This window comes from Streptomyces rishiriensis (genome assembly GCF_003112535.1).
GTDB classification, from domain to species: Bacteria; Actinomycetota; Actinomycetes; order Streptomycetales; family Streptomycetaceae; genus Streptomyces; species Streptomyces rishiriensis.
Genome location: NZ_BEWA01000013.1, coordinates 56,454 through 114,124 on the forward strand (window position 1 = coordinate 56,454; position 57,671 = coordinate 114,124).

Consider the following 57,671-nt stretch of genomic DNA (forward strand, 5'->3'; position numbering starts at 1 on the left):
GCGGCGGGAGCGGAACGATTCTTCAGAAACCAGAGCAGATCCGCCTCATTGCGCAGGGCCTTGTTCCCGTGGAAGAGGTCTCCTGTGGTGGGGTCGATCGGCGCCTTGTAGTACGCCGACAGGCCCGCAGCGGCCGCGTAGGCCTCCGGGTGGTGCATCGCCAGCTTCAGCGCGCAGTACCCGCCCGTGGAGTCCCCGACGATGCCCCAGTTGCTCGCCTTCCTGCCCACCCTGTAGTGGGCCGCGACGGCGTCCCGCAGATCCTTGGCGAAGAACGACTCGGTCTGCGGACCGCCCGGGATGTCCACGCACTCCGTGTCCCTGGGCGGCGCCACCGTGGGACGCATCATCACCAGGATCATCGGCTGCATGCTCCCGTCCCTGGCCAGCTGCCGCGCGGTGCGCGGATAGTGCAGCTTGTCCACGAGCGCCTCTGCCGTGCCCGGGTACCCCGTGAGGACGACGGCCGCGGGGAAAGTCCGCGTGCGGTAGGCCGGCTCGAAGTACTCCGGCGGCAGATACACGTACGCGGGCGTGGTGATGTGCGTCGTAAGCCCGTTGATGGCGACCTTCTGGACCTGCCCGCCGGACTGCGGCCGCCCGCTGCTCCCCGCGTCCACCCGCCGCGTGTCGACGACCCTCAGCGGTCCGGCCGCGGCGCCGCCCGAGGAGTGGTCGACGACCACGCCCTGCTCCGTCTCCTGACCGAACAGGTCCGCCCAGCTGGCGTAGAAACCGAACGCCTGGTTGGCGGAGAGTCCTATGGACGCGAAGAGCGCCAATTGCGTGGCGAGCAACAGCCCGACCCGCCCGCCGACGGCCCGCCAGCTCGGCTTGGCCAGCCTCGGCCACAGCCAGACCGTGCCGACGAACAGCAGTAAGGCGAACAGCACTGACAGCAGCAGCACTTTGTTGCTCGTGAGTCCCATGCGGTGGTTTCCTGCCTGCTCTTCGTCCGGGACCGCACCCGCTCCCCCCGACTCCTTCGCGAGGGCTTGTCCCGGATTTTCCTTCGCCTTTTCGATGCCTTTGGCGAGATGAGTGAACCTCTCTGCCCAAGACACCGTCCTAGAGGGCGCAATGTCGCCGGATGCCCGAATCGGCACCGGGTCCAAGGTCTCTCGCGGAACTACGGGATGCGATGTCTGTCACGGAAGATGCGGAAATGTCGGGCGGGGTTCCGCGCCGAACAAGCCGAGTGCGGCGGATAGTGCGAGGTCCGCGCCCTGAGGCCGTTCCCGCCCTCGTCGCCAGGGCCTGTGCCCTCGTGGGCCTGCTGGACGTCGCCGGAGGCGTCTTCCCGCGGTTCCGGCACAGCCGTATGCACACCTTCGCCGAGGTGCTTCCTGGCTCCTTCGGGCCGTTCGCGGCGGCGCTGTCGCTCAGCGCCGGCGTCCTCCTGCTGCTCCTCGCCCACGGGCTCAAGCGCGGCAAGCGGCGCGCGTGGCGGGCCGCCGTGGTGCTGCTCCCGGCCGGCGCGGTCGCCCAGTTCGTGTACCGCCACTCGATCGTGGGCGCGCTCATCTCCGTGGCGCTCCTGGTGCCGTTGCTGCTGCACCGCGACCAGTTCGCGGCGCTGCCCGACCCGCGCAGCCGCTGGCGCGCGCTCGCGAACTTCGTCCTCATGGGCGCCGGTTCCCTCGGTCTGGGGCTGGTCATCGTCAGCGTCCACCCCAACCGCATGATCGGCGACCCGAGCCTGGCCGATCGCCTTGCGCACGTCCTGTACGGCCTCTTCGGCTTCGAGGGCCCGGTCGACTACCAGGGCAACACCTCCTGGACCGTCGGCGCCTCCCTGGGCGCCCTGGGCCTGCTCACGGCGGTCACCACGATCTACCTCGCCTTCCGCCCCGAGCACCCGGCCGCCCGCCTCACCGAGGAGGACGAGAGCCGTCTGCGCGCCCTGCTGGTCAAGCACGGCCGCCGCGACTCCCTCGGCCACTTCGCGCTGCGCCGCGACAAGGCCGTCGTCTTCTCCCCCAGCGGCAAGGCCGCCGTCACCTACCGCGTGGTCTCCGGCGTGATGCTCGCCAGCGGCGACCCGATCGGCGACGTGGAGGCCTGGCCGGGCGCCATCGAGCGCTTCATGGACGAGGCCAAGGCCCACTCCTGGACCCCGGCCGTCATGGGCTGCTCGGAGACCGGCGGCGAGGTCTGGACCCGGGAGACCGGCCTGGACGCCCTCGAACTGGGCGACGAGGCGGTGGTGGACGTGGCGGATTTCTCCCTCGCCGGCCGCGCGATGCGCAACGTGCGCCAAATGGTCAAGCGCATCGAACGCGCCGGTTACGAAACCCGGGTACGGCGCGTGGGTGACCTCGGCGAGGCCGAACTGGAGCGCGTCCGGCGCGCCGCCGAGGACTGGCGCGGCACCGACACCGAACGCGGCTTCTCCATGGCCCTGGGCCGCATCGGCGACGTCACCGACGCCGACTGCCTCATCGCCACCGCCCACAAGGCCGACGAGGTCCCCGGCGAGTACGGCGACCTGAAAGCGATCCTGCACTTCGTGCCCTGGGGCCCCGACGGCGCCTCGCTCGACCTGATGCGCCGCGACCGCTCCGCCGACCCCGGCATGAACGAACTCCTCATCGTCGCCGCCCTCCAGGCGGCGCCCAAGTTCGGCATCACGCGCGTGTCGCTGAACTTCGCCATGTTCCGCTCGGCCCTGGCCCGCGGCGAGAAGATCGGCGCCGGCCCCGTCCTGCGCGCCTGGCGCGGCCTGCTGGTCTTCCTCTCCCGCTGGTTCCAGATCGAGTCGCTGTACAAGTTCAACGCCAAGTTCCAGCCCCGCTGGGAACCCCGCTTCGTCGTCTACCGCGCCTCCGGCGACCTTCCCCGCATCGGCTTCGCCGCCATGCAGGCCGAAGGCTTCGTCAACCTCGCCCTCCCCCTCCCCCGCTTCCTGCGCCGGCGCTCCGCACCGGCACGCGCGTGTGCGCACGCGGTGGCGGACAGAGACGTACGGGCCGCGTAACCGCCGGAGCCGCAGAGCCGGGCCGGGCCGGGCCGGCGCAGTCCGGCCCGGGCCGCCGGGACCGGGCCGGGCGCAGGCCCCGCAGCCCGGCTCCACGGGTTCGGCCCGGGCCGCGCCATGGCACGGCTCCCTCCTGGGCCTACGCTGAACGCATGAGCAAGCAGAGCGGACGCGGGCGCGTCGTCGGGCTTCCCGAGTGGGACCGCTGCGCGGTCATGGGAGTCGTCAACGTGACCCCCGACTCCTTCTCCGACGGCGGCCGCTGGTTCGACACGACGGCCGCCGTCAAACACGGTCTGCAGCTCGTCGCCGAGGGTGCGGACCTGGTCGACGTCGGCGGCGAGTCCACCCGGCCGGGCGCCACCCGTGTCGACGAGGCCGAGGAGCTCCGCCGGGTCGTCCCCGTGGTCCGGGGTCTGGCCTCCGAAGGCGTCGTCGTCTCCGTCGACACCATGCGCGCCACCGTCGCCGCCCAGGCCCTCGCGGCCGGCGCCGCCCTCGTGAACGACGTCAGCGGCGGGCTGGCCGACCCGGCGATGATCCCGACCGTGGCGGACGCGGGCGCCCCCTTCGTCGTCATGCACTGGCGGGGCTTCCTCGAAGGAGGCAACGTCAAGGGCGTCTACGCCGACGTCGTCGCCGAAGTCGTGGACGAGCTCCACGCGCGCGTGGACGCCGTCCTGGCGGGCGGCGTCGCCCCCGACCGCATCGTCGTCGACCCGGGCCTCGGGTTCTCCAAGGAGGCCGACCACGACCTGATGCTCCTCGCCCACCTGGACCGGCTGCACGCCCTCGGGCACCCGCTGCTGGTCGCCGCCTCCCGCAAACGGTTCCTCGGCCGGGTCCTGGCCGGCCCGCAGGGCGCCCCACCGCCCGCGCGCGAGCGGGACGCCGCCACCGCGGCCGTCTCGGCCCTCGCGGCCCAGGCCGGCGCCTGGGCGGTCCGGGTGCACGAGGTCCGCGCGACGGCGGACGCGGTACGGGTCGCACGAGCCGTGGAGGGGGCGCGCGAGGAGCATGACGCACCGGGCGCAGGCGCACCCGGGCGGGCGCGGACGGCGGCGAACCCACCCGGCGCGGGAAGCACGGCCGAAGCGCGGACCCAGTCCGGCACGCCCCGAGCAGAGGGAGCCCGGTGAGCGCCCCCCATACCGACGTCGAGCAGGTCGAAGCCGCCAACGCGGCCTTCTACGAGGCGCTCGAACGAGGCGACTTCGAAGGCGTCTCCTCCCTCTGGCTCACCCCCGCCGACCTGGGCGTGGACGAGACGTACCACGACCCCGCGGACGTCGGCGTCGTCTCCTGTGTGCACCCCGGCTGGCCGGTGCTCACCGGCCGCGGCGAGGTCCTCAGGTCGTACGCGCTGATCATGGCGAACACCGACTACATCCAGTTCTTCCTCACCGACGTGCACGTCTCCGTCACCGGAGACACCGCCCTGGTGACCTGCACCGAGAACATCCTCAGCGGCGGCCCCGCCCCCGAGGACGGCGAGGAGCTCGGGCCGCTCGTCGGCCAACTGGTGGTCGCCACCAACGTGTTCCGCCGCACCTCCGACGGCTGGAAGCTGTGGTCGCACCACGCCTCTCCGGTTCTGACCGAGAGCGACGACGCCGAGGATTCCGAGATCCAGGAGATCCCGGAGGACCCCGGAAGCCCCGGGACCCCCGGAAGCGATGACGCCCCTTCCTGAGCGGATGGACGGGCCGCGACGGGGCAGCAGGCCCTCAGGCTGCTTCAGGTCGCCTCAGGCCGCTTAAGGCCGGCATGAAGCCGCTTGGGCCGCCTCATGTCGACCATAGGGACGAAGAAGTGGTTGGAATCACGAACCCACGGGTAGGGGCGGCTACCACCCCCTGAGCCGCCGGGTTCCCCAAGGGAAACGCCCGGTGAAATCCGCCGGCTCCGGTCCGGGCCACCGCGTCCGGAGCCCGGGACTGTCAGTGCTCGCAGGTAGATTCGTTCGAGGCCGGGCCGCCGCCCGCACCCGGTACGCACCGGCCCCAACCGACGATTGCAGGAGTGATTCGCGTGGATCGTGTCGCGCTGCGCGGCCTGAAGGCCCGCGGGTACCACGGCGTGTTCCCCAAGGAACGCGAGGAGGGCCAGACCTTCATCGTGGACCTCGTCCTGGGTCTGGACACCCGACCGGCCGCGGCCGACGACGACCTGGCGAAGACCGTGCACTACGGCATGGTGGCGGAGGAGGTCGTGGCCGTCGTCCAGGGCGACGCCGTCGACCTCATCGAGACGCTCGCCGAGCGCATCGCCCAAGCCTGTCTGAAGCACCAAGAGGTCCAGGAGGTCGAGGTCTGCGTCCACAAACCGGACGCGCCGATCACCGTCCCCTTCGACGACGTGACCGTCACCATCACCCGGAGCCGAGCATGACCGCGTTCTTCACCGAGGGCCAGAGCGACCCGACCGTACAGCCGGTACCCGCCTCCGTCGTCGAGAAGGTCGACGCCGCCGACACCACCCTGCACAACCCCAAACGCGCCGTGATCTCCCTCGGCTCCAACCTGGGCAACCGCCTGGAGACCCTCCAGGGGGCCATCGACGCCCTGGAGGACACCCCCGGGGTCCGCATCAAGGCCGTCTCCCCCGTGTACGAGACGGAGCCGTGGGGCGTCGAACCCGGCAGCCAGCCGTCGTACTTCAACGCGGTGGTCCTGCTCAAGACGACCCTCCCGCCGTCGTCCCTCCTGGAGCGCGCCCATGCGGTCGAGGAGGCCTTCCACCGCGTGCGGGACGAGCGCTGGGGCGCGCGCACACTGGACGTCGACATCGTCGCGTACGCCGACGTCGTCGACGACGACCCGCACCTCACCCTTCCGCACCCCCGTGCCCACCAGCGCGCCTTCGTGCTGGCCCCCTGGCACGACGTGGAGCCCGAGGCCCAGCTGCCCGGCCGCGGCGCCGTCGCCGATCTTCTCGGCGTCCTCCCCCGCGAGGGCGTCGAAGCCCGCAAGGACCTGGAACTCCACCTGCCCGTCTAGTCGTTAAGGTCAAGCAGAAAGGTCGACGAGACCACTGCCCGCGAGATCTTCCCGCCGCGGGCGCGGGGGAGCTGAAGGGACATCGTGAGAGAGCTGCGCATCAGGGTGCTGGCCGGCGTGTTCGTCGTGGCCGCGATCCTGTCCTGGGCGGGCGCGCGCCTGTGGAACTCGATCGGGACCCTTCCCAGCGTCCCGATCGCCGCCCCCATCGTCCTCGCCCTGATCGCCGTCGTGCTCACGGCCACGGCGCTCTCGCTGCGCGCCCGCCTCAAGGCCCAGCGCGAGCGCCGCCCCGAGGCCAAGGGCGTCGATCCCCTGATGGCGGCGCGCGCGGTGGTCTTCGGCCAGTCCAGCGCTCTGGTCGCCGCTCTCGTCTCCGGAATGTACGGAGGCACGGGCGTCTTCCTCCTGGAGTCCCTCGACATCCCCGCCCGCCGTGACCAGGCCATCTACGCCGGCTTCTCGGTCCTGGCCGGCATCGCGGTCATAGCGGCGGCGATCTTCCTGGAGCGCGTCTGCAGACTCCCGGAGGACGACGACCACGAGAACGGCTCGACCTCCACGGCCTGACGCCGCCCCGCCGTCACCGGCAGGCAAGCCAGCGCACGTCAGGGCACGTCAGGGCACGTCAGCGCGCCAGTATCAGGCTCATCGCCTCGGCGCGGGTCGTGGCGTCCCTGAGCTGACCCCGCACCGCGGACGTCGTGGTCTTGGCTCCGGGCTTACGGATCCCCCGCACCGACATGCACATGTGTTCGGCCTCGATGACGACGATGACGCCGCGTGCCTCCAGGATCCGCATGAGGGAGTCCGCCACCTGCGTGGTGAGACGTTCCTGCACCTGGAGACGGCGCGCGAACACCTCGACCAGCCGCGCCAGTTTGGACAGGCCCGTGATCTTGCCGGACTCCGCGGGGATGTAGCCCACATGCGCGACGCCGTGGAACGGCAGCATGTGATGCTCGCACAGGGAGACGATCTCGATGTCCTTGACCAGCACCATCTCGTCGTGGCCGAGATCGAACGTCGTCGTCAGGACTTCCTCGGGCGTCTGGGTGAGACCCGCCAGCAGCTCCCGGTAGGCCCGCGCCACCCGCGCGGGCGTCTCCCGCAGGCCCTCGCGCTCCGGGTCCTCGCCGACCGCGAGCAGCAGTTCGCGCACGGCGTTCTCGGCGCGCTTCTCGTCGAACTCGCCGATGGAACCGTCGCCGTCCAGCGTCACGGGGTCGGTCATGGGGGGCCTCGTTCCTGTGCGGGTCGCTCGGGTGGGTATGCACCTCATCTGCGAGCCTACGAAATCGGTCATACGGAAAATGCCGCGCCCCCCAGGCTAGGACCTGGGGGGCGCGGCATCCATTCCGGGCCCGGTGGGGCCTGCCGGAGCCGGGATCAGCTCTCGGGGCGGTCCTCCGGGCTGGGCTCGGCGACCGGGGCGGTCTCGACCGCGGTGGACTTCGCGGTGGAGATCGCCTGCGTCGCGCCGTTGGCGCCGTTCGTCAGTGCCAGCTCCCGGGGGGAGAGCACCGGCGGACGGGTGGACGGCGTACGCCGCGAGGAGCCGGTCCAGGCGGGCCGTGCCGGGCGCTTGACGATGGCGGAGAAGATCTCGGCGATCTCCTCCTTGTTCAGCGTCTCCTTCTCCAGCAGCCGGAGCACGAGGTTGTCGAGGACGTCGCGGTTCTCGACCAGGATCTCCCAGGCCTCGTTGTGCGCGTTCTCGATCAGCTTCTTGACTTCCTCGTCCACCAGAGCGGCGACCTCTTCCGAGTAGTCGCGCTGGTGAGCCATCTCACGGCCGAGGAAGGGCTCGGTGTTGTCGCCGCCGAACTTGATCGCACCCAGCCGCTCGGTCATGCCGTACTGGGTGACCATCGCCCGGGCAGTGGCCGTGGCCTTCTCGATGTCGTTCGCCGCGCCCGTGGTGGGGTCGTGGAAGACGAGCTCCTCCGCCGCGCGCCCGCCCAGCATGTAGGCCAGCTGGTCGAGCATCTCGTTGCGGGTGGTGGAGTACTTGTCCTCTTCGGGGAGGACCATCGTGTAGCCCAGGGCACGGCCTCGGGACAGGATCGTGATCTTGTGGACCGGGTCGGAGTTCGGTGAGGCCGCCGCGACCAGGGCGTGTCCGCCCTCGTGGTACGCGGTGATCTTCTTCTCCTTGTCCGACATGATCCGGGTCCGCTTCTGCGGGCCCGCGACCACGCGGTCGATCGCCTCGTCCAGCATGTGGTTGTCGATCAGCTTCATGTCCGAACGGGCCGTCAGCAGCGCGGCCTCGTTCAGCACGTTGGAGAGATCGGCACCCGTGAAGCCGGGGGTGCGGCGGGCGACTGCGGCCAGGTCGACGTCGGGCGCGACCGGCTTGCCCTTCTGGTGAACCTTGAGGATCTCCAGACGGCCCTGCATGTCCGGACGGTCGACCGCGATCTGGCGGTCGAAACGGCCGGGGCGCAGCAGCGCGGGGTCGAGGATGTCGGGCCGGTTCGTGGCGGCGATGAGGATCACGCCGCCCTTCACGTCGAAGCCGTCCATCTCGACGAGCAGCTGGTTCAGGGTCTGCTCACGCTCGTCGTGCCCACCGCCGAGGCCGGCGCCGCGGTGGCGGCCGACCGCGTCGATCTCGTCGACGAAGACGATCGCCGGGGCGTTCGCCTTGGCCTGCTCGAAGAGGTCACGCACCCGGGAGGCGCCGACGCCGACGAACATCTCGACGAAGTCGGAACCGGAGATCGAGTAGAAGGGAACGCCCGCCTCGCCGGCGACGGCGCGTGCGAGCAGGGTCTTGCCGGTGCCGGGCGGCCCGTACAGGAGCACACCCTTGGGGATCTTGGCGCCGACGGCCTGGAACTTCGCCGGTTCCTGCAGGAACTCCTTGATCTCGTGGAGTTCCTCGACGGCTTCGTCCGAACCGGCGACGTCGGCGAACGTCGTCTTCGGGGTGTCCTTCGTGATGAGCTTGGCCTTGGACTTCCCGAAGTTCATGACTCGGGAGCCGCCGCCCTGCATCTGGTTCATCAGGAACAGGAACACGACCACGATGAGGACGAAGGGGAGCAGGGACAGCAGGATCCCGACGAAAGCGTTCTGCTTCGTCGGCGAAACCGTGTAGCCGTCCGGAATCTGCTTGTCCTGGTATTTGGTCTGCAGCGTGTTGGCGATGGTCACGCCTTGGTCGCCGATGTAGCTCGCCTGGATCTTCGAGCTGTCCTTGACCTTCTCGCCGTCCTTGAGCGTGACCTTGATGGTCTGCTCGTCACCGGTGGTGAGCTTGGCCGACTCGACCTTGTTGTCGTTGATCGCTGCAATGACCTGGCCTGTGTCCACCGTCTTGTAGCCGCCGGACGAGCCGACGACCTGCATCAACACGACCACGGCAAGGACGGCCAGCACGATCCACATGACCGGCCCACGGAAGTATCGCTTCACGTCCATCCATACGGAGCGGTGTCGCCCCGTCCCTCCTGCCATAGTGAGTTTGATAAGACAGTTCTTCTGACGGTACCCCAGCTTCGTCACGCAAAGCCGCACGGAACGGCTGGCGCACCCGTCTGCATGCTCCAACGGCGCGAGGCCCGCCGGGGTTCCCGATCTTCCCGAGGGCTTGCGCCCTTCGGGTCTCAGCCGCCGTAGACGTGGGGCGCGAGCGTACCGACGAACGGGAGGTTGCGGTACTTCTCGGCGTAGTCCAGGCCGTAGCCGACGACGAACTCGTTGGGGATGTCGAACCCGACCCACTCGACGTCGATGGCGACCTTGGCCGCCTCGGGCTTGCGCAGCAGCGTGCACACCTTGAGGGAGGCGGGCTCGCGCGAGCCGAGGTTGGACAGCAGCCAGGACAGGGTCAGGCCGGAGTCGATGATGTCCTCGACGATCAGGACGTGCTTGCCCTTGATGTCGGTGTCGAGGTCCTTGAGGATCCGCACCACTCCGGAGGACTGGGTGCCCGCGCCGTAGGACGACACGGCCATCCAGTCCATGGTGACGGGGGTGGACAGGGCCCGGGCGAGGTCGGCCATGACCATCACAGCGCCCTTGAGGACCCCGACGATGAGCAGGTCCTTGCCCGCGTACTCCGCGTCGATCTTCGCGGCCAGACCAGCCAGCTTCGCGTCGATCTCTTCCTTGGTGATGAGCACCTCTTTGAGGTCGGTGCCCATGTCTTTCGCGTCCACCCGCATCACTTTCGGTTGTCCCACCGGCCGCCGGGACCGCCCACGACCACGTAAGCGGTCCTGCCGGAGGGCCCGGATTCAGCCTTGCCGAATCACCAGTCTGCCACCCTGGCGCTGAGCGACGACTTTGCCCGGGAGATTGATGACCCCCTGGCCGCGCCAGCCGGTGATCAGCCGGTCGACCTCTTCGATGTGCCGCGCGAAGAGCGAACCGGCGGGCGCGCCCGCCTCGATCGCGGCGCGGCGCAGGATCCGGCGGCGCACGGCGGGCGGCAGGGCGTAGAGCTTGGCGCACTCCAGGAGGCCGGCCGCGTCGCGTACGGAGGACTCGGCCTGGCCGGCCCAGGCGTCGAGGGCGTCGGCGTCGTCGCGGGAGAGCTGGGCCGTGCGGGCGAGGGCCTCGACGACGCCCTTGCCGAGGGCCTTCTCCAGGGCCGGCAGGCCCTCGTGGCGGAGCCGGGAGCGCGTGTAGGCCGGGTCTGCGTTGTGGGGGTCGTCCCAGACGGGCAGGGACTGGACCATGCAGGCCTTGCGGGCGGTCTGCCGGTCCAGGTGGAGGAACGGGCGGCGGTAGCGGCGGGCGGCGCCCGGCCGCCCGGAGACCGCGGCCATTCCGGACAGGGAGCGGATGCCGGAGCCGCGGGCGAGGCCGAGCAGGACGGTCTCGGCCTGGTCGTCGCGGGTGTGGCCGAGCAGGACGGCGGTGGCGCCGTGGGCTTCGGCGGCGGCGTCGAGGGCGGCGTAGCGCGCGTCGCGGGCGGCGGCTTCGGGGCCTCCCTCGCGGCCGACGGCGACGGCGGCGGAGTCCACGGGGTCGAGGCCGAGTTCGCGCAGTCGCAGGACGACTTCGGCGGCACGCACGTCGGAGCCGGGTTGCAGGCCGTGGTCGACGGTGACGCCGCCGGCGCGGACGCCGAGCCGGGGGGCCTCGAAGGCGAGGGCGGAGGCGAGCGCCATGGAGTCGGCGCCGCCGGAGCACGCCACGAGCACGAGCGGCGGGGCCGGGCGCTCGTGCGGGTTCGCTTCGGAGGCGGGATGGTCGTTGAGGATGTCGTGAAGTACGCGGCGGACCGCCAGGCGTATCGCCGCGACCGCAGGATGGGGACCCATTGTCCGGTTCCCTTCATGAAGTTTTCGGGGGTTAGCCCGAGGTTCGGTCACTCAGAGTGTGTAGATGGTGACAGAACCGGGCCGTTCCCTGAGCATTGCACGCCTACCCAGGGCCCACGGTCCCTCGGACGGGTGATTGCGGGGGCGTTCTCCTGCCGGCGGCCTGATTCGGTTCCCGCCCGTTCCGGCAGCTCACGACTCGGCCTTGCGATGCACTCGCGCGACCCACTCCGCCGGTTCGGCGATCTCGGCCTTGGTCGGAAGTGTGTTCGGAGAGGTCCACACGCGGTTGAAGCCGTCCATGCCGACCTCATCGACGACGGCCCTCACGAAGCGTTCGCCGTCCCGGTACTGCTTGAGCTTGGCGTCCAGGCCGAGCAGCCTGCGCAGGGCGATGTCGAGCCGGGAGGCGCCCTTGGCCCGGCGTTGCTGGAACTTCTCGCGGATCTCGGCGACGGTCGCCACCACTTCGGGGCCCACGCCGTCCATGACGAAGTCGGCGTGGCCCTCCAGGAGGGACATCACGGCGGTGAGGCGGGCGAGGATCTCGCGCTGGGCGGGCGTCTGCACGAGTTCGACCAGGGAGCGGCCGCCGTCGTCCTCCTCGCCCTCGGGGCGGCCGCCCGCGAGGGACTGGGCGGCTTCGCGGACGCGTTCCAGGAAGGTCATGGGGTCGACGTCCGTCTCGCCCAAGAACGACTGGATCTCGCCCTCCAGATGGTCGCGCAGCCAGGGGACCGCGGAGAACTGCGTGCGGTGCGTCTCCTCGTGGAGGCACACCCAGAGGCGGAAGTCGTGCGGATCCACGTCGAGTTCGCGTTCCACGTGGACGATGTTCGGCGCGACGAGCAGCAGGCGGCCGCCGCCGTTCGCACCGGCGGGGAGTTCGCGGGTGGCGGGGGCGAAGGTCTCGTACTGGCCGAGGACGCGGGACGACAGGAAGGACAGCAGCATGCCGAGTTCGACGCCGGTGACCTTGCCGCCGACCGCGCCGAGGACCGCGCCGCCCGGGGTGTTGCCCCGTCGTTCCTGCATCTTCTCCAGGAGGGGCTTGAGGATCTCCCGGAAGCCCGCGACGTTCGCCCGCACCCAGCCGGGGCGGTCGACGACCAGGATGGGCGTGTCGTGGATGACGTCGGTGCCCATACGAGTGAAGCCCCGGACGTGTTGCTCCGAGGCCTTGGCGTGTCGGCGCAGTTCCGCGACGACGGCACGCGCTTCGTCGCGGCTGACCTCCGGTCCCGGCCGTACGAGCCGGGTCGCGGTCGCCACCGCGAGATTCCAGTCGACCATCCCTGATGAGGCAGCGCCACCGATGCTCGTCATGCGTCAACCGTACGTGAGCGCCGCCCGGGAGGGCAGGCCGCGGGAGGCCGGTCAGGGAGATGTCAGGGTCGGGTCCGGGGGCGGCTCGGGGGCGGCGGGGCTCAGCGGCAGCCGCACCCGGCCAGCGCCGTCGCCGTCCTGTCCAGCGCCGCCTGGGCCGCCGCCGGGTCGCTCGTGCCGGCCGCCATGAGGGCGAAGGCGAGCAGCCGGCCGTCCTGGTCGACGACGGTGCCGGCGAGGGTGTTGACGCCGGTGAGGGTGCCGGTCTTGGCCCGGACGACGCCTGCCGCGCCGTCGGTGTAGCGGCTGGTGAGGGTGCCGGTGAAGCCTGCGACCGGAAGGCCGGTGAGGACGGGGCGCAGGTCGGGGCGGCGGGGGTCGCCGGCCTTGGCCAGCAGGGCCGTGAGCAGGTTCGCGGTGAGCCGGTCCTGGCGGTCGAGGCCGCTGCCGTCCTTGAAGCGGGCGCCGGCCACGGGCAGTCCGAGCTTCTTCAGCTGGGCCATGACCGCTTTGCCGGCGCCGGCGAAGTCGGCGCGGACGCCGGTGGCGACGGCGGTCTGGCGGGCGAGGGCCTCGGCGATGTCGTTGTCGCTGTTGGTGAGCATCCGCTCGACCAGGGTGGACAGCGGGGGCGAGGAGACCGTCGCGAGGCTCTGCGCGCGGGTGGTGGCCTTGGAGGGGCCGGGGGCCGTGGTCCTGACGCCGGCGGCCGTGAGGAACCGCGCGAAGGCGGCGGTCGCGTCGGACGCCGGGTCGCTCACGCGGGCAGTCGGGCCGCTGTCGGAGGCGTCGGTGCGGCCCTCGTCGGCGCTCAGGGCGGTGACGGGGGCGAGGTTGGGGTTGACCCCGATGGGGTGAAGCTGCGAACCGGCGTACAGGGTCGTGTCGTACGAGAGCGTCACCCGGGTGAGTCCGCGCTTCTTCAGGGCGGCGGCGGCGGAGGTGGCGAGGGTGCGCAGGCTGGCCCGGCCGCCGGCGTCCGCGCGGGCCGTGAGCGTGGGGTCGCCGCCTCCGACGAGGACGAGTTCCTTGGTGTCGGGTTCCAGCACGGCACGGGTGGTGAAGCGGTGCTCGCCGCCCATAGCGGAGAGCGCGGCGACCGCGGTGGCGATCTTCGTGGTGGAGGCCGGGGTGAGCGCCTGGCCGGCTCCGGCGCCGTAGAGGAGCTTGCCGGAGGCGACGTCGACGACCGCGGCGGTGTGCTGGGCGCCGAGGGCCGGATCGCCCAGGAGGGGGCCCAGGACGCCGGTGAGGCCGGTGCCGCTGGGAAGGACGTCCGGGGCGGACTTCACGGTGTTGCCGCCTCCTCCGCCGCCGAGGGCGGTGAGGACGGCGGCGGCGCTCGGCGCGGGCCGGGGCGCACCGGCCGCCGTGTCGGACGTACCGGACGAATCGTCCGGGCGGCCGTGATCTGTGCCACCCGTCCGCTCAAGGGCGGCGACCCGGTCCCGCTCGGCCGTACGCTGACCGCTGGAGTCCCAGGGCCCGGCGGCGGTCACCACGACGGCGGTCAGCGCCAGCCCGGCGGTCGCCGCACCCGCGGTGTACTGCCACGAGCGGGCGTTCGGACCGGCCTTCGTCATCCGCGCCAGCTGCGGTCGCGCCGCCTGCGCGAGTCGCGCGACCTGCGGCTTCGCGGTCGCCGCCAGGTGCGCGAGACGGGGCCGTACGATTCCTGCGGCCCGTGCCAGACGCGGTCGTACGGCGTCCGCGACCCGCACCACATGCGGTCTCGCGGTCCGCCAAGGCCTCAGCTCTGGCACGAACACCAGCCCCTTTCGCGATCACACACCTGCGTGAGGGACACTTAACCACCAGAACTATGTGTTGATCATGGAGGAGCCACCGGTGGAGTTCGACGTCACGATCGAGATTCCGAAGGGTTCGCGGAACAAGTACGAGGTGGACCACGAGACCGGTCGGATCCGCCTGGACCGTCGACTCTTCACCTCGACCGCCTACCCGACCGACTACGGCTTCGTCGAGAACACTCTCGGCGAGGACGGCGACCCGCTGGACGCGCTGGTCATCCTGGACGAGCCGACCTTCCCGGGCTGCCTCATCCGATGCCGTGCGATCGGCATGTTCCGGATGACCGACGAGGCCGGCGGCGACGACAAGCTGCTCTGCGTCCCGTCGACCGACCCGCGCGTGGAGCACCTGCGCGACATCCACCACGTGTCGGAGTTCGACCGCCTGGAGATCCAGCACTTCTTCGAGGTCTACAAGGACCTGGAGCCCGGCAAGTCCGTCGAGGGCGCCGACTGGGTCGGCCGCACCGACGCCGAGGCCGAGATCGAGCGGTCCTACAAGCGCTTCAAGGACCAGGGCGGCCACTGAGGATCCCGCGGTGTAAAACGCCTGCGCAGAGGTAGGTGAAGGGCTGCACGCATGCGCGTGCGGCCCTTTCGCGTGTCTGTGCGCATACTGAGGCCAACGGAAGGTGTCGTTCCAGGGAGCGTTGCTGAGTGTCGGAGGCGGAAGACCGCAAACCGCAGTCGGACGAGGCGAGGAGTGCCTTCGACCCCGAGATCACGTCCGAGTTCGCGATCCCGGCGGGCCTGGCCGTCGCCAGACCGGGGGACGAGCCGGAGACCACGTCGGAGTTCGCCGTCCCGGCGGGGCTGGACGTGGCCCAGCCGGCCGCCGGCGAGGGCGAGGGGTCGGCGTTCAGTCCGCCGAGCACGTACAGCGCCCGGCAGGCCCCGGTGGCCTTCACGCCGGCCGGCGGCGTCCCGGTGGTGAGCCTGATCAAGGACCTGCCCTGGCAGGACCGGATGCGCACCATGCTGCGGATGCCGGTGGCCGAACGGCCCGCGCCGGAGGCGAGGCCGAAGGCGGAGGAGGAGGGCCCGGCCGTCCCCAGGGTGCTCGACCTGACGCTGCGCATCGGCGAGTTGCTGCTGGCGGGCGGAGAGGGCGCCGAGGACGTGGAAGCGGCGATGTTCGCGGTGTGCCGCTCCTACGGACTCGACCGCTGCGAGCCGAACGTCACCTTCACCCTGCTGTCGATCTCGTACCAGCCGTCCCTGGTGGAGGACCCCGTGACGGCGTCGCGGACGGTGCGCCGCCGCGGCACGGACTACACGCGTCTGGCGGCCGTCTTCCGGCTCGTCGACGACCTGAGCGACCCGGAGAGCCATCTCTCGCTGGAGGAGGCCTACCGGCGGCTCGCGGAGATGCGCCGTAACCGGCACCCCTACCCGACCTGGGTGCTGACCTCGGCGAGCGGGCTGCTCGCGGGCGCGGCCTCGGTGCTGGTCGGCGGCGACCTGGTCGTGTTCGTGGCGGCCATGCTCGGCGCGATGTTCGGCGACCGGCTCGCGTGGCTGTGCGCGGGGCGCGGACTGCCGGAGTTCTACCAGTTCCTGGTGGCCGCGATGCCCCCGGCGGCGATCGGCATCGCGCTGACGCTGTCCCACGTCGACGTGAAGGCCTCCGCGGTCATCACGGGTGGTCTGTTCGCGCTGCTGCCCGGGCGGGCGCTCGTAGCGGGCGTCCAGGACGGTCTGACCGGCTTCTACATCACCGCGGCCGCGCGTCTGCTGGAGGTCATGTACTTCTTCGTGGGCATCGTGGCGGGGGTGCTGGTGATGCTCTACGTCGGGGTGCAGCTCGGCGCGCACCTCAATCCCGACGCGGCCCTGGGCGTCACGAAGCGGCCGCTGTGGCAGATCGGTGCGTCGATGCTGCTGTCCCTGACCTTCGCCGTGCTGTTGCAGCAGGAACGATCCACCGTGGTCGCGGTGACCCTCAACGGCGGTGTCGCCTGGTCGGTGTACGGCGCGATGCGCTACACCGGCGAGATCTCGCCCGTCGCGTCCACGGCGGTCGCGGCAGGGGTCGTCGGCCTGTTCGGGCAGTTGCTGGCGCGCTACCGGTTCGCCTCCGCGCTGCCGTACACGACGGCGGCGATCGGGCCCCTGCTGCCGGGTTCGGCGACCTACTTCGGGCTGCTGGCCATCGCGCAGAGCAAGGTGGACGCTGGGCTGGTGTCGATCACCAAGGCGGCGGCGCTGGCGATGGCCATCGCGATCGGGGTGAACCTGGGGTCCGAGGTGTCCCGGATGTTCCTGCGCATCGGCTCCCTGGAGAAGCGGCGGGCCGCCAAGCGGACGAGGGGTTTCTGAACCCCTCGTCCCTTCGCGCCGCTCCTAGTAGCCCTGGTCGCCGTAGGGGTGCTGGCCGTCGTGGCCGTTGTGCTGGGCCCCGTACGGCTGCTCCTGCTGCTGCGGCTGCGCCTGCTGCGGTCGTTGCTGCTGCTGCGGCCAGTCGTCCTGGGCGTGCCGCTGCCGCGGCCGCTGCGGGTACGGCTGCTGTTGCGGGTACTGCTGCTGTTGCTGCGGGTACTGCTGCGCGCCGTAGTGGTCGTCCTGCCGGCCTTGGTGACCGAACTCCTGGCCGTGGTTGTGGCCGGGGTTCTGGCCGTGGTTCTGGCCGTAGTTCTGTCCCTGGTTCTGCTGTCCCTGGTTGCCGTACGGGTACTGCTGGTCGTGCTGGTCGATCCGTCGGAGCTGGGTGGTCGCGTCGTCCATGACCGGGAACTGCTGCTGGCGCCGGTGCTGCTCGGGGGCCTGCGCCGGGGTCCGCGACGCGCTCTTGCCGGACTTGGAGCGGGCCCTCATGAACTCGATGACGATCGGGACCACGGAGAGCAGCACGATCAGGATGAGCATCAGTTCGATGTTCTTCTTGACGAAGGCGATGTTGCCCAGCCAGGAGCCGAGCAGGGTGACCCCCGCGCCCCACAGGACGCCTCCGATGACGTTGAAGGTCAGGAAGGAGCGGTAACGCATGCCGCTGACGCCGGCGATGATCGGCGTGAAGGTGCGCACGATGGGCACGAAGCGGGCCAGGATCAGGGACTTCGGGCCGTGCTTCTCGAAGAACTCGTGCGCCTTGGTGACGTTCTCCTGTTTGAAGAGCCGGGAGTCCGGCCGGTTGAAGAGCGACGGTCCGACCTTCTTGCCGAACATGTAACCCGCCTGGTCGCCCAGGACCGCGGCGGCGCAGATCAACGCGACCGCGCCCCACAGCGGGAAGTCCAGCTGGTTGGACGTGATCAGCAGACCGGCGGTGAACAGCAGGGAGTCACCGGGCAGGAAGAACCCGATCAGCAGGCCGGACTCCGCGAACACGATGAGCAGCAGACCCCAGATGCCGAAGGTGTTGAGCAGATGGTCGGGGTCCAGCCAGCTCGGTCCGAGGGCGATCGTCGTCACGCTTCCGGGCTCCTGACGGGTGGGGGAACGTACAGCGTCCATGGTGCAGCCGCACAAAGCTATCAACGCGATGCGCCGACCCCAGGTTCCACGGGGGTCTCCGGGATGCACTGTGCGCCCGCTGGGGCGAAGCTGTGGGCCATGGGTATCGATGATTACGGCGGCGGGCAGGGCCCCCAGTCGGACGTACTGGTCGTCACCACGAACGACGTGCCCGGGTTCCGGGTGCAGCAGGTCATCGGCGAGGTCTTCGGGCTGACGGTGCGCTCACGGCATCTGGGCAGTCAGATCGGCGCGGGCCTGAAGTCGATGATCGGCGGTGAGCTGAAGGGACTGACCAAGACCCTCGTGGAGACCCGCAACCAGGCGATGGAACGGCTGGTCGAGCAGGCACGCGCGCGCGGAGCGAACGGCGTGCTGATGTTCCGCTTCGACGTGACGGAGGCGGCCGACGTGGGCACCGAGGTGTGCGCCTACGGCACCGCCGTGGTCCTGGCCCGGGAGTAGCCCGGAGCCAAGGCCCGGCCCTTCCCGGACCAGGGCCCGGACCAGGGCCGTCGGGCCGTCGCTCACCCCGTGTGCCTGGCCGCGTTCGCCAGGATCGCCTCCCTGAGGTGTTCGGCGAGGCCCGGGTGCATGGCGTCGTAGAACGCCTTGAAGCGCTCGTCGGAGACGTACATCTCACCCAGGCAGCGGTGCATCTCGTGCGGGCAGTCGTAGTACCAGGTGCCGATGTGCCGGCGGTGCTCCTCGGCCAGGTCCATGGCCGCCTCGCCGGTCGCCGGCCCGCCGGCGGCCACCAGGGCGGAGTAGCGCTCGCTCCAGGCGTCGACCTCGGCCTGCAGGCGCTTCCAGTCGTCCTTGGTGTAGCGGGCGACGCGCCGCTGGGACTCGGCGTACGCCTCGGTTCCGCCCCAGCGCTGTTCGGCCTCCTCGGCGTACTGGTCGGGGTCCTTGTCGCCGAAGACCTCGAAACGTTCCTCGGGCGTGAGGTTGATGCCCATCTTGCGTGCCTCCATGGCGTGTTCCACGGCCGCGGCCATCTTCTGCAGCCTCTCGATCCGGGCGGTCAGCAGTTCGTGCTGACGGCGCAGGTGCGCGCGCGGGTCGGCCGCCGGATCGTCGAGCAGGGCCGCGACGTCCTCGAGCGGGAAGCCGAGCTCGCGGTAGAACAGGATCTGCTGCAGCCGGTCGAGGTCGGCCTCGTCGTAGCGCCGGTGACCCGCGTGGCTGCGCCCGCCGGGGACGAGCAGGCCGATGTCGTCGTAGTGGTGCAGCGTGCGCACCGTGACACCGGCGAATCCGGCGACCTGTCCTACGGAGTAGCTCACTTCCTCCGCTCCCTTCTCGGTACGCGCTCCACGGTGCGGCCTCACGCCGCGTGAGGTGCAAGCCGGTTTCCCCCGGGGATTCTCCGTCCGGATGTCATGTCCGTTTCGTCCGCTTATCGTGAGCCCGTGGCCCAGGACACCTCGCAGCGTGCGCCCGCCCCTCCGGCGACGCCGGCGCGCGCCCTGCTGCCGTCGATCCTGCCCGCCGTGCTGATCGGGATCCTCGCCAGCATGCTGCTCCTGCTGGTGGAGGGCGCGGCCGAGCGGCTCCAGCACGTGCTGTGGGCCACGCTGCCGGACGCGCTGGACGTGGGCCGCTACTCGGTGCTGTGGATGCTCGTCGTCCTCACCGGGACCGGGGTGGCGGTGGGGCTGGTGGTGTGGAAGGCGCCGGGGCACGCGGGCCCCGATCCGGCCACGATGGGGCTGGACGCGCGCGTGCTGGCCCCGGCGGTGCTTCCCGGGCTGCTGGCCGCGACGGCGCTGATGCTGGCGGGCGGCCCGAGCCTGGGCCCGGAGAACCCGATCATCGCCGTCAACGTGGGACTGGCCGTGTGGCTGGGCCGACGGGCGCTGCGGCGGGCGCCGGGCGCGCTGTGGGTGATGCTCGCGGAGGCGGCGACCATCGGCGCGCTGTTCGGCACGCCGGTGGCGGCGGCGCTGCTGATCTCCGAGGCGCTGGCCGGGCGGCAGAGCGAGGGGCCGCTGTGGGACAACGTGTTCCCGCCACTGGTCGCCGCGTCGGCCGGCTCGATGACGGCCACCCTGGTGGCCCATCCGACCTTCGACCTGGGCCTGCCCGGGCTCGACCGGCCCGGGTGGGGCGATCTGCTGGCGGCGCTCGTGATCGCCTCGGCGGGCGCGCTGCTGGCTCTGTGCGCCGTCCGGGCGTTCCCGTACGTCCACGGCGCGTTCGCGGGGCTGCGGCACCCGATGCTGATGCTGCCGCTCGGCGGTGTCGTCCTGGGCCTGCTGGGGGCCCTGGGCGGCCGTCTGACGCTCTTCAAGGGGCTGGACGAGGTCGGGGCGCTCGCGGCCGATCCCGATGGCTGGTCGGCCGGCCAGTTCGCCACGATGACGGTGGTGAAGCTGGCCGCGCTGCTCGTCGCCGCGTCCTGCGGTTTCCGCGGCGGCCGGATCTTCCCGGCCGTGTTCGTGGGCACCGCCTTCGGTCTGACCGCCCACGCGCTCGTGCCGGACGTCCATCCCTCGGTGGGCGTGGCGGCAGGGGTGCTGGGGGTTCTCCTGGCCATCACCCGGCAGGGCTGGGTGAGTCTCTTCGTCGCCGCCGTCCTGGTGGCGTCGGCGTCGATCATCGCCCTGCTCTGCATCGCCACGCTGCCCGCCTGGCTGCTGGTGACGGGGCGGCCGCAGATGCAGTTGCGCGCGGACGGAACTTCGGTCCGCTGACACCCGTTCGATCCTTCAGGAGGCATTCCATGCCGTTGCACAAGGGTCCTCAGAAGCCCGACGAGCGTCCACTGTCCGTCAATCCCTTCTACGGCGAGGCGGATCCGCTCGGCGGCATGCTCGAGGCGCCGCCCAAGCACCGCCTGCCGGACGGCCCGACGCCCCCGTCGGCGGCGTACCAGCTGGTGCGCGACGAACTCATGCTGGACGGCAACGCACGCCTGAACCTGGCCACGTTCGTGACCACGTGGATGGAGCCGCAGGCCGGCGTCCTGATGGCGGAGTGCCGGGACAAGAACATGATCGACAAGGACGAGTACCCGCGCACCGCCGAGCTGGAGCGGCGCTGTGTGGCGATGCTCGCCGACCTGTGGAACGCGCCCGACCCGTCGGTGGCCGTGGGCTGTTCGACGACCGGGTCGAGCGAGGCGTGCATGCTCGCCGGGATGGCGATGAAGCGGCGGTGGGCGCGGCGCAACGCCGACCGGTATCCGGGAGCGCGTCCGAACCTCGTGATGGGGATCAACGTCCAGGTCTGCTGGGAGAAGTTCTGCAACTTCTGGGAGGTGGAGGCCCGTCTCGTCCCCATGGAGGGTGAGCGCTTCCACCTCGACCCGCAGCTCGCGGCCGAGCTGTGCGACGAAAACACCATCGGGGTGGTCGGCATCCTCGGGTCCACCTTCGACGGGTCCTACGAGCCGATCGCCGAGCTGTGCGCGGCGCTGGACTCCCTCCAGGAGCGCACCGGTCTGGACGTCCCGGTGCACGTCGACGGCGCGTCCGGCGCGATGATCGCGCCTTTCCTCGACGAGGACCTGGTGTGGGACTTCCGTCTCCCGCGCGTGGCGTCCATCAACACCTCGGGGCACAAGTACGGGCTGGTGTACCCCGGGGTCGGCTGGGCGCTGTGGCGCGACAAGGAGGCCCTGCCGGAGGAGCTCGTGTTCCGCGTGAACTACCTGGGCGGCGACATGCCCACGTTCGCGCTCAACTTCTCCCGCCCGGGCGCCCAGGTCGTCGCGCAGTACTACACGCTGCTGCGGCTCGGCCGTGCGGGTTACCGGGCGGTGCAGCAGTCCACGCGGGACGTGGCCGGTCGGCTGGCCGGACAGGTGGAGGCCCTCGGCGACTTCCGGCTCCTCACCCGGGGCGACGAACTCCCGGTGTTCGCCTTCACCACGGCGGCGGGCGTGGAGGCGTACGACGTCTTCGACGTCTCCCGGCGGATGCGCGAGAGCGGCTGGCTGGTGCCCGCCTACACCTTCCCGGCGAACCGGGAGGACCTGTCCGTGCTGCGGGTCGTATGCAGAAACGGCTTCTCGGAGGACCTCGCCGAGATGTTCGTGGAGGACCTGACCCGACTGCTGCCGGAGCTGCGACGGCAGTCGGGGCCGGCGACCCGGGACAAGGGTGCGGCGACGAGTTTCCACCACTAGGAGGCCACTTGCCCCACTAGAGGCCACTCCCACCACTCGAAGGGCGCCGGGGCAGTCGGGGCCACCGGGGCAGTCGGGGCCACTGGGGCAGTCGGGGCCACCGGGGCCCCCGGGAGGCGACCGGGCCGGGGCCTTCGGAGCGTCAGCGGCTCAGGCGGGCGAACTTCCGCACCGCCAGCGGGAAGAACACCGCCAGCAGGGCCAGCGGCCAGCCGACCGCGGCCGACACGTGCCCGGGATCGGCGCCCGAACCGGCGAGCAGATCGCGTGCCGCCGTCGCCGTGCGGGACATGGGGTTCCACTCGACGGCCGCCCCCAGCCAGCCGGGCATGGCACCGGGGGCGGCCAGGGCGTTGATCAGCGGACGTCTCCTGGATGCCGCTCCCCCGTGGCGTACGGGTTATCCTCGCCCTCCCCCAGCACGCCGACGAACGGCTCGCCCTCCCCCGCGAAGGTGTACGCCCCACCGTCGATCCGCGCGATCAGGCCGCGGGTCCACTCGGCCTCGCCGTCGGCCGTGTGGATCCAGAGGTTCATGATCTCGCCGATGTGGCCCAACTGCTCGGGGCCCTCCTCGGGGACGTAGTGCGCCATGACGGCGGACCGCCACGCCTGGATGCCGCGGATGCGCTCCTCCAGCAGCGAGACGGCCTCCGCGCGCGGGAGGTCAAGCATGAACCCGATGGCCGCCGACTTCACGTCGGTCTTCTGGTCGTACGAGGTCAGCGCGTCACGCAGCAGCCGGAAGTACTCCTCGGCGCCGACCTCGGTGATCTCGTACTCGGTGCGCGGCGGACCGCCCGCGGTGGACGGGGCCGTCTCGTGCTCACGCAGCAGTCCCTGCTTGGCCATCTGCTTCAGGGCGTGGTAGATCGAGCCCGGCTTGGCGTTGGACCACTCGTGGGCGCCCCAGTACTCCAGGTCGCCGCGGACCTGGTAGCCATGGGCCCGCCCGTGCTGACGCACGGCCCCCAGGACGAGAAGACGGATCGCTGACATGCGCCCAGGTTAGGGCGTGACGGGCGGACGCCCGCGGGCCGCCCGCCACAGCCGCCACCCCGGGTCGGCGGCCTCCCGCCCGACCCGGCACGCGCTCGGAACGGGACGTCGCTCGGACGGGAACGCGCCCGGGCGGGAACGCGCCCGGGCGGGAACGCGCTCAGAACGGGAACGCGCTGCGCCCGTGCTGGACCGAGATCCACTTGGTGGTGGTGAAGGCCTCCAGCGTCGTCTCGCCGTTGAGGCGGCCGACGCCGGAGTTCTTCTCGCCGCCGAACGGCACGATCGGCTCGTCGTGCACGGTGGCGTCGTTGACGTGGAACATGCCGGTGACGATCTGCCGGGCGAAGGCCACACCACGCTCCACGTCGGCGGTGTGGACGGCGCCGCTGAGCCCGTACGGCGACTCGTTGACCAGCCGCACCGCCTCCTCCTCGCCGTCGAAGGTGTTCACGAACACGACGGGCCCGAAGACCTCCTGCTGGAGCAGCGCGGAGTCGGTGGGCAGGTCGGCCAGGACGGACGGCTCCACCAGGTTGCCGACCGTCGTACCGTGCACCAGCGCGTGCGCGCCCTCGCCGATCGCCTGCGCGACGACACCGGACAAGGCCTCCGCCTGCGAGGAGTTGATCACCGGGCCGATCGTGGTCTGCGGGTCGCGGGGGTCGCCGGCCTTGAGGGTGCGCACCTTGGCGACGAACTTCTCGGTGAACTCGTCGGCGATCGACCGGTCGACCAGGATGCGGTTGGCGGCCATGCAGACCTGGCCCTGGTGGACGAAGCGGCTGAACACGGCCGCGTCGACCGCGTAGTCGACGTCGGCGTCGTCCAGGACCACGAACGCGCTGTTGCCGCCGAGCTCGATGACGGTCCGCTTGAAGTGCGAGGCGGCGACCGTCGCGACATGGCGGCCGACCTTGTCGGAGCCGGTGAAGGAGATGACCCGCGGGATCGGGTGTTCCAGGAACGCGTCGCCGATCTCGGCGATGTCGGTCACGACGACGTTCAGCAGGCCCGGCGGCAGACCGGCGTCCTCGAAGAGCTTGGCGATCACGGTGCCGCCGGAGACCGGGGTGTTCTGGTGCGGCTTCAGCACCACGCCGTTGCCGAGGGCGAGCGCGGGGGCGACGGACTTCAGCGACAGCAGGAAGGGCACGTTGAAGGGGCTGATCACACCGACCACGCCGACCGGCTCGCGGTAGACGCGGTTCTCCTTGCCGTCGATCGGCGAGGGCAGGATGCGGCCCTCGGGGCGCAGCGACAGATGGATCGACTCGCGCAGGAACTCCTTGGCGAGGTGGAGTTCGAAGGCGGCCTTGCCGAAGGTGCCGCCGGCCTCGTCGACGAGCAGCGCGCTGATCTCCGCCTCGCGCTCCTCGACCAGACGCAGCACCTTCTCGAAGACCGCGCGGCGCGCGTAGGCGTTGGTCGCGGCCCACTGCTTCTGGGCACGGGCGGCGGCCCGGAACGCCTCGTCGACCTCCTCGACCGTGGCTATGGTGATCGAGGCCAGCTTCTCGCCGTCATAGGGATTGATGGTGATGATGTCCCACGACCCGGTGCCCGGACGCCATGTGCCGTCGATGTACTGCTGGGCCAGGTCGGTGAAGTAAGGCGACATGTGATCCCTCAATCCCCTGCTGCGATCGGCTGCGATCGATCGCCATCACGATCTGATCACACGTCATCGTACGGCTGATGAAGGAGAGTTGGCGGGGACTTCGGCCGCTCGCCGGCCCCCGCGGGGGAATCGCTACGACAGCTGGATCAGACCGCGCAGCAGGTCCCGGCTCGCGTCCGGTCCGGGGCTGTCCTGCTGGAGCTCTTCGAGGGCCTGCTCGTACTGGGCGACGTCCTCGCGTTTGTCCAGGTAGAGCGCGCTGGTGAGCTGTTCCAGATAGACGACGTCCTGCAGGTCGGACTCCGGGAAGCTCAGGATCGTGAACGCCCCCGACTCGCCGGAGTGCCCGCCGAGGCTGAACGGCATCACCTGCAGGCGCACGTTGGGGCGTTCGGAGATCTCGATCAGATGCTGGAGCTGTCCGCGCATCACCTCGCGGTCGCCGTACGGCCGGCGCAGGGCCGCCTCGTCCAGCACGATGTGGACGTCCGGGGCGTTCTCGGCGACGAGGTACTTCTGCCGCTCCAGCCGCAGCGCCACACGACGGTCGACGTCGGCCGCGGTCGCGCCCTTCATGCCGCGGCTGACTACCGCGTGGGCGTAGGCCTCGGTCTGCAGCAGCCCGTGCACGAACTGGACCTCGTACGCCCGGATCAGCGCGGCCGCGCCCTCCAGACCGACATAGGTGGGGAACCAGTTGGGCAGGACGTCCGAGTAACTGTGCCACCAGCCGGCCACGTTGGCCTCACGGGCGAGCCCGACGAGCGACTGGCGCTCCGCGTCGTCCGTGATGCCGTACAGCGTGAGCAGGTCCTCGACGTCCCGGGTCTTGAAGCTCACCCGGCCCAGTTCCATCCGGCTGATCTTCGACTCCGACGCCCTGATCGAGTATCCGGCCGCCTCGCGCGTGATGCCGCGCGTCTCACGCAGCCGCCGTAGTTGCGAGCCGAGCAGCATCCGCCGCACCACCGATCCGGGCTCTCCCGCGCTCACGTTCGCCAGCCTCCCCAACCGTCTTAGGGGCCGCAGTCTGCCACTAAAACACTTCGAGCAGTACTCGTCCGATTACAGAGATGGAAAGAAGCCAAAGGATACGCGCAGAGCGATGGGTGGGAAGAGTGAGGAGAAAGGAAGGGAAGTGCCCGTGATGAGCGAGAAGTTGGCGGAAAAAATGGCCAAGAAGCGGTACGGGCGGGTCCATTTCGGTCACGTGCACGTGCATCTGCCCTTGCATCCACAGTGCGCATCGGAAACCATGGTCTCGCGCCACCGCTGCATCGCAACGACCGCGAATCCCGGGAGTGCCTCGCATGGGGACGAATGGATCGACCATGCTCGAGCCGTTAAGGCAGGGCCTTCCGCCGCTTGATCCCGCGGCCGTGTCCAACGCCGCCTCCTGCGCTCTGCCGACGCGCTTCGAAGCGGTGCGCGAGGCACGGCAGTTCACCAAGAGGACCCTCGGCCAGTGGGACGTGGGCGACTGTCTCGACGACGTCTGCCTGGTCGTCTCGGAGCTGGTGACCAACGCGCTGAGACACGGGCTGGCCTCCGACGACGCCCCGCTCGTGCAGGATCACCGGCATCCGCCCGTGCGTCTGCATCTGATGCGGTGGACCGAACGGCTCGTCTGCGCGGTGCGCGACCCCAGCCCGGACAGCCCGCTGCCCCGGGAGGGCGAGGACTTCGCGGCCGAGTCGGGCCGCGGCCTCTTCCTCGTCGACTCCTTCGCCGAGAGCTGGGGCTGGCACCCGCTCTCCGGCAGTCTGGGCGGCAAGGTCGTCTGGGCGCTGTTCCGGCTGCGCACCGCCGCGGAATGACGAACCGCGGCGCGTTCCGACGCCGCGGTTCTACGCGCGTTGCACCGGAGCGGAGAAGTGGGGCCGCTACGGAGACCGCCGGCCGCCGCGGAGACCGCGGGGCGGGGCGGCCGACGACGTCGGGCGCCGTCAGCTCGCGATCAGATGGTCGAACTCGCCGTCCTTGATGCCCAGCAGCATCGCCTCGATCTCGGCGCGCGTGTAGACGAGCGCGGGACCGTCGGGAAAGCGCGAGTTGCGCACGGCCACGTCACCGCCCGGCAGCCGGGCGAACTCCACGCACGAACCCTGCGAGTTGCTGTGCCGGCTCTTCTGCCAGGCAACCCCGTACAGCTGTGTGGCCGTCATGCCGTTGTACACGTCGTGCCCCCCGTCAACGTGGTGGTCCACAGGTCGCTCCCTGGTGGTGCACTGGCTTGTGTGGCCATTGGTGCCGTTGTCAACTGTCCCGGATCATAGCTCTGTTCACATGCAGACGCATGAGCAGATGCACGTGCACGCGCGGTGCCTGAGTGGTTACAGCTTTGACGCCCGCTTTACCCGGCCCGTTCCCCTTCGCGGGCCTGTCATGGGCCTCCGCGGAAGTCGTCCGGATCGAACCATCCGTATATGGGGAACAGACGCTCAGCGCGCCCGTCCTGTTCCTTCGACGGGGAACGGATCGGCCGCGGGCGCACGACGAGCGTCGCCGGCCCCGGTCCGTAAGACGCCGTTCCGGCGGACTCCCGGCGTCCGCTCGGCACCCGGCGCGAGCCCCCGCGGACCGGAGCCGGCGTCGCCCGCGGGCCGGATTCGGCATCGGCCGCGGATCCCGAAAGCCCGCCGGCCCGGTACACCCCCATGCCCGTGGCATCCGCCGACGACGGCCACGCCCCCGCCCACGACGGGGGAATCGGGCTCGGGGGCGAGGCGGGAACGGCCGGGCGTACGAGCGACGACTCGGCCGGCCGTCGGTAGGGCGGTGGGCACACATAACCCGAACGAGTAGACGAACGGAGTGAATGTGCTCGTACCTACGAGGGAGACGGTCCATGGAGACGGCGGAGGTGGGTCTGCGCAGGACGGCGGCCTCCAGGCAGGGCGGGAGTGGACGGGGGGGCGTGTACCGGACACACCCTGGCGGAGGCAGGCCCGTTCCTCCCCGCACCCGGCCCGGAGGGTCGGACGGCCCGGGCCGGAAGGGGAGGAGGTCGGGGGTCGGCGCGGGCCGCAAGGGGAGGGGGTCGGAGGTCGGCGCGGGCCGCAAGGGGACGGGGGACGGGAGTCGGCGCGGGCCGGAAGGGGGCGGCCCGGGCTGTTCCGACTGGGTCGCGCGAACGGGCGCAGGCCGGGCGTCTGCGCGGGGCGGGGAAGTCGTCTCGGTAGGTCGCGAGGCCGCCCCCAGGGCTCTGCCAGGGCTTGCTGGTAGCTTGCTGCGGACCTTCGGACCTTCGGACTTTCGGACCTTCGGACTTTCGGACCTTCGGGCCCTCGTCCCTGCGGTCCTCGCGGCCGACGACCGGGCCGGCCGACTACAGCACAGCTTGGGAGCTAGCAGTGACTTCGGCGATCTTCTCGCGGGGTGCGTCCCGTCGGCCGGTGCGCGCGGCGGCCGCGGTCGCCGCGCTGGCGGGCGCGCTCGTGCTGACCGCGTGCAGCGACGGCGGCGGGTCCGACGGCTCCTCGGCCACGCCGTCCACGACGGCGAGCGCGGACGCCGGCGGCGCGAGCGGCACGGGCGGCGCGTCGGCGTCGGCGTCGACGTCCGTCTCCGCCTCCGGCGACCTGGAGGGGAGCTGGCTCGCCACGACGGACGGCAAGGCCGTCGCCCTGATCGTCACCGGGAAGCAGGCCGCCCTCTTCGTGACCGGCGGGGCCGTGTGCAGCGGCACGGCGGGCGAGGAGGCGGGCATGCGGATGATCCACCTCAAGTGCAGCACCGGCAAGGACGACCGGACGACCGGGATGGTCGACTCCGTCGACGCGAAGTCCCTCGAGGTGACCTGGTCGGGCGCGGCCGGCAAGGAGACGTTCGCCAAGGCGCAGGGCGGCCAGTGGCCCTCGGGGCTGCCCACGGCGGGGCTCGGGTAGCCGAGCGGTCACAGAAACGGGGGGCGCGCGAAGCGTCGCCGCACGCGTGCGTGATGATCCATCGAGCACCGTCACGAACCCTAGGAATCACTCATGCGCGCCGTTCCCATCACCGTCACCGCCCTCGCCGCGGCCCTGCTCCTCACCGCCTGCGGAGGCGGTGACGACAGCGACTCCAAGGGCGGCGAGAGCAAGGCCGCCGGCTCGACCGGTCCGACCGGCGGCGCCTGTGCCGCCGACGGCCTCGGCCAGGAGGTCGGTCCCGTCGACGCCGCACCCGCCGCCGGGGACACCGGCAACGTCACCGTCACGCTCACCAACAAGGGCGCGCAGTGCACCCTCAAGGGCTTCCCCAAGGTGGCTCTGCAGACCGACGGCGCCTCCGCGACCGTGGCCGAGGACGCCGCGGCGGGAGCGCAGGCGCTGACCCTTCCGGCGCAGGGCACCGCCTCCTTCACGATCACCTATGTGCGCGGCGAGAAGGGCGGCGACAAGAGCCTCGCCGTCAAGACGGTGAAGTACGGCCTGCCGGACGCCTCGTCCACCGTGAGCTTCGACTGGTCGTACGGCGACGTCGCGCTGAAGAGCAAGGGCGTGCCGGACGCCACGGTGAGCGCCTTCACGCAGGCCGGCGACTGACCTGCGCCGGGGTTGCCGGAACAACCCCGGGCGTCCGAGCGGCCGGGAGCGTCAGGGCAGCCGGGGACGGGGCCGCATCCGGGCCCGGTCGGCCGCTTCGGCGCCCTCGGTCCAGCCCGCCTCGTCGGTGACACCGCGCAGACGGGTGGAGACGGTCTGCGGGAACATCCGGTCCGTCGCCGCGGTGACCGCGACCGCGCGCGTGGCGAGGACCGGCAGCAGATCGTCGTTCACCGCGGTCTCGGCGGCCGCGGCGATCTCGCCGAGGCGCGTCCCTATGCGGTGGGCGTACGCGGCGAGGAAGGACTGCCGGAAGGTCTTGGTCCGCCTGCGTCCCCCGGCCCGCTGGGCCGCCTCCGCCTTCGCCATCGCGGACTGCGCCTGCACCAGCAGCGAGGTGTACAGCAGCTCGACCGTCTCCAGGTCGGCCTCGAATCCGACGACCGTGGAGAAGGCGAAGGGCTCGTTCCACACCGCCCGGCAGTGGTTGGCCCCGGCGACCGCGTCCAGCAGCACCGCCTTCGCCTGCTCATAGGGCGGCTCGACGCCGATCCGGCAGGCGCCGGGCGCGTCCGGGTCCGGCGCATGGGCGTCGAGCAGCGCCTCGTCGAGGCTGTGCCGGGCCATCAGCTCCTGCGCCTTCGCGGTGAGCGCCTCCGCCTCCTGCGGGAACCCGGTCGCCTCGGCCTTGGCGAGCAGTGCGCGGATGCGGGTGAGCATGCGCGCGTGCGAGCCGGGGCGGGCCTGCCGGTGCGGCTCGCGCTCCTGGAGGGGTTCGAGGGCGGGCAGGCGCAGCAGCAGGCGGTAAAGCTCCAGGACCGCGGTGGCGTACGAGAAGCGGTCGCCGGACGCCGGCGGGTCGTCCGGCAGCTCCGCCAGCTGGTCCGCCCAGCGCCGGCCGCGCGCCCGGTCGTCACGCGCCTGCGCGCGGATCAGCGCGGTCACCAGGCCCACGTGGACGGCGTCCAGCTCGCGGCGCACGATCCGCACCGCGTCCGCGGGCTGCCAGCCCCGCCGCCAGAGCGCCGCGACGAACTCCACGCCCCGGCGCGTGAGTTCCGCGTCCGTCGCGGGGTCGGCGGCGAGGAGCGACGCGCCCGTGTCGAGGGCGGCGTCGGCGCTGTCGGTGTCGGCGCTGTGGGCGCTGTGGGCGCTGTGGGCGCTGTGGGCGCTGTCGTGGAGGGCGGCCTGGAAGGCGCGTTCGACGACGTCGGCCGGGCTGCTGCTGGTGCTGCTCACCGGTCGATCGTGCCACGGAGGCGGGACGGCGCCCGCGCGTGGGAGGGGCGGAAGCGGAAGGGGAGGAAAGCGGAGCCGGGCGGAAGCGGAAGGGGACGAAAGCGGAGGGACCACCGCGGGACGGCGTCCGCCCGACAGAGGGTGACAACCCTGGGTTGACACCCTCTTGCTGTCAACCTACGGTTGACACATGACGCATCCACGTCCCGGCACCACTTCGTCCGTCCGTCTCGACGACCTCATCGACGCCATCAAGAAGGTCCACAACGAGCCGCTCGACCAGCTCCAGGACGCCGTCATCGCCGCCGACCACCTCGGCGACGTGGCGGACCACCTCATCGGCCACTTCGTCGACCAGGCTCGCCGCTCGGGCGCCTCCTGGACCGACATCGGCCGCAGCATGGGCGTCACCCGGCAGGCCGCCCAGAAGAGGTTCGTGCCGAAGGAGTCGGCCGACCTCGACGCCAACCAGAACTTCGGCCGCTACACCCCCCGCGCGCGCAACGTGGTCATGGCGGCTCACAACGAGTCCAAGGCGGCCGGCAACGCCGAGGGGCTGTCCGCGCATCTGGTCCTCGGTCTGCTGGCCGAACCGGAGGGCCTCGCCGCGAAGGCCATCGCCGAGCAGGGCGTCTCCCCGGACGCCGTCCGCGAGGCCGCGACCGCCGCGCTCCCGTCGCCCGTCGAGGAGCCGCCGGAGCTGGTTCCCTACGGCCCGGACGCCAAGAAGGTCCTCGAACTCACCTTCCGCGAGGCGCTCCGCCTCGGCCACAACTACGTGGGCACCGAACACCTCCTGCTCGCCCTGCTGGAGCACGAGAACGGCGAGGGCGTGCTCAGCGGCCTCGGCGTCGACAAGGCGGAGACCGAGAGGTTCGTGGCGAAGGCCCTGACCGAACTGGTGAAGGCGCACCAGGAGGAGGACCGGCCACAAGACTGAGCAGGGCCGTTGTCAGACCCCCCTGCCACACTCGCAGCATGGCCGACCGGTGGGCTCTCGCTCCGGCCGAGGACGGTGGCGTGGAACTCGCCCCCCTCGGCCCCGGCGGGCTGCCCGCCGGCCCGGTGCTGCGGGAGCCCGACCTCGCCCGCGCCGTGCGCGAGCGGCCGGACGTCACCCGCTGGGTCTGGCGCTCCACGGCCGAGGTGTATCCGCCGCTGCTCGCCGCGGGGGTGCGGGTGGAGCGGTGCTACGACGTCGAGGACGCCGAGACCCTCCTGCTGGGCCACGAGGGCCGGTCCGGCGAGCCCCGCTCGGCGACCGCCGCCCTGGCCCGGCTGCGCGGCGGCCCCGTACCGCCCGACCCGCCGCCGCGCGCGGCCGCACCCGGCGCGCAGTCCCCGCTGTTCGAGCCGCAGGCCGCCGCCCGGCTCCCCCTCGAAGACCTCCTCGCCGTGTACGCCGAGCAGCAGCGACGCCACGGGCTCGCGGAACACCCGGCGCGGATGCGCCTGCTGACGGCGGCCGAGTCGGCCGGCATGCTGGTGGCCGCCGAGATGAACCGGGCCGGGCTGCCCTGGAGCGCGCAGGTGCACCGCGCGGTCCTGCACGACCTGCTCGGCGACCGCTACGCGGGCGGCGGCGAGCCCCGCCGGCTGGCCGAGCTGGCCGACGAGGTGTCGGCCGCCTTCGGCCGCCGGGTCCGCCCCGACCTGCCCGCCGACGTCGTCAGGGCCTTCGCGCAGGCCGGGATCAGAGTCCGGTCCACCCGGCGCTGGGAGATCGAGTCACTCGACCATCCGGCCGTGAAGCCGCTGATCGATTACAAGAAGCTGTACCGCATCTGGGTGGCCCACGGCTGGTCCTGGCTGCAGGACTGGGTGCGCGACGGGCGGTTCCGGCCGGAGTTCCTCGCGCACGGCACGGTCACCGGGCGCTGGGTGACCAACGGCGGAGGCGCTCTGCAGATCCCCAAGGTCATCCGACGCGCCGTGGTCGCCGACCCAGGTTGGCGGCTCGTCGTCGCCGACGCCGACCAGATGGAGCCCCGCGTGCTGGCGGCGATCTCCCGCGACCCGGGGCTGATGGAGGTCGCGGGCAGGGAGAGCGACCTCTACCAGTCCGTCTCCGACCGGGCCTTCTCCGGCGATCGCGGCCAGGCCAAACTCGCCGTCCTCGGCGCGGTCTACGGGCAGACCTCGGGGGACGGCCTGAAGAACCTCGCGGCGCTGCGCCGCCGCTTCCCGCGCGCGGTGGCCTACGTCGACGAGGCGGCCAGGGCCGGCGAGGAGGGCCGCCTCGTGCGGACGTGGCTGGGGCGGACCTGCCCGCCGGCGGCCCGAGACGGCGACGCGGGGTCGGAGGAGGCCGGCATCCCGCTGCCCGAGGACGACGCCGACGGCCCCGCGGCGGGACCCGCGGAGAGGCGGTTGCGAGGCGACGGTTATGGTGCGGGCGACGGACAGGAGTGGGTGCCGGGATACGCCTCGACCAACGCCCGCGCGCGCGGGCGCTTCGCCCGCAACTTCGTCGTCCAGGGCAGCGCCGCCGACTGGGCGCTGCTGCTGCTCGCCGCGTTGCGGCGGGCCTGTGCCGGGATGGCGGCCGAGCTGGTCTTCTTCCAGCACGACGAGGTGATCGTGCACTGTCCCGAGGAGGAGGCCGAGCAGGTGGCCGCCGCGATCCGCGAGGCGTCCGACCTGGCCGGACGGCTCACGTTCGGGGAGACGCCGGTGCGGTTCCCGTTCACCACCGCGGTGGTGGAGTGCTACGCCGACGCGAAGTAGTCAGACCCGGCCGGCGAGCAGCTCCCTCAGCTCCCCCGTGACCGCCTTCTCGTCCGTCCCGCCCAGCGCGTCGAGCGCCGACCGCCACTCCTCGTACGCCCGCTCCCCGTGCCCCTGCTCCCGCAGCAGCAGACCGTGCTGGTGGCGGGCCAGACCGGCCGTGTAACGGTCGGCGCGGGCCTCGGCGCGGCGCAGCAGCTCGGCGCACTCCCCCAGCGCGCGTTCGGCACGGCCCAGCGGACGCAGGGCGCGCACGAGTCCCAGCCGCGTCTGTGACTCACCGTGCCAGTCGCCGTGCCGGCCGAGAATGCGCAGGCTCTCCTCGAAGTGCGGCAGCGCGGCCGCCGGCTCCCCCAGCGTGAGGTGGGCGTAGCCGATGTTGCAGTGCGCCGAATGCTGCACGATGACGGCCCCGATGCCGACCCCGATGGCCAGGGAACGCCGGTGCTGCTCGATGGCGGCGCGCGGATCGGTGTGCTCATAGAGGTTGCCGAGATGGCTGTGGGTGACGGCCTCGCCGTACGGGTCGCCCAACTGCCGTGACAACTCCAGGCTCTGGCGCAGCGCCGCCCCGGACTCCTCGTACCGTCCGAGCGCCTCCAGCAGCAGACCCCGGTTGTTGAGGCAGCGCCGGATCCAGGAGAGCCGGCCCAGCCGACGCCAGATGGCCAGGGCCCGGCCGTTCAGGTCGAGGGCGTGGCTCTGGCGGCCGGTCAGGAAGTGCAGGCCGGCGAGGTCGCCCAGCGCGTACGCCTCGGCGGCCGGGTCCCCGAGCCGCCGCGCCACCCGCAGCGCGGTCCGCCCGAGCGTCTCCATCTCGGCGACGCGGCCCCGCCGCTGGAGACAGGGGAAGAGAAGCCGCAGGAGCGTGGAGACCAGGGCCGCATCGCCTGCTTCGTCTGCTTCGTCTGCTGGGGCGGGCGCGCCGGGGGTGGCCGGGGCAGGGGTCTCACAGGCGGCTGCCTCGGAGACGCCGGAAGCGGCCGGTTCGCCCGTCACCTCGACTCCTTCGACTCCGTCGGCTCCGTCGACTCCTTCGACTCCGTCGGTTGCTGCTCCTGCGCTGTTCTCCACCAGGGCGACCATGTTCTCCAGCTCCGCGTCCACCCAGCCGAAGGCTTCTTCGGGGCCGGCGAAGGGGGGTGCGGCCGCGAGGTACGCCGCGTGGGCGGGCGGCTGCGCTGCGGTCGGGCGACGCCGGTCGTCCAGGTCGAGACCCGCCTCGACGACGGCGACCAGGGCACGCTCGGCCACGGCGGCATACCAGTGGAGGGCGACCGCCCGGGCCTGGGCGGGAGCAGGAGCAGAGGCAGGAGCAGAGGCAGGAGCAGGGGCAGGGGCAGGGGCAGGGGCAGGGATCGGCATCGAGGGCAAGGTCGGTGTCGAGGTCGCGTCGGGCGCGGAGGGCGTCGCGGCGTCGGCCTCCGCGAGTTCGCGGGCGAAGTCGCGCACCAGGTCGTGAGGGGTGTAGCGGCCGTAGGCCCGCTCCTCCAGAAGGGCCACGTCGACGAGGCGGTTCAGGGCGGCCTCGGCACGGGGCTCGTCGGCGCCGATGAGCCGGGCGAGCAGCGGGACGCCGTACGCCGGCAGGTCGAGCGCGCCGATGCGACGGAGGACCAGGGCCGCGTCCCGGTCGACCTCGCGCCGGGAGACGGCGAGCGCGTCGTGTGCAACGGCCAGGGAACGGCGGACGCTGAGGTCGTCGTACTCCAGATGCGTCAGCCTGCTCTCCGCCTCGGCCAGTTGGCGGGCCAGCATGTCCGGCGTGAGGGCGCTGCGCGCGGCGAGGCGGGCGGCGACGACCCGCAGGGCGAGCGGGAGGCGGCCGGTGAGACCGACGAGCGGGTGACCCTCGCCCAGTTCCGCGCGTCCCTCGCCGGGACCGGAGGCCGCGCGCAGCAGCGCGGCGCTGTCCGCACCGGACAGCGGCGCGAGCGGGAAGCGGTGAGCGCCGTCCAGGACGGTCAGCGGCGAGCGGCTGGTGACGATCACCGCACACCCGACACCGGCCGGCAGCAGCGGGCGGACCTGGGCGGCGGTGGCCGCGTCGTCCAGGACGACGAGGGTGCGGGTCGGGGCGAGCAGAGTGCGCAGCAACGCGGCCCCGGCGTCCGGGTGTTCGGGGATGTGCCGGGGTTCCACGCCGAGGTCGCGCAGGAGCGCGGTGAGCGCCTGACCTGCGGTGAGAGGGGTCATGCCGGGGGTCGCGCCGTGCAGGTGGAGGTAGAGCTGGCCATCGGGGAAACGTTCCCTCAGGGCGTGGGCGGCCTGCAGGGCGAGCGCGCTCTTGCCCACGCCTGCCGTACCGCTCAGGACGACGACGGGCGGGGCGAGGCCGTCACCGAGGCCGTGGCCGAGAGCGGACGGCTCGGACGGCTCGGACGGCTCGGACGGCTCGGACGGCTCGGACGGCTCGGACGGCTCGGACGGCTCGGACGCGAGCGTGCTGCGGAGTCGGCGCAGGGTTTCGAGACGGCCGGTGAAGTGGGCCGGGGGCGGGGGCAGTTGGGCGGGGCGAGGGTGCCGCACCCGACCGGACGACGCGGGGTCGCACTCGGGAGTGGCAGCAGGGGCGGATCCGGAGGTGGCGGTGGGCGAGGGCACTGTGGTGGAGGGCACTGTGGTGGAGGGCGCGGTGGTGGAGCGCGCGGTGGTGGGGAGTGCGGCCGGGTTGGTGGAGGGAGGAACGGCGACGGCGTCGGCCGTGGGGCCCAGCACCTCCACATGGGCCTCGCGGACCGCCGGACCCGGCTCGACGCCGAGGTCCTCGACGAGACGGGTGCGCAGATCGCGATGGACGGCGAGGGCCTCGGCCTGGCGGCCGGTGCGATGCAGGGCGAGCATCAGCTGGCGGTGGAAGGACTCGCGCAGCGGATGCTCGGCGGCCAGCGCCGCCAGCTCCGGGAGGCGGTGCTCGAACCGCCCCTCTCCGAGCGCGAGTTCGGCGTCGTGCCGCCACTCCAGCAGGAGCAGCCTGGCCTCCCGCAGACGTCGCGCGAAGGCGTATCCGCCCAGCTCGGCGGGGAGGCCGCTGAGCGGAGCGCCCCGCCACAGCGCGAGCGCCGCCGCGCACTCGCGCAGAACGCGTTCCCAGTTCCGCGCGGCATGCGCACCGCGCGCCGCGGCGACGTGCCGCTCGAACACATGGACATCGAGTTCGCCCTGTTCGACCCGGAGTTGATAGCCGGACGCCACCGCCCGCAGTCGTCGCGGGTCGTCCAGCAACCGGCGCAGCCGGGTCACATGGTTGTGCAGCGAGGCCTGAGCGGACGCCGGCGGAGCGCCGCCCCACAGCGCCTCCTTCAGCGAGTCGACGGGGACGGTCCGGCCCGCTTCGAGGAGCAGGGCGGCCAGCAGCGCACGCGCCTTGGGGCTGCGGACGGTCTCGTACGGAGCGCCGGCCTCGGTCCGGGGGCAGGTCGCGGGATCGGCGCGGGCCACGGGTTCAGGGCCAGTCCCGGGGCCGGGGCCGGGTTCGGCGGCGGCTTCCGTCAAGTCGGCCATATACAGGACCGGCGGACCCAGCAGTCCGAACCGCAGCCCGTACCGCCGCATCACGCCGCCCATCACCCTTCCGCGCCCGGCCTCTGCCGGTCCGCCCTGTCGAGTCGCCCGCGCTCCGGGCGGGTACCCCACCCGTCTGGCGGAATTCCGCCCTGGGCCGCCCATTTTCCGCCACTCGGGGCCTGGAGGTTCCCGGGGCCGTCCCCGCGGGAATCGGCCGTCGGTCCGGCCGGTCCCCCGGGCCGTCCGACGACTTCAGGCCAGATGACCAGCGACGACGCGGAGCACCGTTGGCCATATGTTAGCGATTCGTTGGCGCGACCTGGTGTGATCAGACTCTCGGATCTGGCCCGACGGTGCGCGCGTATCGACGCGCAACTCGGGGGAGTGTCGCCGCCGCGGCCGGGTCCGGGGGCGTGTGGGGCCTCGGTCGTCGGAGGTGAACGACCGGGGCCCGCCCCGTTTCCCGGACGCCCGTCCCCTCGGACGGCCGACGGTCCCGGGAACCGGTCCCAGGAACCGGTCCCGGGTGACCGCTCTCAGATGACCGGCGGCCTGCCCAGTCGGGTGAGCCGCCACACCGTCCGCCACTTCATGGGCCGACGAGCGCCCGCCGGCTTCCGCGCGCCCTCCGCGAACCCGCCGAACCAGGCCCTGAGTCCGGCGAGGGAACGCGTGCGCAGCAGCGTGACGGCGATCCAGACGCCCAGGTGGACCGGGATGAGCGGCAGCGGGAGGTTGCGCCGGACCAGCCAGACCCGGTTGCGGGCGGTGACGTGGTGGTAGATGGCGTGCCGGGCGGGCGAGGTCTTGGGGTGCTGGAGCAGCAGCTCGGGCGCGTAGAGGATCTTCCAGCCGGCGTCGGTGGCGCGCCAGGCCAGGTCGGTCTCCTCGTGCGCGAAGAAGAACTCGGCGGGCCAGTCGCCCGTCTCTTCGAGCATCGCCATGCTCAGGGCGTGGCCGCCGCCGAGGAAGCCGGTGACGTACCCGCCCTGCATCGGGTCGGACGCGCCGACGCGCGGCACGTGACGGCGCTGCGTCTCTCCCTGTTCGTCCGCGATGCGGAAGCCGACGATGCCCAGGCGGGGATCGGCCGCGTAGAGGTCGCGGACGCGGCGCAGGACGTCGGCGTCGACGAGCAGTCCGTCGTCGTCCAGTTCGACGACGACGTCGACGTCCCCGAACGCGCGGAGGCGGGCGAGGCCGACGTTGCGGCCGCCGGGGCAGCCGAGGTTCTCGTCGACGTCGATCGTGGTGACCTCGCCGGGGAGGGAGAGCCGCTCGGCGAACTCGGGGAGCACACAGCCGTTGCCGATGATCACGATGCGGGCCGGGGCGAGGTCCTGCTTGGCGACCGACTCCAGCAGCGCGTCCACCTGGGCCGGCCGGTCCCCCATCGTCACCACGGCCACGGCGATCCTCGGCTCCGGCGCGTCCCCCACGTCGACCGCATCCCCCACGTCCACCACGTCCCTCTCACTCCGTCCGGCCCTCGACGGCGGCCGCGTCCCGTGTTCGCGCGGCGGCGTCGTTCACCTAGATGTTGCCTCAGAGGCGACCGTTGCTCCGACAGCCCCCTGTTTCCCCTCCCTTCTCCACATGTTCTCCTGCCGGGCCGTTCCCCCAGGCGACCGGGCTCGACGTGGCGTTTCTCGGCCAGGGGGGTGACGGAGGCGGGCGGGCCCGCGCCGTAATCTCGGACCGGACTCTCCCAGTTGGACGAGACCACCCGGTAGAAAAGCCGCCTGGAGGACACGCCGTGCCTTTCCGCTGTGCCGTACTCGACGACTTCCAGAACGTCGCGACGACCGTCGCCGACTGGTCGGCCCCCGGCCAGGAGCTGGAGGTGGTCCCGTTCACCGAGCACTTCGGCGATGAGGGCGAGCTCGCCGCGGCGCTGGCCGACTTCGACTGCGTGGTCACGTTGCGGGAACGGGTCTCCTTCCCCGCGTCGCTGCTGGACCGTCTTCCCCGGCTGCGGCTGCTGATCGCCTCCGGCATGCGCAACTCAGTGATCGACCACGCGGCGGCGAAGGCGAACGGGGTGACGGTGTGCGGCACGCAGAGCTCGTCGACTCCGCCGGTCGAGCTGACGTGGGCGCTGCTGCTGGGCCTGGCCCGGGGGCTGGTCCAGGAGAGCACGGCCCTGCGGGAGGGCGGGCCGTGGCAGTCGACGGTCGGCACGGACCTGCACGGCCGTCGGCTCGGCCTGCTGGGCCTGGGGAAGATCGGGAGCGCGGTGGCCCGGGTCGGACTCGCCTTCGGCATGGAGGTGAGCGCGTGGAGCCAGAACCTGACGGAGGAGAGGGCGGCGGAGGTCGGCGTGCGGCGGGCCCCTTCGAAGGAGTCGCTGCTCTCCGAGAGCGACTTCGTGTCGATCCACCTGGCGTTGAGCGACCGCACCCGCGCTCTGCTGGGCCCGGCCGAACTGGCGCTCCTGAAGCCGACGGCGTACCTGATCAACACCTCGCGCGCGGCGATCGTCGACCAGGAGGCGTTGCTGGCGGCTCTGCGGGAGGGCCGGATCGCGGGCGCGGGCGTGGACGTCTTCGACGTGGAGCCCCTCCCCGCCGACCACCCGATGCGCACCGCTCCCCGCCTGCTGGCGACCCCGCACCTCGGCTACGTGTCCCGGGCCAACTACGAGCGGTACTACGGGCAGGCGGTGGAGGACATCCGGGCCTATCTGGCGGGGACACCGGTGCGGCTGCTGGGCTGACGCCGGTCACCGCTGCCGAGCACGGCCGCCGACGCCCGGCTGTCGAAGTCACGGTGGCCGACGTCACGGTGGCCGAAGTCACCGCTGCCGAGGTCACAGCCGTCCTCGGGCACGCTTCACCTCGCGGTCGACGGCCCAGGCGTCGGCGACCGGCCCGAGGTGGCCGAGCTTGTCGGGATTGATCACCGTGCGAATGGTCCGGATCCGTCCGTCGGGCACGTCGAGGGCCATGATGTGGAGCACCCTGCCGTCCCGGTCGCGGAAGACCGCGCCGGGCTGCCCGTTGATCTCGCACGGCTCGAACGTCACGTCCACCCGGGCCAACAGGGGGAAGACGGCGGCGAGCAGCCGGGCCACGTTCTCGGCGCCGGTGACGGCCCTGGCGAACTGCGGGGCCTTGCCGCCGCCGTCCCCGACCAGCTGGACGTCGGCGGACAGCAGGTTCCTCAGCCCGCCCACGTCACCGTCCTTCAGGGCGTCGAAGAACCGCGTCGCCAGCTCCTGCCGCCCCTGCCGGTCCACCTCGTACCGGGGCCGCCCGTCCCGCATGTGCCGGCGCGCCCGTACCAGCAGCTGCCGGCAGGCCGCCTCCGAGCGGCCCACCGCCGCGGCGACCTCGTCGAACCCGAAGTCGAACACCTCCCTCAGGACGAACACCGACCGCTCCAGCGGGCTGAGCCGCTCCAGCAGCAGCAGCGCCGCCATCGACACCGAGTCGGCCAACTCGGCCGCACGCGCCGGATCCTGGTACGGATCGTCGAGCAGCGGCTCGGGGAACCAGGGGCCCACGTACTCCTCGCGCCTCACCCGCGCGGAGCGCAGGACGTCGATCGAGACGCGTGTCACCGTGGCCGACAGAAAGGCCTTGGCCGACTCGACCCGGGACGTCGAGCGGTCGTAGCGCAGCCATGTCTCCTGCACCGCGTCCTCGGCCTCGCCCACGCTGCCCAGAATCCGGTAGGCGATCGAGAACAGCAGCGGCCTCAGGTCTTCGAACTCCTCGACCTTGTTCACGACGTGTCCCCTCCCGTGCTCCTGCGTGTCCGGCCGACCGTCGGGGTCGCTCAGTGGAACTGGCCGGGGCGGTAGTCGCCGGCCGGCTGCCGGGTGATGATGTTCAGCCGGTTCGCCGTGTTCATGAAGGAGACCAGCACGACCAGGGCGGTGAGCTGTTCCTCGTCGTAGTGCTTGGTGGCGCTCGCCCACACCTCGTCGCTGACGCCCCCGGCCCCGTCCGCGACCCGGGTTCCTTCCTCCGCCAGTTCCAGCGCGGCCCGTTCGGCCTCGGTGAAGACCGTTGCCTCCCGCCACACCGCCACCAGGTTCAGCCGGACCGCGGTCTCGCCGGCGGCGGCGGCCTCCTTGGTGTGCATGTCGACGCAGGCGGCGCAGCCGTTGATCTGGCTCACGCGCAGCGCCACCAGCTCCTGCGTCACGGCCGGCAGCGGCGTCTCCTTGAGCGCCCTGCCCGCCGACATGAAGTGCTTCAGAACCTTGCCGGCGGCCGGGCTGGTGAAGTAGTTCAGTCGCGCATCCATGGCGTGTCCTCCGTGGTCGTCAGTGGCTACACCTCCGAGACGAGGCAGCCCGGCCCCCTGTGACACGGATGGATGTGACGCGCGTCTCCCCGCCCCCTGCCGGCATCACGGCCCCGGCGCTCTCAGCCCAGCCGTTCGCTCTCCCCCGACGGGTTCTCTCCCGACGGGTTCTCCCAGGACGGGTCCACGGGGACGTTCCAGGCTCGCAGCATGGACAGGATCTCGGCCCGGGTCCTGGGCCAGGCGAACCGGAAGGCGCGGTCGAGCACTTCCCTGCTCTCCAGGAAGGACTCCACGAAAGTGACGTAGGCCGTGTCCACCAGCCGGCCTGTGGGGTCCTCCTCAAGCGCCTCGATGAATTCGAAACAACGCTTCAGGAAATCCTCCGCCTTCGCGTCGATTTCCGGAGATTCCATCAGGGGCTGGAACAGAGGGTAAGTGAGCACTTCGGACAGGAGCGTCCCCGGATGAGTGTTCACCTCCTCCCAGTGGGTGACCTGCGACACGCTCAGATCGTGACGCCTGGCCGCCTGTTCGAAATATGGATTCACTTCCGGGAGCAGTCGCAGAAGCTGCGTGACCAGATCGTCGGAGGTTATCCCTTGCACGCCCGTACTCCTTCGTATTCCGCTGAATAAATGATACGCCACCGGCCGGGAGGTCCTCCCGGCCGGTGGCGCCCTCGACAGGCGATCCGATGAGGTCAGGCCATCGGGGTCACCACATAGCAGTCATCGAAGAACAGGCAGCCCGCGCCCTGGCCCTCGGGGACCACGCCCAGCGGGTCCGTCAGGGATTCGCTGAGCCGTTTCGTCGCTTCCCCGACCCCGTAGTTGTAGACGTCCACCGGGAACTGCGCGGCGCTGGCGGCGCCGCCCACCACCCCGAATGCCTTGGCGAAACCCCGGCCCTTGATCCTCTCGCCCGTGGGCACGGCCCGCTGCGGCGCCTTCGGATGCAGGTTCTCGGGGATGGCGAACTTCTGTCCCGTGACCTCGCTCATCGATTCCGCCGAAAGGACGGACTTGACGAGCTTGGACACCGTCTTGTCGAAGCCCGACGCCTTCACCCTCTTCGTCACCGCCCCGGCCACGTCGTCCGCGTTGAGAGCGGTCCAGAGTTCCTTCGATTCGTTGATCGCGACCTTTCGGTCGGAATCGGAGAGGATGCCCTTTCCGGTGTCCTCCTTGGCCTTGCGGTCGTCCTCCAGCAGGTCACGCAGTCCGCCGAGTTTGTCGACGGTCTTCTCGATGTGCCATTTCGTTCCGTCGCCGCCGAAGCCCTTGCCCTCGTTCATCTCCTCGATCAGGGCCGAGGCCGTCTTTCCGTCGCCCACCACATCCGAGTCCGCCACCTGCGGCCTGATGTAGAGCTCCTTGATGATGCCCTTGAGGCGCTCGTTCTGGACCGCCGGCATATGGGCGCGCTTCTTGTCCATGCCGGGGTTGGGGTTCTTCTTGGGCTTCGAGGGCTTGCTGGGGATGATCCTTCCGCCCTGGCACCGGCCGGGGTTGTCCTGGCACCACGCCATCATGTCGGGGTCGTAGTTGCCCGTCGGGTCGCTGCGCCGCAGCGGGTTGTTGTGCCCGTAGGCGTAGCCGTTCAGCTGCTGCGGGTCCGTCGGGTCGACCACCGCGTCGGCGCTGAGGAAGCGGCCCGTCTTCGGGTCGTACTCCCGGGCCCCGAGATGGGTGAGGCCGGTCGGATCCTGCGTACCGCCGACGAAGCCCTTGGCGCCCGGCCAGCTTCCGGCCGGCGGCGGAGTGCCGCGTGTCTCGCCGAAGGGCATGGTGCGGCGTTGCACCAGGGTCTGGGTCGTGGCGTCGACGGCGAGTTCGCCGGTGCCGTGGTGGTCGGCGACGACGAAGGAGACCTTGCCGTCGTCCTGGCGCACGGCGCTCGCCCCGCCGAGGTCGTAGTACCGCCGCGCGGTCGTCTTCCCGGTGGCCTTCGTCCAGGTGATCTCCGTGGCCCCCAGGTACAGCGTCGACACCCCGCCGGGACCGCGGCTGATCAGGCGCTTCCCGTCGGCGTCGTACAGGTACTGGGTGGTCGCGGAGCCTTCGGTGACGGAGGCGAGGTTGCCCTCGGAGTCCCAGGCGAACGCCTGCTTGGCCCCGCCGCTCGGCGTGCGGGACTCGGCGCCGCCGCCGGGCTCGTAGGTGTAGGTGTCCTTGCCGGTGACGGCGCCCGCCGAGGAGACCGACGTCAGGGAGTTCGGCTGGCCCTTTCCGTTCTCGTCGTAGCGGTAGGTGCGGGTGACGTCTCCCGCGGCCTTCCCGGTCGTGTCGTGCGTCGTGTCGGTGTCACGGTTCCCGGCCGCCGTGTAGGTGTACGACTGCCAGTACGGCGCGGGTCCGCCGAGGGCGCCGGCGCCGGGGGCCGGCGCGCAGTCGCCGGCCGGGGTCCACGCCTCGGTCAGCCGCTGGAGGTAGTCGTAGCGGAAGCACTGCCGGTCGGTGCCCTGGCGGGAGGCGTCGGTGACCGAGTCCACGTTGCCCGACTCGTCGTAGGCGTAGGTGACCGCGCGGTCGACCCCGGCGATCCCCTCGCGTTCGGTGCGGCTGGTGGACAGCAGCTGGGTGCCCGGCTCGTACGTGTTGTTGATCCAGACGCGCTTGCCGGCGTCGCCCAGTTCCAGCTCCTCCAGCTTCCCGGTGAGGCTGTAGCGCGCGTTGCCGACGTACGTGCCGAGGCCCTCGGCCTTCACGACGCGCTGGAGGCCGTCGTAGGTCGGTGCGACCACCTCGGCGGGCAGGTTCCCCGCCGCGGGATAGCTGGCGGACTTGACGGTCCCGTCGAGGTTGTAGGTGGTGTTGGTCTGGTAGCTGACACCCGCGGCGCCGCCCAGTCCGGGCTCCGTGGACGGGATCGACACGGTCGTGCGCAGTGGCCGGTAGAGGTTGTCGTAGGCGTTGATCGTCTGCGTGTACTGGGCGCCGCCCGCGCCTCCGACGTAGCGGGTGGAGCTGGCGAGATAGCCCTTGCGCACGGTGTCGAAGGTCCAGGAGGCCAGCAGCGGGCCCGTCGTGGAGTTCTCCCGGGTCTCGGTGTGCCGCCCGATCCGGTCGTAGACGAAGGCGAGCGTCTTCTGACGGCCCACGTCGGTCGCGGTGGTGACCCGGTCCGCGTCGTCGTAGGTCGTCCTGGTGGCGCCCGAGTCGGGATCGGTGGAGGTGAGCTGACGTCCGAGCAGGTCGTAGGTGTAGGAGCGGACCGTCTTGTCGGGGCCGGTGACCTTGGTCAGGTGTCCGTTGCCGTCGTGCTCGTACCAGGTGCTGTCGTAGGCGCCGGTCGGGGCCCCTCCGTGGAACTCACGCAGTTCCGTGGTCCGGCCCGCCGCGTCGAGCACCGTCGCGGTCGGCGTGCTGCCCTCCGGCGGGTCGACGGTGACCAGGTCGGCGCTGTGGGTGGTCGTGGTGCGGGACAGTTCGACGCCCACGCCGTTGCCACGGAGCGTTCTGGTGACGGTCTGGCGGCCGAGGCCGTCGTACTCGTTGACCGTCTGGGCGTCCACGGAGCCCTGCTCGGTCACGCCGAAGAGCTTGGGCTCCGGCGCCTTGGCGGTGTAGTACGGCGCGTACTTGCGCACGACCAGACCGCGTCCGTCGTAGAACGTGTCGTCGATGAGCCGGCCGCCGTCGGGGCCGGCGGACTGCGACTGCCGTGGTCGCAGCCAGCCGTCGTAGAGGATGTAGGACGCCTGCTGGCTGCCGTCGTTCATCAGCTTCTTGGCGACGACGGCGGCGATCTCGCCCTCCGCGATCCGGTAGCCGTACTCCAGGCTGGGCGTGGGGCTGGAGGCCTTGGGCCGGTTCGCGAGCCAGGCCTTGGTGAGCCGGCCCAACGCGTCGAACTCCGCGTCGCTGCGCTTGCCGTTGGCGTCGACCGAGGCGGTGGGCAGCGAGCGGACGCCGTCGAACTCGGTCACGACGGACTGCGCGCTGGAGGGGGTGCCCGCGACCAGTTCGGTGCCCGTCACGGTGAGGGTGGCGGGCTTGGAGGCGGTCGCCGCGCCGAAGACGGTCGTGCTGGTCGCCCCCGAGGAGTCGGAGGTGGACTTCACCCGCCCGTAGCCGTCGTAAGCGCTGCTCTTCCAGCGGTAGTCGGGCGTGGTCCCGGTGTAGCCGACCAGTTCCTCCTGCTTGGTGAGCAGGCCCCGGGTCGGCGCGGCGCCGAAGGCGAGGGAGTCGTAGGTGTTGCGCTTGCGGGAGAGCAGGTGCGCGGGGTAGGTGACGGCCGTGCCGCAGGCCACGTCGAGGACCTCGACCTGCTTGGGCAGGGCGCGCAGCCAGGTGGTGGCGTTGTCGGCGTACTGGGTGGTGGTGCACTGCTCGTCGCCGGACGCGGCCTCACCGAGGTCGCTGTCCTCGATGACCCGTCCCAGGTCGTCGTACTTCGTCGCGGTGGAGGTCTGCTGCCAGCTGCCGTCGTGCTTGCGGTCCCAGCTGCGGGTCGCGGCCGTGCCGGTCAGGTTCGCGGTGACCGTGCCCCAGTCCCGCACCCGCTTGGCGGTCTCCTTGCGCCAGGGCGTGCTCACGGTCTTGCTCTCCACCGTGCCGCCCGGCCCGGTGTAGTCGACGGTCTTGAACTCGGTTCCCTGGAAGGCCTCGTGGTCGGTGAGACTGCCGCCCTCCCCGTCGGAGACGGTCACCTCCTTGGCGCCGCCCGCGGCGTTCTTGCGGTCGCCGTCCATGCCCCGCAGGAACCAGTGCTCGCTCAGCGAGCGCATGCCGTCCCAGCCGCCGGACTGCACCTGGACCCGGCCGTAGCCGTTCCACTGCGACCAGGTCTTGTACTTCTCCTTGGTCAGGCCGTCGTCGTCGGCGTAGTGCCAGGCGGCGCCGTCCAGGTAGGCGTACTTGGTGACCATGTCGTCGGAGCCGCCGGTGCGGTCGGTCGCGGTGACCTGGGTGACGACGTACTTGTTGAACCACTCCTGGACGGGATCCGGCGCGCCGGCGGGCTGCCAGTACTGCGGGAAGCAGCGGGTGGTGTTCGACTCCGGCGCGGGCAGTGCGGCGAAGTCGCACTCGGGCTCCGAGTAGGCGACGTCGATCGAGCCGCCCGACTCGTCGGAGACGTTGGAGAGCCGGTACTTGATGAAGGGCGCGATGCCGTCACCGAGCCGGTCGAGCCGGTTGGGCCCCTGCTTGTAGCCGAAGGTCACCTTGGGCAGCGTCACCGACGGGGTCGCGGACAGGCCGGTGTGCTGGATGGACTCCAGGAGCAGGGAACGGTCGATGTCCGCGTCGCCCCACCTCTGGGTGAACGCCCAGGCGTCGGCGTCGGCGTAGCCGCCCGAGGGCTGCAGGACCTGCGTGGTGATCTTGGACAGCCGCTTGCGGGACCAGAAGGACGGGGCGAACCGGCCCTTGTCGCAGTCGGTGCCCGCTTTGCAGTTCAGGTAGTACGGCGTGTCCTCCCACCGGGTGGGGTTCTTCTCGATCTCCGTGACGGCGCAGGCGGCGGCCGTGGCCTCGATGCACCGCTCGGTGTTGGTGAAGACGACCTTGCCGACGGGCTTGGCGGTGAAGAGCGTGTCGCTGCGCTGGCCGTACTCGATGCGGTCGATGACACCGCCGCGCTCGTAGGAGGTGTCGTCGGCGGCCACGCGGTTGCGGCCGTAGGAGTTGGTCTCCGGGTCGTACCAGTACGACATGGCGTTGCCCTGGAGGTCGACCACGTAGTCGAGGTTCCAGCGCCAGGCCTGCCGGCACCAGGACGCGGCGAAGGTGGCCTGGTGGCAGGGCTCGTCGGTGTTGTTGCCGAAGACGGGCACGGTCCAGGTGGACTTCGTCTCGGGCTTGCCCGTGCTCCAGCCCGGGAGGCGGTTGTAGCCGAAGAAGTACTGGAGGCCGTCGGTGGTCGTCACCTTCCAGTACTCGCCGTCGTTGTCGCCGTTCGCCCGCTCGGCGGCGTCGCTGAGCTTCTCGACGCGGGTGCCGTCGTCGTTGCGGATCCGCCAGACGTTCTTGCCGGCCGGGATCAGTTCGCCCGCGCGGCCGTTGAAGCTGATGGTGGCGTTGTCGTAGCCCCAGCACTGGTCGCCGGGGGCGTCGTCCTTGCTCCAGTCGCCGTCCTCGCCGCACGGCTTGTAGCGCCGCTCGATGAAGCCGGTGTTCATGTCGAAGCCCGAACCGACCCAGGAGGACTGGTTGTTGCTGGTGGTGGTCTGCCCGTCGACGGCGCCCGAAGAGTAGCCGACGGACAGCTTGGGCAGCAGTCCGCCGGGCACGGTCGGCGCGGTCAGCGGGTAGGACCAGGAGAAGTCGCCCGTCTGGAGACTGGTCTGCCATGCGGCGGACGACGACAGCGGGGTCGCGGTGTAGTCGCCGGCGCCCGCGGAACCGCCGTCCGGGTCGGCCACCGCGGCGAGGAGGACGGCCGAGGCGGCGGGACGCAGCGCGACGGAGTCGGCGGAGACCGTGTGCTTCTCGCTGTCGTTGCGTCCTGCCACCGGCGTCGTCGTACGGCAGCGGGCCAGCTTCGGCGTGGTGAGCGCGCAGGAGGGCAGGGTGACCAGGCGCAGCCTCGCGCCGTAGTCCCCGCCGTAGGCCTCGCCGAACGCGGAGTAGTCGATGCTGACGCCGACGCTGCGGGAGCCGGTGGACGTGCTCGCGGGGTCGGCGGCGCCGACGGAGAGCAGGACCCCGTCGAGACCGAGGCCGCGGGCGGTGTCCTGCGGCAGCAGCCGCACCCGGGCCCTGGCGGAGCCGGTCGCCGCCGGGTCGGCCAGCAGCTCGACGGGCAGGCCGGGCACGCGCAGCTGCGCGACGGCGCGGCGTGCGCCCCGCCTGCCAGCCGCCTTCCTGCCCGCGCCCGGACCCTGCGCGGCCGAGGCGGCCGGGGTGGCCGTGGGCAGCTCGACCTGCGCGGAACCGGGCTTCGGCCAGGCGGCGCGGGGCGCCCGGCGCAGGCGCGGAGGCAGCCCGTCCGCCTTGCGCGGCTTGGCCCTGAGCGATACGCCGGGGACAGGGTGGTCGGCCTCGACGGGTGAGGCGTGCCGGACACCGCCCGATGTCGCGGCGGCCGACGCGGGCTCGGCCTGGAACAGCGAGCCGACCATGAGCGCGGTCAACGCCAGGGTGGTGTACCGGTGGAAGCGGCCCGCGCGAGGCGGCCGTATGGGTCTGGACAACCCGAATGGTCCTTACGTTCGTCGGGTGGGGGTCGGTCCGGTCGCTCGCGGAGCCCGTGGGCCCGCCGAATGCGGGCCCACGGGCCGGAGAAAGCGCGTCGTCACGACGCCCGGGGATGCGGAGTGCGGGCTACGGACTACGGGCCTGGGACCGTGTCCAGGGATTCCCCGTTGCCGAGCTTGACGATCTGGGCGTCGCTGGCCACGCCGGAGAAGATCCACACGTCGTCGATCACTCCCGGCCAGTACTCGCCGGGGGTCCCGTTCTCCTTGTTACGCCCGAACTGCAGCTGTTTGGTCGCCTGGAAGGGCTGGACGTTGGACCGCCACGACATGGCGTCCTCGACCTGCTCCAGGTGGCCGTTGACGTACAGCCGCGCCTCGTCGGCGAAGGCGTCGTACACGACGGCCAGGTGGTCCCACTCGAACTCCGACTGGAAACTCGAATGCCGTACCACGGGCCGGGTCGCGCCGGCCGTGTCCGAACCGGGCAGTTCCAGTTCGTACCCGCCCTGGTTCTCCGGGTCCGTGGGGTCCGGCGCATAGCGCACGGTGAAGGCGCTGTTGACGGCTCCTTCCGCCGACAGGACGGTGACCTTCTTCTGGGGGCGTGCCGCAGTGGTCACCCAGGCGGTGGCGGTGAAGCTCTCCTTGGTGTTCACCGGGACCGTCGTGGCGGCGGCGTAGTCGTCCGCTCCGTCCAGGACCAGACCGCCCGTGCCGACCCATCCCGCGCCGGACTTCACCGCCGCCTGGCCGGCCAGGACCGCCGGCCGCTTGCCGGCGCTGTCGTCCGGGCTGGAAGCCGGCGTGCCCGCCGTCGTGGCGTCGAACTTCCAGCGGCCCTTCACCTGCGGGTGCTGCTTGAACAGGTCACCGGCCTCGTCCTTGGAGACCACCCGGTCGTACAGGCGCACATCGTCGATCTGCCCCTTGAAGAACGAGTCGGGCCGGCCGCCGTACGATCCCGCGCCGACCTGCACCGGGCCGGTGGCGTCCCAGGGAGCGGGCGTGAACGGCACCGTGGAGACGAGGCCGCCGTCCACGAAGAGCCGCAGTTCCTTCAGCGTGCCGTCGTAGACGCCGAGGAGGTGGTGCCAGCTGTCGCCGGGGTACACCTGGTCGGCGGCGGGCTTGCCGAGATTGGCCATCGCCCGTGTGGGCTGGACGCCCGCGGCGTCGGAGTTGTACCGGTTGAAGACCCAACGGCGGTACGAGCCCGAGTAGTAGAGCTCGAATCCGCTCTGCTGGGCGCCCGCCTGGGTCGCGATGATCTGCGCCGCGTCCGACTCCGTCCTGGGGAGTTTCGCCCAGGCGGCCACCGAGAAGCTGCGCAGAGTGTTGAGCTGCGGTCCGGCGGTGCTCGCGTAGCCGTTCGCGGCGGAACCGAGGTCCAGGGCGCCGGCCACGTTCCCCGGGACGCCGAACGTGGCGCCGTCGCCCTTGAGGACGAGCGGGTTCACCTGGCTCTCGCCCCGCGCCACCTGGGAGGTGGCCGCGTCGTCGAAGCTCCAGACCGCCTTGGCCGGACGGCCCGTGGTCACGGGCTCCTGACGGGCCAGCCGGCCGACGTCCTCCGCGCCCAGCGGACGGTCGTAGACGGCGGTCTCGTCGATCGCGCCCTTCCACGGCTCCACGTAGGCGCCGTTGTACTTGGCCCGCCCGAACTGGAGGTTGGCGGCGGCGTGCCAGGGGGTGGTGACGGCGGACGTGCCGGCCGCGACTCCGTCCACGTACAGGGTGTACCTGCCGGCCGTCGCGTCGCGGACGGCCGCCAGATGGGTCCACTTGCCCACCTGCGGCGGGGCCGGTGACAGCACCTGCTGGACGCCGAAGCCGGCGCCTGCGGCGTCCTTCGTGGGCACGCGCAGCGCCCAGCGCCTGCTCGCTCCCTCGTACCCGAGGTAGAGGCCCGCGTGGTAGGTGCCGTCGACGCTGACGGCCGTGGCGGTGGCGGCGTCCGAGTCGAGACGCACCCAGGCGGAGACGGTGTAGTCGCCGTCGGTGTCGAGCAGATGGGGGCCGGCGGCCGCGTAACCGTCCGCGGCGTCCGCGCCGTTCAGGGCGAGGGCCGTGCCGCGCACGCCCGGTTCGCCGAGGGCCGCCGTTCCGTCGAGCAGGGCGGGGCGGACGCCGCCGTCGCCCGGGTCCTGGGTCGAGCCGGCCGGGGCGTCGAGGGTCCAGGCGGCGCGTTCGGGCTGGCCGGTGGCCACCCGGAACTGGTAGGAGCCGATCGTGCTGTCGTTGTTGTTGGCGTCCCAGGCCTGCACGTAGAGGGTGTTGAGCCCCGGCCTGGTCGGCATCACGTCGATGGAGACGGGCGCTCCGGGCGTCGCGGGCTTGCGCTCGTTGGCCGCGGTCGGGTCCGCGTTCAGGCCGAACCAGTACTTGGCCACGTCCGGCGCGGTCGAGTCGATGGTGAAGCGGCCGTAGCGTCCGACGCCGTCCAGCCAGGGGTCGAGCGGGTCGTCGGTGCGCGAGGGGGGGTACTGCGCGGAGGTCACGGTCGGCGCGGCCGGGTGCTTGGAGTCGTAGAGGAGGTAGCAGCCGGTCTGGGTGTCGCCCGCGTAGCTCCAGGGCCCCCACAGTTTGCCGTCCGAGGCGCGCACGCTCCACGCGGCCTTGACGTTCTGCGGGATGGTCGACGGGAGCGTGATCGTGTACGGCTGTCCGGAGGCCTTGGGGCCGATGCGGCCGGAGTCCCAGTGCTGCTTCCAGCCGTCGCCCGCGTCCCACTCGACCTTGAACTCCGCGTACACCTGGTCCTTGTCGGGGTCCGACAGGACGGCCGTCGCCTTGGGAACGACGTTGACGGCCTTGGGCGCCAGCGTGCAGCTCCCCCCGGGGGCCATGGTCAGCTGGGACTGCTTGGGCTGGCTCGGCGGGTTGTTGTACTCGACGCGCAGGAAGCCGTTGCCCGCGAAGCGCTTCCACTGGTTCTCGGCGCTCTCGTTCGGGGCCTTGAGCCCGAACGTGAGCGAGGTCTGCTTGTTGGCGGCGGCCCAGACGACCGCGTCCTTGGCGTTGAACTCCAGGTCGCCGTCCGGGCAGGAGGCGGTCGCGCCCTTGGCCGCCGTCACGGTCGGCATCTGGTCGATCCAGTAGCCCGCGGCCTTCTGGTCGTTCCAGGACGTCGTCGAGGTGAGCGGCTTGGTACGCCAGAACTCCACCGGCTGCTTGGTGCAGTTGTAGGCGAACGTCTCCCGCACGACGAACTCGGCGCTGGTGATGCTCTTGCCCGCGAAGCTGGTCACGGGCAGCTTGTAGAAGAGCCGCTTGGCGTCGTTGGGCGCGCACTTGAGGCCGGTGAAGTTCGGCGGGCAGAAACCCAGGCCCGAGTCGCTCGCGCCGTCGAACTTGTAGAAGTCGGAGTCGGGGAAGGCGCGGGAGACCATCGCGTAGGCGGACGCGCGCGGGGAGGACCAGGCCGGGTCGATGAAGACCGGGTAGTGGGTGTCCTCGCCGGAGAGCAGCTTCGGGTCGGGGGTGAGGAGGAGGGAGTTCCCGGTCACCGAGGCGCCCACGTCGGCCCGCGCCGAGGTGTCCGCGGGGCCGTCGTACAGCCCGGCGGCGGGCGCGACGGACGAAGTGGCCCGCACGGAGGCGGACTTGGCGGGGACACCGGACGCTGCGGACTTCACGGACGGCGCCATGGACTTGGCGCCCGTAGCTGTTCCTGTTCCGGTGCCGGTGCCGGTGCCTGTGCCTGTGCTGGTGCCCGGCGCCATGTCGGCGGCTTCACGGGAATCCCACATCACCGGCTGCGCCGCTTCGAAGGCCACGCCTCCCGCTTGGGCGTCCACCGCCTCGAGCCCCCCGGCGGCGGTGGGGCGGACGGTGAGCCCCTTGCCGGCCAGGGGCAGTCTCAGTGCGGCGAGCGCGGGGTTGTCCGCGGCCTCGGCGCTCTTGACTACCAGCACCTGGGAGAAGCCGTCGGGCTCCGCGGTCATCCGCAGATCCACCCCCGGCAGGACCTCCGGATAGGTCACGGACGATCCGGAGACCACCGGGGCGGGCAGTGCGCCGGGCCACGACAGGGACAGCTCCCGGCCCGCCTTGACCATCCTCACCAGCGGGTCCCGGCTGCCGCCCGCCGAGAACACCACGTCGGAGGCGGCGGCGACGGGCGCGATGCCCACGCCGTCCAGCCGCCGCAGACCGGTGTCGATGTCGACCCATCTGCCCGCCCGGCGGGTGCGCACCGGCTCCAGGTGCGTGATCTCGGTGAGGGTGCCGCTCGGGTTGGCGAACAGCTCGCGGCTCGCTCCGCGTTCGGCGACGACCTCCACCTGCTTGCCGGCCCGCCTGGCCTGGTCCCGCGCTCGGTCGACGGCGGGGGAAAGGGCGTCCAGTGTGGGTTCGTCGGCGGCCTGGGACCGCGTCCCCGCCGTGTCCGAGGTCTGTGCGACCGCGGCGGGCAGGGACGATCCTGGTATCTGGCCCGTGAGCAATGCCCCGACCAGTAGGGAGATCGCGCCGACGGCAGCTCTCCCCCGAGTTCTTTCAGCCACGCCAGCCCTCTCATGCAATCTTCATAATGTGAAGATGACTATCTGGGTGGCTGGTTCTCGCTGTCAATCGGCTTTGGCCGGGGCCAACTCCCCCTTGCCCGCCGGGAATCCGCTGAGGCGGGGAGCACGGACCGGACACAACGCCCGAAGCCCGCTCCCCGCACCGGCCTCACGACCCGCGGCGGGAACCGGGGCGGAAGGAGCGACGGCGCGTGGGCTCGGGTCACCGGGGCGGAAGGAGCGACGGCGCGTGGGCTCGGGTCACCGAGGCGGAAGGAGCCGACCGCGCGTGGGCTCGGGTCACCGCCGCCGCCGTCGGGCGAGGCGGCGGCTCCGGGCAACTGGAACTGAGACCGGGGACCGCCGCCCGGTCCGCGCCCGGGCCCGCCGTCACTTCCGGGAAAAGCAAAAGCCCCAGGTCACGGCGAGTGAGTCCTGAGGCTTCGGCAGAGCCGCCTTCGGGATTCGAACCCGAGACCTACGCATTACGAGTGCGTTGCTCTGGCCATCTGAGCTAAGGCGGCGCGCTGTCCGCACCATGGTGCGATCAGCAACGTCGGTAAGTCTACACAGTTTCCGAGGGTGCTCAGGACCAGCCCGGGGGGCTGGGGGCGCGGGGCCGGCCATGGCGCTATGAGCAGCGCTTTCCCTTCGCCGGAGGGGTTCCGCGGAGCAGGTAGGCGTTGATCGCGGAGTCGATGCAGGCGCTGCCACGGCCGTAGGCGGTGTGGCCGTCGCCCACATAGGTGAGGAGGCGGCCCGAGGCGAGCTGGCTCGCCAGGGAGCGGGCCCATGGGTAGGGCGTCGCCGGGTCGCGGGTGGTGCCGACGACGACGATGGGCGCGGCGCCCTTGGCCTGGATGCGGTGCGGTGCGCCCGTGGGCGCGACCGGCCAGTACGCGCAGTTCAGGGAGGCCCAGGCGAGGCCTTCGCCGAAGACCGGGGACGCCTTCTCGAAGGACGGCAGCGCCTTCTCGACCTGCTCCGGGGTGCCGAAGGCCGTCGGGAGGTCCAGGCAGTTGACGGCCGCGTTGGCGGCCATCAGGTTGGCGTAGCGCCCTTCCGGGCCGCGCTCGTAGTAGCCGTCGGAGAGGCCGAGCAGTCCCGCGCCGTCGTTGTCCTTGATCGCCGAGGCCAGCGCCTCGCGCAGCTGCTCCCATGTGCTCTCGTCGTACATCGCCGCGATCACGCCGGTGGTGGCGAGGGCCTCGCCGAGCTTGCGGCCGTCCCGGTCGCCGGTGGGGATCGGGTGCGCGTCGAGCCTGCGGAAGAAGGCCTTGAGGTCGGCGCCGACCCGGGCGGGCTTCGCGCCCTTGCCGCCGAGCGGGCAGTCGGAGTGCCGTGCGCAGTCCTTCGCGAACGACTGGAACGCCGTCTCGAACCCCGCCGTCTGGTCCAGGTTCAGCCGGCGGGCGGGCAGCGAGGGATCCATCGCGCCGTCCAGGACGAGCCGGCCCACCCGGTCCGGGAACAGTCCCGCGTACGTGGCGCCGAGGAACGTGCCGTACGACGCTCCCACGTACGTCAGCCTCCGGTCACCCAGGATCGCGCGCAGGACGTCCATGTCCCGGGCCGCCTCCACGGTGGAGACGTGCCGCAGCAGCTTCGGCGCGTGCGCTCCGCAGCCCTCCGCGAACTTCTGGTAGGCGTCGGCCAGTCGGGTCTTCTCCCGCTGATCGTCGGGGGTGGTGTCGATCTGCGCGTACGCGTCCATCGCCCGCCCGTCGAGGCACTCCACGGGCTCGCTGCGGCCCACGCCCCGCGGGTCGACGGCGACCATGTCGTAGCGGGCGCGGACCTCGGCGGGGTAGCCGACCCCCGCGTACTGCTGGAGGTAGCCGACCGCCGAGCCGCCCGGGCCGCCCGGGTTCACCAGCAGCGAGCCGAGCCGCTCGCCCGGACCCGTCGCCTTCTTGCGGGCGACCGCGAGCCGGATGTCGCCCCCGCCCGGCTCCGCGTAGTCCAGCGGCGCCCTCATGGTGGCGCACTGGAAGCCGGGGACACCGCAGTCGCGCCAGCGCAGCTTCTGCCCGTAGTACGGCGAGAGCGCCGACGGCGTGGCCTGCGGCAGCGCGGCGAGCGCGGCCACCGCCGTGGAGCCGGCGGAGTCGGCCGGCTCGTCGGCGGAGCAGCCGGAGACGAGCAGCGCGGTGAGGGAGAGCAGCGTGACGGCGGCACGGGACCTGCGGAAGGAGCGCCTGATGTGCATTCAGCGAGCGTAACTCTGTGCGACGGGTTGAATGCTGTACGTCCGCGAACTGCCACGGACGAGGGACCCCGTCAACCCTCGGTCGACGTGTCGCCACAGGCGGCCGCTGCCGGCTCCCGACCCCGCGCCGGGCTGCGTCAGCCCGCTCTCAGCGCCATCGTCATCGCCTCGACCGCCAGCAGCGGAGCGACGTTGCGGTCCAGGGCCTCTCTGCATGCGGCGATGGCCTCGATACGGCGCAGCGTCGACTCCGGTCTGCTGCCGCGGGCGAGCCGCTCCAGCGCCTCCCCGGCGTCCGCGTTGGCGATCGCGACGCGGGAGCCCAGCTGGAGGGCGAGGACATCGCGGTAGAAGGCCGTCAGGTCGGTGAGCGCGACGTCGAGGCTGTCGCGCTGGGTCCGTGTTCTGCGGCGCTTCTGCTTGTCCTCCAGGTCCTTCATCACGCCCGCCGTGCCGCGCGGCATCCGACCGCCCTGAGCCGCGCCCAGCGCCGCCTTCATTTCCTCGGTCTCCTTGCCGTCCGTCTCCTCCGCGAGCTGCTTGGCGTCCTCGGCGGCCGCGTCGACCAGTTCCTGGGCCGCTCTGAGGCAGTTGCCGACGTCGTCGACGCGCAGGGGCAGTTTCAGCACGGCCGCTCGGCGTTCGCGCGCGGCGGGGTCGGTGGCCAGACGCCGTGCCCGGTCGACATGGCCCTGGGTGGCCCGGGCCGCGGCCGCGGCGACGGCCGGCTCGACGCCCTCGCGCCGTACGAGCATGTCGGCGACGGCGTCGACCGAGGGCGTGCGCAGGTTCAGGTGCCGGCAACGGGAACGGATCGTGGGCAGCACGTCCTCCAGGGAGGGCGCGCACAGCAGCCAGACCGTGCGGGGCGCGGGCTCCTCCACCGCCTTCAGGACGGCGTTGGCGGACTTCTCGTTGAGCCGCTCGGCGTCCTCGACGAGGATGACCTGCCAACGGCCCGTGGCGGGCGAGGTGTACGACTTGCGGACGGTGTCCCGCATGTCCTCCGCGAGGATCTGCGAGCCGACGGCCGCGACGGTGGTGACGTCGGCGTGGGTGCCGACGAGGGCCGTATGGCAGCCGTCGCAGAACCCGCAGCCCGGGGTGCCGCCGAGCGCCCGGTCGGGGCTCACGCACTGCAGTGCGGCGGCGAAGGCCCGCGCCACCTGGGCGCGGCCGGCGCCGGGAGGGCCGGTGAACAGCCAGGCGTGCGTCATCTTCGACGCCTCCGGCGGGGCGGTGCGGGTGGTGGCCGCGGTGACGAGCGCGTCGGCGTCCCGAGCGGCGGCGGTGAGCTGCTCGCTCACCCTCTCCTGGCCGATGAGGTCGTCCCACACGGTCATGCGTCACCCCGCCCTTTCGTCACGTTTCGCGCTGCGGGTTCCATTGTGCGGGGCGCCACTGACAATCGAGCCCACCCGCCCGGCCGGTCGAGCCCGCTCAGCGCCGTCCGCCCCGGTCCCGGCTGGACGGGGGCTGAGCACGCAAGCGGCCCGGCGGCCTGGCGGACCGGGCGGCCGGGCCGTCTCAGCGGCGTCGGCCCCGGCCCCGGCCCTCGGCGGGGCCGTCCTCGTCCCGGTGCGGTCCCAGGAGTTCGTCCGCGAGAGTCGGAAGATCGTCCAGCGGGGTCTCCTCGGCCCAGTCCGAACGCGGCCGCTGCCGGGGCTCGCCTTCCTCGTCGACCTGCGGCAGCTCACGGGTGCGGTCGTCGGTTCCGTCCGGCCGGGCCCCGCCACGCTCGTCGCGCTCGTCGAGCTCGTCGCGGAAGTAGCCCCGGGGGACCCGGTCCGAAGGGCCCGTGTCCCGCACGGGGGGCAGCACGGCCGTCTCCTCCTCGGGACCGTGCAGGCGCCGGTCCGTCGGGCCGCTCCGACCCTGCCGGCCACTCTGGCCACTCGGGCCGCTCTGGCCGCGCACCGGAGGCAGGACCGCGGTCTCGTCCGCCGGTCCGCCCGACGCGTTCGGCGCCGGCCGCGGCGGCTGCGGCAGCTCGGCCGTCACCTCGGCGTCGGCGCCACCGGCGGGGGCCGGCTTCGTGGCGGACTTCTCGGGGGACTTGCGGGGGGACCCCTCATAGGACCTCGCGGACGGGCGGGAAGGCTGCTCGGGCTCCTTGTCCATCCGGATCGGGGGCAGCACCGCCGTCTCGTCCACCGGTCCGCCCGACGCGTTCGTCGGCGTCACCACCGGTGTCGGCACGGTCGCCGCCTCCGGCGGGACCGCCGGCCCCGCGGCCGGCCTGGGGCGGGCCGGCTTCGGGCCGAGCTGCGCCGCGGCGGCCGCCTGCTCGGCCGCTCTCCGGGCCTCCTCGGCCCGCAGCAGCGCCTCCTCGGCCTTGCGCTGCTTCTCCAGCCGACGGCTCTCGGCCTCGGCGCGCAGCCGCGCCTCCTCCTCGGCCTGCTTGCGACGCCGCTCCTCCTCCGCCTTGCGGCGGGCCGCCTCCTCCGCGCGGGCCTTCTCCTCGGCGAGGAGCCGGACCCGCTCCTCCTCGGCACGCTTGCGGGCCTCCTCGGCGCGCAGCCGCGCCTCCTCGGCCTGCCGCTCGGCCTCGCGCCGCTGCGCCTCCTCCAGCTCGCGCCGCTTGCGCTCCTCCTCCTCGGCGCGCAGCTTGGCGAGCTGCTCCTGGCGCTCACGCTCCAGGCGCTCCTCCTCGGCCTTGCGGGCGGCCTCCTCCTCGGCCTTGCGGCGGGCCTCCTCCTCGGCCTTCCGGCGCGCCTCCTCCTGGGCTTTGATCTCCGCCTCGGACAGGGGCAGCAGCTGGTCCAGCCGGTGCCGGACGGTGGAGGTGACGGCCTCGGGCTCCTGCGCCGCGTCGACGACCAGGTAGCGGCCGGGATCGGCGGCGGCCAGAGTGAGGAAACCTGCGCGCACCCGCGCGTGGAACTCCGCCGGCTCCGACTCCAGACGGTCCGGCGCCTCCGTGAACCGCTCGCGGGCGGCCTCCGGCGACACGTCCA

41 protein-coding genes, 1 tRNA gene and 1 pseudogene (2 of these 43 cut by a window edge) are annotated in these 57,671 nt (G+C 71.9%); 17 read left to right on the top strand and 26 right to left on the bottom strand.

Translation table 11 applies throughout. The annotated features are described in order from the left end of the window. A protein-coding gene (locus Sri02f_RS23360) for an alpha/beta hydrolase (RefSeq protein ID WP_109003269.1) crosses the window boundary here: on the bottom strand, positions 1–929 show its 5' portion. It extends 199 nt beyond the left edge of the window; only the first 929 of its 1,128 coding nucleotides appear in the window; its start codon is at positions 927–929; its stop codon lies beyond the left edge, outside the window. 236 nt (positions 930–1,165) lie between these two features. On the opposite strand from Sri02f_RS23360, the gene Sri02f_RS23365 reads away from it, so the two are divergent. The 6 genes from Sri02f_RS23365 to Sri02f_RS23390 all read left to right on the top strand — a co-directional run bounded on the left by Sri02f_RS23365 (position 1,166) and on the right by Sri02f_RS23390 (position 6,546). After that, positions 1,166–2,977 (top strand): phosphatidylglycerol lysyltransferase domain-containing protein, encoded by a 1,812-nt coding sequence (locus Sri02f_RS23365; RefSeq protein WP_109003270.1) that lies wholly within the window; start codon positions 1,166–1,168, stop codon positions 2,975–2,977. A 152-nt stretch (positions 2,978–3,129) separates the two neighbouring features. Then, the gene (gene folP / locus Sri02f_RS23370; protein ID WP_245970749.1) at positions 3,130–4,116 is read left to right on the top strand and encodes a dihydropteroate synthase; all 987 of its coding nucleotides are present in this window, start codon (positions 3,130–3,132) and stop codon (positions 4,114–4,116) included. Further along, entirely contained in the window at positions 4,113–4,670 is a 558-nt protein-coding gene (locus Sri02f_RS23375) for a nuclear transport factor 2 family protein (RefSeq protein WP_109003271.1), read from the top strand. The genes folP and Sri02f_RS23375 overlap by 4 nt, the downstream gene beginning before the upstream one ends. A gap of 338 nt (positions 4,671–5,008) precedes the next feature. Beyond that, a complete protein-coding gene (gene folB / locus Sri02f_RS23380) occupies positions 5,009–5,368 on the top strand; it encodes a dihydroneopterin aldolase (protein WP_109003272.1) in 360 nt (119 codons plus the stop codon). Next, the gene (gene folK, locus Sri02f_RS23385) at positions 5,365–5,976 is read left to right on the top strand and encodes a 2-amino-4-hydroxy-6-hydroxymethyldihydropteridine diphosphokinase (RefSeq protein ID WP_109003273.1); all 612 of its coding nucleotides are present in this window, start codon (positions 5,365–5,367) and stop codon (positions 5,974–5,976) included. The genes folB and folK overlap by 4 nt, the downstream gene beginning before the upstream one ends. A gap of 84 nt (positions 5,977–6,060) precedes the next feature. Next, positions 6,061–6,546, top strand: a complete 486-nt coding sequence (locus Sri02f_RS23390; RefSeq protein WP_109003274.1) for a DUF3180 domain-containing protein — start codon at positions 6,061–6,063, stop codon at positions 6,544–6,546. Positions 6,547–6,604: 58 nt separating this feature from the next. Here the strand turns inward: Sri02f_RS23390 and folE are convergent, their stop codons facing one another. From folE to dacB, 6 genes are all read right to left on the bottom strand, one after another. Beyond that, positions 6,605–7,210, bottom strand: a complete 606-nt coding sequence (gene folE, locus Sri02f_RS23395; protein ID WP_109003275.1) for a GTP cyclohydrolase I FolE — start codon at positions 7,208–7,210, stop codon at positions 6,605–6,607. A 155-nt stretch (positions 7,211–7,365) separates the two neighbouring features. Beyond that, the gene (gene ftsH, locus Sri02f_RS23400) at positions 7,366–9,405 is read right to left on the bottom strand and encodes an ATP-dependent zinc metalloprotease FtsH (protein ID WP_167467602.1); all 2,040 of its coding nucleotides are present in this window, start codon (positions 9,403–9,405) and stop codon (positions 7,366–7,368) included. Between the two features lie 185 nt (positions 9,406–9,590). Continuing rightward, entirely contained in the window at positions 9,591–10,151 is a 561-nt protein-coding gene (gene hpt, locus Sri02f_RS23405) for a hypoxanthine phosphoribosyltransferase (protein WP_069768459.1), read from the bottom strand. A 72-nt stretch (positions 10,152–10,223) separates the two neighbouring features. Next, on the bottom strand, positions 10,224–11,255 hold the full coding sequence (gene tilS / locus Sri02f_RS23410) for a tRNA lysidine(34) synthetase TilS (RefSeq protein WP_109003276.1): 1,032 nt from the start codon (positions 11,253–11,255) through the stop codon (positions 10,224–10,226). A gap of 192 nt (positions 11,256–11,447) precedes the next feature. Continuing rightward, complete coding sequence (locus Sri02f_RS23415) at positions 11,448–12,581, bottom strand: Rv3626c family coenzyme F420 biosynthesis-associated protein (RefSeq protein WP_109003277.1); 1,134 nt, start codon at positions 12,579–12,581, stop codon at positions 11,448–11,450. 101 nt (positions 12,582–12,682) lie between these two features. Next, on the bottom strand, positions 12,683–14,350 hold the full coding sequence (dacB, locus tag Sri02f_RS23420) for a D-alanyl-D-alanine carboxypeptidase/D-alanyl-D-alanine endopeptidase (protein WP_167467603.1): 1,668 nt from the start codon (positions 14,348–14,350) through the stop codon (positions 12,683–12,685). A gap of 79 nt (positions 14,351–14,429) precedes the next feature. Here dacB and Sri02f_RS23425 point away from each other — a divergent pair, with 79 nt between their 5' ends. Both Sri02f_RS23425 and Sri02f_RS23430 read left to right on the top strand, forming a co-directional pair. Continuing rightward, positions 14,430–14,921: an inorganic diphosphatase gene (locus Sri02f_RS23425; protein ID WP_007452023.1), complete on the top strand. Its 492-nt coding sequence runs from the start codon at positions 14,430–14,432 to the stop codon at positions 14,919–14,921. 128 nt (positions 14,922–15,049) lie between these two features. Next, positions 15,050–16,711, top strand: a complete 1,662-nt coding sequence (locus Sri02f_RS23430) for a threonine/serine exporter family protein (protein ID WP_109003279.1) — start codon at positions 15,050–15,052, stop codon at positions 16,709–16,711. Between the two features lie 24 nt (positions 16,712–16,735). On the opposite strand, the gene Sri02f_RS23435 is transcribed toward Sri02f_RS23430, so the two are convergent. Then, entirely contained in the window at positions 16,736–17,803 is a 1,068-nt protein-coding gene (locus Sri02f_RS23435) for a DedA family protein (RefSeq protein WP_109003280.1), read from the bottom strand. Between the two features lie 141 nt (positions 17,804–17,944). On the opposite strand from Sri02f_RS23435, the gene Sri02f_RS23440 reads away from it, so the two are divergent. Further along, entirely contained in the window at positions 17,945–18,310 is a 366-nt protein-coding gene (locus Sri02f_RS23440; protein ID WP_069768453.1) for a YbjQ family protein, read from the top strand. Positions 18,311–18,372: 62 nt separating this feature from the next. Here the strand turns inward: Sri02f_RS23440 and Sri02f_RS23445 are convergent, their stop codons facing one another. Next, entirely contained in the window at positions 18,373–19,134 is a 762-nt protein-coding gene (locus tag Sri02f_RS23445) for a MerR family transcriptional regulator (RefSeq protein WP_109003281.1), read from the bottom strand. 126 nt (positions 19,135–19,260) lie between these two features. On the opposite strand from Sri02f_RS23445, the gene Sri02f_RS23450 reads away from it, so the two are divergent. Both Sri02f_RS23450 and gad read left to right on the top strand, forming a co-directional pair. After that, a complete protein-coding gene (locus Sri02f_RS23450) occupies positions 19,261–20,544 on the top strand; it encodes an ion channel protein (protein WP_109003282.1) in 1,284 nt (427 codons plus the stop codon). Between the two features lie 29 nt (positions 20,545–20,573). Continuing rightward, positions 20,574–21,980, top strand: a complete 1,407-nt coding sequence (gene gad / locus Sri02f_RS23455) for a glutamate decarboxylase (protein ID WP_109003283.1) — start codon at positions 20,574–20,576, stop codon at positions 21,978–21,980. A 142-nt stretch (positions 21,981–22,122) separates the two neighbouring features. On the opposite strand, the pseudogene Sri02f_RS23460 reads toward gad, so the two are convergent. From Sri02f_RS23460 to Sri02f_RS23475, 4 genes and pseudogenes are all read right to left on the bottom strand, one after another. Then, a pseudogene (locus tag Sri02f_RS23460) lies at positions 22,123–22,341 on the bottom strand (ABC transporter permease); the annotation flags it as partial. Further along, positions 22,338–22,979: a PadR family transcriptional regulator gene (locus Sri02f_RS23465; protein ID WP_109003284.1), complete on the bottom strand. Its 642-nt coding sequence runs from the start codon at positions 22,977–22,979 to the stop codon at positions 22,338–22,340. The pseudogene Sri02f_RS23460 and the gene Sri02f_RS23465, both read right to left, overlap by 4 nt. A gap of 160 nt (positions 22,980–23,139) precedes the next feature. Next, positions 23,140–24,600 carry an aldehyde dehydrogenase family protein gene (locus Sri02f_RS23470; protein ID WP_109003285.1) on the bottom strand — a complete coding sequence of 487 codons (1,461 nt, stop codon included), beginning with the start codon at positions 24,598–24,600 and terminating at the stop codon, positions 23,140–23,142. 132 nt (positions 24,601–24,732) lie between these two features. Next, complete coding sequence (locus Sri02f_RS23475) at positions 24,733–25,569, bottom strand: Sco1979 family transcriptional regulator (RefSeq protein WP_494487168.1); 837 nt, start codon at positions 25,567–25,569, stop codon at positions 24,733–24,735. A 341-nt stretch (positions 25,570–25,910) separates the two neighbouring features. Here Sri02f_RS23475 and Sri02f_RS23485 point away from each other — a divergent pair, with 341 nt between their 5' ends. Continuing rightward, positions 25,911–26,417, top strand: a complete 507-nt coding sequence (locus Sri02f_RS23485) for an ATP-binding protein (RefSeq protein WP_174855690.1) — start codon at positions 25,911–25,913, stop codon at positions 26,415–26,417. Positions 26,418–26,546: 129 nt separating this feature from the next. Here Sri02f_RS23485 and Sri02f_RS23490 read toward each other — a convergent pair whose 3' ends face one another. Continuing rightward, positions 26,547–26,765 (bottom strand): DUF397 domain-containing protein, encoded by a 219-nt coding sequence (locus tag Sri02f_RS23490; RefSeq protein WP_052183895.1) that lies wholly within the window; start codon positions 26,763–26,765, stop codon positions 26,547–26,549. Positions 26,766–27,953: 1,188 nt separating this feature from the next. On the opposite strand from Sri02f_RS23490, the gene Sri02f_RS23495 reads away from it, so the two are divergent. Together Sri02f_RS23495 and Sri02f_RS23500 are read left to right on the top strand one after the other, a co-directional pair. Continuing rightward, positions 27,954–28,487 carry a hypothetical protein gene (locus Sri02f_RS23495; RefSeq protein WP_109003288.1) on the top strand — a complete coding sequence of 178 codons (534 nt, stop codon included), beginning with the start codon at positions 27,954–27,956 and terminating at the stop codon, positions 28,485–28,487. A 93-nt stretch (positions 28,488–28,580) separates the two neighbouring features. Continuing rightward, positions 28,581–29,126, top strand: coding sequence for a DUF4232 domain-containing protein (locus tag Sri02f_RS23500; RefSeq protein ID WP_109003289.1), 546 nt, complete (start codon positions 28,581–28,583; stop codon positions 29,124–29,126). Between the two features lie 51 nt (positions 29,127–29,177). On the opposite strand, the gene Sri02f_RS23505 is transcribed toward Sri02f_RS23500, so the two are convergent. Then, on the bottom strand, positions 29,178–30,365 hold the full coding sequence (locus Sri02f_RS23505; RefSeq protein WP_109003290.1) for a DUF2786 domain-containing protein: 1,188 nt from the start codon (positions 30,363–30,365) through the stop codon (positions 29,178–29,180). Between the two features lie 190 nt (positions 30,366–30,555). Here Sri02f_RS23505 and Sri02f_RS23510 point away from each other — a divergent pair, with 190 nt between their 5' ends. Next, positions 30,556–31,305: a Clp protease N-terminal domain-containing protein gene (locus Sri02f_RS23510; protein ID WP_109003291.1), complete on the top strand. Its 750-nt coding sequence runs from the start codon at positions 30,556–30,558 to the stop codon at positions 31,303–31,305. A gap of 38 nt (positions 31,306–31,343) precedes the next feature. Next, the gene (locus Sri02f_RS23515) at positions 31,344–33,092 is read left to right on the top strand and encodes a bifunctional 3'-5' exonuclease/DNA polymerase (RefSeq protein ID WP_109003292.1); all 1,749 of its coding nucleotides are present in this window, start codon (positions 31,344–31,346) and stop codon (positions 33,090–33,092) included. Here the strand turns inward: Sri02f_RS23515 and Sri02f_RS23520 are convergent, their stop codons facing one another. Together Sri02f_RS23520 and Sri02f_RS23525 are read right to left on the bottom strand one after the other, a co-directional pair. Then, positions 33,093–36,659, bottom strand: a complete 3,567-nt coding sequence (locus tag Sri02f_RS23520; protein WP_373865118.1) for an AfsR/SARP family transcriptional regulator — start codon at positions 36,657–36,659, stop codon at positions 33,093–33,095. It lies immediately after the preceding gene. 476 nt (positions 36,660–37,135) lie between these two features. Next, a complete protein-coding gene (locus tag Sri02f_RS23525) occupies positions 37,136–38,065 on the bottom strand; it encodes a glycosyltransferase family 2 protein (RefSeq protein ID WP_281261904.1) in 930 nt (309 codons plus the stop codon). A 290-nt stretch (positions 38,066–38,355) separates the two neighbouring features. Between Sri02f_RS23525 and Sri02f_RS23530 the strand changes: the two genes are divergently transcribed. Then, the gene (locus tag Sri02f_RS23530; RefSeq protein WP_109003293.1) at positions 38,356–39,315 is read left to right on the top strand and encodes a D-2-hydroxyacid dehydrogenase family protein; all 960 of its coding nucleotides are present in this window, start codon (positions 38,356–38,358) and stop codon (positions 39,313–39,315) included. A 93-nt stretch (positions 39,316–39,408) separates the two neighbouring features. Here Sri02f_RS23530 and Sri02f_RS23535 read toward each other — a convergent pair whose 3' ends face one another. The 9 genes from Sri02f_RS23535 to tmk all read right to left on the bottom strand — a co-directional run. Then, positions 39,409–40,329 carry an RNA polymerase sigma-70 factor gene (locus Sri02f_RS23535; protein WP_109003294.1) on the bottom strand — a complete coding sequence of 307 codons (921 nt, stop codon included), beginning with the start codon at positions 40,327–40,329 and terminating at the stop codon, positions 39,409–39,411. Between the two features lie 50 nt (positions 40,330–40,379). Further along, positions 40,380–40,853, bottom strand: a complete 474-nt coding sequence (locus Sri02f_RS23540) for a carboxymuconolactone decarboxylase family protein (RefSeq protein WP_109003295.1) — start codon at positions 40,851–40,853, stop codon at positions 40,380–40,382. Between the two features lie 122 nt (positions 40,854–40,975). Beyond that, entirely contained in the window at positions 40,976–41,461 is a 486-nt protein-coding gene (locus tag Sri02f_RS23545) for a hypothetical protein (protein WP_109003296.1), read from the bottom strand. Positions 41,462–41,556: 95 nt separating this feature from the next. After that, positions 41,557–47,994, bottom strand: a complete 6,438-nt coding sequence (locus tag Sri02f_RS23550; RefSeq protein WP_159106769.1) for an RHS repeat domain-containing protein — start codon at positions 47,992–47,994, stop codon at positions 41,557–41,559. A 137-nt stretch (positions 47,995–48,131) separates the two neighbouring features. Then, positions 48,132–52,505 (bottom strand): LamG-like jellyroll fold domain-containing protein, encoded by a 4,374-nt coding sequence (locus Sri02f_RS23555; protein WP_159106770.1) that lies wholly within the window; start codon positions 52,503–52,505, stop codon positions 48,132–48,134. Positions 52,506–52,955: 450 nt separating this feature from the next. Continuing rightward, a tRNA-Thr gene (locus Sri02f_RS23560) sits at positions 52,956–53,029 on the bottom strand. A gap of 107 nt (positions 53,030–53,136) precedes the next feature. After that, a complete protein-coding gene (locus Sri02f_RS23565; RefSeq protein ID WP_109003299.1) occupies positions 53,137–54,714 on the bottom strand; it encodes an alpha/beta hydrolase in 1,578 nt (525 codons plus the stop codon). Positions 54,715–54,851: 137 nt separating this feature from the next. Continuing rightward, a complete protein-coding gene (locus Sri02f_RS23570) occupies positions 54,852–56,057 on the bottom strand; it encodes a DNA polymerase III subunit delta' (RefSeq protein WP_109003300.1) in 1,206 nt (401 codons plus the stop codon). 184 nt (positions 56,058–56,241) lie between these two features. Continuing rightward, positions 56,242–57,671: the 3' end of a dTMP kinase gene (gene tmk, locus Sri02f_RS23575; protein WP_109003301.1), read on the bottom strand. The gene runs 1,921 nt beyond the window's last position; only the last 1,430 of its 3,351 coding nucleotides appear in the window; its start codon lies beyond the right edge, outside the window; it ends in the stop codon at positions 56,242–56,244.

Excerpts from the sequence above, each read along its gene's own strand:
- Sri02f_RS23365 (WP_109003270.1), top strand. The coding sequence starts at position 1,166 with ATGTCGGGCGGGGTTCCGCGCCGAACAAGCCGAGTGCGGCGGATAGTG.
- folP (WP_245970749.1), top strand. The coding sequence starts at position 3,130 with ATGAGCAAGCAGAGCGGACGCGGGCGCGTCGTCGGGCTTCCCGAGTGG.
- folK (WP_109003273.1), top strand. The coding sequence starts at position 5,365 with ATGACCGCGTTCTTCACCGAGGGCCAGAGCGACCCGACCGTACAGCCG.
- folE (WP_109003275.1), bottom strand. The coding sequence starts at position 7,210 with ATGACCGACCCCGTGACGCTGGACGGCGACGGTTCCATCGGCGAGTTC.
- ftsH (WP_167467602.1), bottom strand. The coding sequence starts at position 9,405 with ATGGACGTGAAGCGATACTTCCGTGGGCCGGTCATGTGGATCGTGCTG.
- hpt (WP_069768459.1), bottom strand. The coding sequence starts at position 10,151 with ATGCGGGTGGACGCGAAAGACATGGGCACCGACCTCAAAGAGGTGCTC.
- tilS (WP_109003276.1), bottom strand. The coding sequence starts at position 11,255 with ATGGGTCCCCATCCTGCGGTCGCGGCGATACGCCTGGCGGTCCGCCGC.
- Sri02f_RS23415 (WP_109003277.1), bottom strand. The coding sequence starts at position 12,581 with ATGACGAGCATCGGTGGCGCTGCCTCATCAGGGATGGTCGACTGGAAT.
- Sri02f_RS23440 (WP_069768453.1), top strand. The coding sequence starts at position 17,945 with ATGGGTATCGATGATTACGGCGGCGGGCAGGGCCCCCAGTCGGACGTA.
- gad (WP_109003283.1), top strand. The coding sequence starts at position 20,574 with ATGCCGTTGCACAAGGGTCCTCAGAAGCCCGACGAGCGTCCACTGTCC.
- Sri02f_RS23465 (WP_109003284.1), bottom strand. The coding sequence starts at position 22,979 with ATGTCAGCGATCCGTCTTCTCGTCCTGGGGGCCGTGCGTCAGCACGGG.
- Sri02f_RS23470 (WP_109003285.1), bottom strand. The coding sequence starts at position 24,600 with ATGTCGCCTTACTTCACCGACCTGGCCCAGCAGTACATCGACGGCACA.
- Sri02f_RS23485 (WP_174855690.1), top strand. The coding sequence starts at position 25,911 with ATGGGGACGAATGGATCGACCATGCTCGAGCCGTTAAGGCAGGGCCTT.
- Sri02f_RS23490 (WP_052183895.1), bottom strand. The coding sequence starts at position 26,765 with ATGACGGCCACACAGCTGTACGGGGTTGCCTGGCAGAAGAGCCGGCAC.
- Sri02f_RS23500 (WP_109003289.1), top strand. The coding sequence starts at position 28,581 with ATGCGCGCCGTTCCCATCACCGTCACCGCCCTCGCCGCGGCCCTGCTC.
- Sri02f_RS23510 (WP_109003291.1), top strand. The coding sequence starts at position 30,556 with ATGACGCATCCACGTCCCGGCACCACTTCGTCCGTCCGTCTCGACGAC.
- Sri02f_RS23515 (WP_109003292.1), top strand. The coding sequence starts at position 31,344 with ATGGCCGACCGGTGGGCTCTCGCTCCGGCCGAGGACGGTGGCGTGGAA.
- Sri02f_RS23520 (WP_373865118.1), bottom strand. The coding sequence starts at position 36,659 with ATGGGCGGCGTGATGCGGCGGTACGGGCTGCGGTTCGGACTGCTGGGT.
- Sri02f_RS23540 (WP_109003295.1), bottom strand. The coding sequence starts at position 40,853 with ATGGATGCGCGACTGAACTACTTCACCAGCCCGGCCGCCGGCAAGGTT.
- Sri02f_RS23565 (WP_109003299.1), bottom strand. The coding sequence starts at position 54,714 with ATGCACATCAGGCGCTCCTTCCGCAGGTCCCGTGCCGCCGTCACGCTG.
- Sri02f_RS23570 (WP_109003300.1), bottom strand. The coding sequence starts at position 56,057 with ATGACCGTGTGGGACGACCTCATCGGCCAGGAGAGGGTGAGCGAGCAG.